Annotated in this window: 58 protein-coding genes (2 of these 58 cut by a window edge); 32 read left to right on the top strand and 26 right to left on the bottom strand. The window is 66.4% G+C overall.

Features of this window, described 5'->3' with window-relative positions:
• On the top strand, window positions 1–1,976 hold the 3' portion of the coding sequence (gene rep, locus RTW82_RS02620) for a DNA helicase Rep (protein WP_316924163.1). 37 nt of this gene lie to the left of the window's left edge; 1,976 of the gene's 2,013 nt are visible here — the last part of the coding sequence; the start codon falls outside the window, past its left edge; its stop codon occupies window positions 1,974–1,976.
• 127 nt (window positions 1,977–2,103) lie between these two features.
• Window positions 2,104–2,676, top strand: a complete 573-nt coding sequence (locus RTW82_RS02625) for a xanthine phosphoribosyltransferase (RefSeq protein ID WP_316924164.1) — start codon at window positions 2,104–2,106, stop codon at window positions 2,674–2,676.
• 86 nt (window positions 2,677–2,762) lie between these two features.
• Here RTW82_RS02625 and RTW82_RS02630 read toward each other — a convergent pair whose 3' ends face one another.
• From RTW82_RS02630 to dadA, 6 genes are all read right to left on the bottom strand, one after another.
• Window positions 2,763–3,185, bottom strand: a complete 423-nt coding sequence (locus tag RTW82_RS02630; RefSeq protein ID WP_263400337.1) for a c-type cytochrome — start codon at window positions 3,183–3,185, stop codon at window positions 2,763–2,765.
• 140 nt (window positions 3,186–3,325) lie between these two features.
• Entirely contained in the window at window positions 3,326–3,856 is a 531-nt protein-coding gene (locus tag RTW82_RS02635; protein ID WP_316924165.1) for a sterol desaturase family protein, read from the bottom strand.
• Window positions 3,857–4,027: 171 nt separating this feature from the next.
• On the bottom strand, window positions 4,028–4,576 hold the full coding sequence (locus RTW82_RS02640) for a cupin domain-containing protein (RefSeq protein ID WP_021218943.1): 549 nt from the start codon (window positions 4,574–4,576) through the stop codon (window positions 4,028–4,030).
• Between the two features lie 189 nt (window positions 4,577–4,765).
• On the bottom strand, window positions 4,766–5,833 hold the full coding sequence (gene alr, locus RTW82_RS02645) for an alanine racemase (protein WP_184488263.1): 1,068 nt from the start codon (window positions 5,831–5,833) through the stop codon (window positions 4,766–4,768).
• A 60-nt stretch (window positions 5,834–5,893) separates the two neighbouring features.
• On the bottom strand, window positions 5,894–6,247 hold the full coding sequence (locus RTW82_RS02650; protein ID WP_316924166.1) for a RidA family protein: 354 nt from the start codon (window positions 6,245–6,247) through the stop codon (window positions 5,894–5,896).
• A complete protein-coding gene (gene dadA / locus RTW82_RS02655; protein ID WP_316924167.1) occupies window positions 6,222–7,520 on the bottom strand; it encodes a D-amino acid dehydrogenase in 1,299 nt (432 codons plus the stop codon). Before dadA ends, RTW82_RS02650 begins: the two co-directional genes overlap by 26 nt.
• Window positions 7,521–7,679: 159 nt before the next feature.
• On the opposite strand from dadA, the gene RTW82_RS02660 reads away from it, so the two are divergent.
• From RTW82_RS02660 to RTW82_RS02670, 3 genes are all read left to right on the top strand, one after another.
• Entirely contained in the window at window positions 7,680–8,168 is a 489-nt protein-coding gene (locus RTW82_RS02660) for an Lrp/AsnC ligand binding domain-containing protein (protein WP_031287530.1), read from the top strand.
• A gap of 136 nt (window positions 8,169–8,304) precedes the next feature.
• Window positions 8,305–9,636 carry an NAD(P)/FAD-dependent oxidoreductase gene (locus tag RTW82_RS02665; RefSeq protein ID WP_263400332.1) on the top strand — a complete coding sequence of 444 codons (1,332 nt, stop codon included), beginning with the start codon at window positions 8,305–8,307 and terminating at the stop codon, window positions 9,634–9,636.
• Between the two features lie 86 nt (window positions 9,637–9,722).
• Entirely contained in the window at window positions 9,723–11,270 is a 1,548-nt protein-coding gene (locus tag RTW82_RS02670) for a phospholipase D family protein (protein ID WP_316924168.1), read from the top strand.
• Window position 11,271: 1 nt separating this feature from the next.
• Here RTW82_RS02670 and RTW82_RS02675 read toward each other — a convergent pair whose 3' ends face one another.
• Together RTW82_RS02675 and RTW82_RS02680 are read right to left on the bottom strand one after the other, a co-directional pair.
• A complete protein-coding gene (locus tag RTW82_RS02675; protein ID WP_316924169.1) occupies window positions 11,272–12,435 on the bottom strand; it encodes an MFS transporter in 1,164 nt (387 codons plus the stop codon).
• 165 nt (window positions 12,436–12,600) lie between these two features.
• Entirely contained in the window at window positions 12,601–14,094 is a 1,494-nt protein-coding gene (locus tag RTW82_RS02680; protein WP_316924170.1) for an aldehyde dehydrogenase, read from the bottom strand.
• A gap of 308 nt (window positions 14,095–14,402) precedes the next feature.
• Between RTW82_RS02680 and RTW82_RS02685 the strand changes: the two genes are divergently transcribed.
• The gene (locus RTW82_RS02685; RefSeq protein ID WP_021218934.1) at window positions 14,403–14,765 is read left to right on the top strand and encodes a cupin domain-containing protein; all 363 of its coding nucleotides are present in this window, start codon (window positions 14,403–14,405) and stop codon (window positions 14,763–14,765) included.
• Window positions 14,766–14,911: 146 nt separating this feature from the next.
• On the opposite strand, the gene rpmG is transcribed toward RTW82_RS02685, so the two are convergent.
• Both rpmG and rpmB read right to left on the bottom strand, forming a co-directional pair.
• Window positions 14,912–15,067, bottom strand: coding sequence for a 50S ribosomal protein L33 (gene rpmG, locus RTW82_RS02690; RefSeq protein WP_003457707.1), 156 nt, complete (start codon window positions 15,065–15,067; stop codon window positions 14,912–14,914).
• A 10-nt stretch (window positions 15,068–15,077) separates the two neighbouring features.
• Window positions 15,078–15,314, bottom strand: a complete 237-nt coding sequence (gene rpmB / locus RTW82_RS02695) for a 50S ribosomal protein L28 (protein WP_021702024.1) — start codon at window positions 15,312–15,314, stop codon at window positions 15,078–15,080.
• Window positions 15,315–15,671: 357 nt separating this feature from the next.
• On the opposite strand from rpmB, the gene RTW82_RS02700 reads away from it, so the two are divergent.
• Both RTW82_RS02700 and RTW82_RS02705 read left to right on the top strand, forming a co-directional pair.
• Window positions 15,672–17,249 (top strand): ABC transporter substrate-binding protein, encoded by a 1,578-nt coding sequence (locus RTW82_RS02700; protein ID WP_316924171.1) that lies wholly within the window; start codon window positions 15,672–15,674, stop codon window positions 17,247–17,249.
• On the top strand, window positions 17,249–17,809 hold the full coding sequence (locus RTW82_RS02705) for a hypothetical protein (RefSeq protein ID WP_316924172.1): 561 nt from the start codon (window positions 17,249–17,251) through the stop codon (window positions 17,807–17,809). The genes RTW82_RS02700 and RTW82_RS02705 overlap by 1 nt, the downstream gene beginning before the upstream one ends.
• Here the strand turns inward: RTW82_RS02705 and radC are convergent.
• Window positions 17,806–18,480, bottom strand: a complete 675-nt coding sequence (radC, locus tag RTW82_RS02710; protein ID WP_021218927.1) for a RadC family protein — start codon at window positions 18,478–18,480, stop codon at window positions 17,806–17,808. The genes RTW82_RS02705 and radC overlap by 4 nt on opposite strands.
• Window positions 18,481–18,614: 134 nt before the next feature.
• Between radC and coaBC the strand changes: the two genes are divergently transcribed.
• The 5 genes from coaBC to RTW82_RS02735 all read left to right on the top strand — a co-directional run bounded on the left by coaBC (window position 18,615) and on the right by RTW82_RS02735 (window position 24,432).
• On the top strand, window positions 18,615–19,823 hold the full coding sequence (coaBC, locus tag RTW82_RS02715) for a bifunctional phosphopantothenoylcysteine decarboxylase/phosphopantothenate--cysteine ligase CoaBC (RefSeq protein ID WP_316924173.1): 1,209 nt from the start codon (window positions 18,615–18,617) through the stop codon (window positions 19,821–19,823).
• A 6-nt stretch (window positions 19,824–19,829) separates the two neighbouring features.
• Window positions 19,830–20,285: a dUTP diphosphatase gene (gene dut / locus RTW82_RS02720; protein ID WP_236233282.1), complete on the top strand. Its 456-nt coding sequence runs from the start codon at window positions 19,830–19,832 to the stop codon at window positions 20,283–20,285.
• Window positions 20,286–20,325: 40 nt separating this feature from the next.
• Window positions 20,326–22,929 (top strand): phosphomannomutase/phosphoglucomutase, encoded by a 2,604-nt coding sequence (locus tag RTW82_RS31600; RefSeq protein ID WP_410478744.1) that lies wholly within the window; start codon window positions 20,326–20,328, stop codon window positions 22,927–22,929.
• A gap of 16 nt (window positions 22,930–22,945) precedes the next feature.
• The gene (argB, locus tag RTW82_RS02730; RefSeq protein WP_021218923.1) at window positions 22,946–23,851 is read left to right on the top strand and encodes an acetylglutamate kinase; all 906 of its coding nucleotides are present in this window, start codon (window positions 22,946–22,948) and stop codon (window positions 23,849–23,851) included.
• A 134-nt stretch (window positions 23,852–23,985) separates the two neighbouring features.
• A complete protein-coding gene (locus RTW82_RS02735) occupies window positions 23,986–24,432 on the top strand; it encodes an acyl-CoA thioesterase (RefSeq protein WP_021218922.1) in 447 nt (148 codons plus the stop codon).
• Window positions 24,433–24,435: 3 nt separating this feature from the next.
• Here RTW82_RS02735 and RTW82_RS02740 read toward each other — a convergent pair whose 3' ends face one another.
• Together RTW82_RS02740 and pyrE are read right to left on the bottom strand one after the other, a co-directional pair.
• Window positions 24,436–25,020: a hypothetical protein gene (locus tag RTW82_RS02740; RefSeq protein ID WP_043240978.1), complete on the bottom strand. Its 585-nt coding sequence runs from the start codon at window positions 25,018–25,020 to the stop codon at window positions 24,436–24,438.
• Window positions 25,021–25,046: 26 nt separating this feature from the next.
• Window positions 25,047–25,688 carry an orotate phosphoribosyltransferase gene (pyrE, locus tag RTW82_RS02745; protein WP_021218920.1) on the bottom strand — a complete coding sequence of 214 codons (642 nt, stop codon included), beginning with the start codon at window positions 25,686–25,688 and terminating at the stop codon, window positions 25,047–25,049.
• 81 nt (window positions 25,689–25,769) lie between these two features.
• Here pyrE and RTW82_RS02750 point away from each other — a divergent pair, with 81 nt between their 5' ends.
• Window positions 25,770–26,549, top strand: coding sequence for an exodeoxyribonuclease III (locus tag RTW82_RS02750; protein WP_031287526.1), 780 nt, complete (start codon window positions 25,770–25,772; stop codon window positions 26,547–26,549).
• Window positions 26,550–26,604: 55 nt separating this feature from the next.
• On the opposite strand, the gene RTW82_RS02755 is transcribed toward RTW82_RS02750, so the two are convergent.
• The gene (locus RTW82_RS02755) at window positions 26,605–26,970 is read right to left on the bottom strand and encodes a DUF4870 domain-containing protein (protein WP_031287525.1); all 366 of its coding nucleotides are present in this window, start codon (window positions 26,968–26,970) and stop codon (window positions 26,605–26,607) included.
• A 22-nt stretch (window positions 26,971–26,992) separates the two neighbouring features.
• Window positions 26,993–27,712, bottom strand: coding sequence for a ribonuclease PH (rph, locus tag RTW82_RS02760; protein ID WP_021218917.1), 720 nt, complete (start codon window positions 27,710–27,712; stop codon window positions 26,993–26,995).
• A gap of 139 nt (window positions 27,713–27,851) precedes the next feature.
• Between rph and RTW82_RS02765 the strand changes: the two genes are divergently transcribed.
• The 6 genes from RTW82_RS02765 to RTW82_RS02790 all read left to right on the top strand — a co-directional run bounded on the left by RTW82_RS02765 (window position 27,852) and on the right by RTW82_RS02790 (window position 33,107).
• Entirely contained in the window at window positions 27,852–28,715 is an 864-nt protein-coding gene (locus RTW82_RS02765; RefSeq protein ID WP_316924174.1) for a YicC/YloC family endoribonuclease, read from the top strand.
• 11 nt (window positions 28,716–28,726) lie between these two features.
• Window positions 28,727–29,347: a guanylate kinase gene (gene gmk, locus RTW82_RS02770; RefSeq protein WP_316924175.1), complete on the top strand. Its 621-nt coding sequence runs from the start codon at window positions 28,727–28,729 to the stop codon at window positions 29,345–29,347.
• A gap of 122 nt (window positions 29,348–29,469) precedes the next feature.
• The gene (rpoZ, locus tag RTW82_RS02775; RefSeq protein WP_021218914.1) at window positions 29,470–29,733 is read left to right on the top strand and encodes a DNA-directed RNA polymerase subunit omega; all 264 of its coding nucleotides are present in this window, start codon (window positions 29,470–29,472) and stop codon (window positions 29,731–29,733) included.
• 60 nt (window positions 29,734–29,793) lie between these two features.
• Window positions 29,794–31,902, top strand: coding sequence for a bifunctional GTP diphosphokinase/guanosine-3',5'-bis pyrophosphate 3'-pyrophosphohydrolase (gene spoT, locus RTW82_RS02780; RefSeq protein ID WP_316924176.1), 2,109 nt, complete (start codon window positions 29,794–29,796; stop codon window positions 31,900–31,902).
• 28 nt (window positions 31,903–31,930) lie between these two features.
• Complete coding sequence (locus RTW82_RS02785) at window positions 31,931–32,311, top strand: RidA family protein (protein ID WP_021218912.1); 381 nt, start codon at window positions 31,931–31,933, stop codon at window positions 32,309–32,311.
• Window positions 32,312–32,369: 58 nt separating this feature from the next.
• The gene (locus RTW82_RS02790; RefSeq protein WP_316924177.1) at window positions 32,370–33,107 is read left to right on the top strand and encodes a hypothetical protein; all 738 of its coding nucleotides are present in this window, start codon (window positions 32,370–32,372) and stop codon (window positions 33,105–33,107) included.
• Between the two features lie 9 nt (window positions 33,108–33,116).
• Here RTW82_RS02790 and RTW82_RS02795 read toward each other — a convergent pair whose 3' ends face one another.
• From RTW82_RS02795 to RTW82_RS02805, 3 genes are all read right to left on the bottom strand, one after another.
• A complete protein-coding gene (locus RTW82_RS02795) occupies window positions 33,117–33,737 on the bottom strand; it encodes a LysE family translocator (RefSeq protein WP_316924178.1) in 621 nt (206 codons plus the stop codon).
• Window positions 33,738–33,804: 67 nt separating this feature from the next.
• A complete protein-coding gene (locus RTW82_RS02800; RefSeq protein WP_031287550.1) occupies window positions 33,805–34,605 on the bottom strand; it encodes a helix-turn-helix transcriptional regulator in 801 nt (266 codons plus the stop codon).
• Window positions 34,606–34,607: 2 nt separating this feature from the next.
• Window positions 34,608–35,465 carry an NAD-dependent epimerase/dehydratase family protein gene (locus tag RTW82_RS02805; protein ID WP_316924179.1) on the bottom strand — a complete coding sequence of 286 codons (858 nt, stop codon included), beginning with the start codon at window positions 35,463–35,465 and terminating at the stop codon, window positions 34,608–34,610.
• A 202-nt stretch (window positions 35,466–35,667) separates the two neighbouring features.
• Here RTW82_RS02805 and exbB point away from each other — a divergent pair, with 202 nt between their 5' ends.
• The 6 genes from exbB to RTW82_RS02835 all read left to right on the top strand — a co-directional run bounded on the left by exbB (window position 35,668) and on the right by RTW82_RS02835 (window position 42,586).
• Window positions 35,668–36,822: a tonB-system energizer ExbB gene (gene exbB, locus RTW82_RS02810; protein ID WP_316924180.1), complete on the top strand. Its 1,155-nt coding sequence runs from the start codon at window positions 35,668–35,670 to the stop codon at window positions 36,820–36,822.
• A gap of 4 nt (window positions 36,823–36,826) precedes the next feature.
• On the top strand, window positions 36,827–37,249 hold the full coding sequence (exbD, locus tag RTW82_RS02815; RefSeq protein ID WP_021218906.1) for a TonB system transport protein ExbD: 423 nt from the start codon (window positions 36,827–36,829) through the stop codon (window positions 37,247–37,249).
• Window positions 37,250–37,990: an energy transducer TonB gene (locus RTW82_RS02820; RefSeq protein WP_021218905.1), complete on the top strand. Its 741-nt coding sequence runs from the start codon at window positions 37,250–37,252 to the stop codon at window positions 37,988–37,990.
• 87 nt (window positions 37,991–38,077) lie between these two features.
• Window positions 38,078–39,019 carry a hydrogen peroxide-inducible genes activator gene (locus tag RTW82_RS02825; protein ID WP_021218904.1) on the top strand — a complete coding sequence of 314 codons (942 nt, stop codon included), beginning with the start codon at window positions 38,078–38,080 and terminating at the stop codon, window positions 39,017–39,019.
• Window positions 39,016–41,091, top strand: coding sequence for an ATP-dependent DNA helicase RecG (recG, locus tag RTW82_RS02830; RefSeq protein WP_316924181.1), 2,076 nt, complete (start codon window positions 39,016–39,018; stop codon window positions 41,089–41,091). Before RTW82_RS02825 ends, recG begins: the two co-directional genes overlap by 4 nt.
• A 91-nt stretch (window positions 41,092–41,182) precedes the next feature.
• Window positions 41,183–42,586 (top strand): aminoacyl-tRNA deacylase and HDOD domain-containing protein, encoded by a 1,404-nt coding sequence (locus RTW82_RS02835; protein WP_316924182.1) that lies wholly within the window; start codon window positions 41,183–41,185, stop codon window positions 42,584–42,586.
• Between the two features lie 88 nt (window positions 42,587–42,674).
• Here the strand turns inward: RTW82_RS02835 and RTW82_RS02840 are convergent, their stop codons facing one another.
• The 6 genes from RTW82_RS02840 to RTW82_RS02865 all read right to left on the bottom strand — a co-directional run bounded on the left by RTW82_RS02840 (window position 42,675) and on the right by RTW82_RS02865 (window position 46,297).
• On the bottom strand, window positions 42,675–43,397 hold the full coding sequence (locus RTW82_RS02840) for a hypothetical protein (protein ID WP_263400312.1): 723 nt from the start codon (window positions 43,395–43,397) through the stop codon (window positions 42,675–42,677).
• 106 nt (window positions 43,398–43,503) lie between these two features.
• Entirely contained in the window at window positions 43,504–43,896 is a 393-nt protein-coding gene (locus tag RTW82_RS02845) for a hypothetical protein (RefSeq protein WP_031287521.1), read from the bottom strand.
• Between the two features lie 135 nt (window positions 43,897–44,031).
• Window positions 44,032–44,304: an HU family DNA-binding protein gene (locus tag RTW82_RS02850; protein WP_021218870.1), complete on the bottom strand. Its 273-nt coding sequence runs from the start codon at window positions 44,302–44,304 to the stop codon at window positions 44,032–44,034.
• A 188-nt stretch (window positions 44,305–44,492) separates the two neighbouring features.
• Window positions 44,493–45,641 carry an NAD(P)/FAD-dependent oxidoreductase gene (locus RTW82_RS02855; RefSeq protein WP_021218869.1) on the bottom strand — a complete coding sequence of 383 codons (1,149 nt, stop codon included), beginning with the start codon at window positions 45,639–45,641 and terminating at the stop codon, window positions 44,493–44,495.
• 71 nt (window positions 45,642–45,712) lie between these two features.
• On the bottom strand, window positions 45,713–45,880 hold the full coding sequence (locus RTW82_RS02860; RefSeq protein ID WP_043240950.1) for a rubredoxin: 168 nt from the start codon (window positions 45,878–45,880) through the stop codon (window positions 45,713–45,715).
• Window positions 45,881–46,129: 249 nt separating this feature from the next.
• Window positions 46,130–46,297: a rubredoxin gene (locus tag RTW82_RS02865; RefSeq protein WP_184488247.1), complete on the bottom strand. Its 168-nt coding sequence runs from the start codon at window positions 46,295–46,297 to the stop codon at window positions 46,130–46,132.
• Between the two features lie 168 nt (window positions 46,298–46,465).
• Here RTW82_RS02865 and RTW82_RS02870 point away from each other — a divergent pair, with 168 nt between their 5' ends.
• Together RTW82_RS02870 and ubiA are read left to right on the top strand one after the other, a co-directional pair.
• Window positions 46,466–47,020, top strand: coding sequence for a chorismate--pyruvate lyase family protein (locus RTW82_RS02870; RefSeq protein ID WP_316924183.1), 555 nt, complete (start codon window positions 46,466–46,468; stop codon window positions 47,018–47,020).
• A 27-nt stretch (window positions 47,021–47,047) separates the two neighbouring features.
• Window positions 47,048–47,938, top strand: coding sequence for a 4-hydroxybenzoate octaprenyltransferase (gene ubiA, locus RTW82_RS02875; protein ID WP_021218865.1), 891 nt, complete (start codon window positions 47,048–47,050; stop codon window positions 47,936–47,938).
• 36 nt (window positions 47,939–47,974) lie between these two features.
• Here the strand turns inward: ubiA and RTW82_RS02880 are convergent, their stop codons facing one another.
• Complete coding sequence (locus tag RTW82_RS02880) at window positions 47,975–48,346, bottom strand: hypothetical protein (protein ID WP_316924184.1); 372 nt, start codon at window positions 48,344–48,346, stop codon at window positions 47,975–47,977.
• 269 nt (window positions 48,347–48,615) lie between these two features.
• Here RTW82_RS02880 and phoB point away from each other — a divergent pair, with 269 nt between their 5' ends.
• The 4 genes from phoB (at window position 48,616) to RTW82_RS02900 (ending at window position 53,215) form a co-directional block, all read left to right on the top strand.
• A complete protein-coding gene (gene phoB / locus RTW82_RS02885) occupies window positions 48,616–49,305 on the top strand; it encodes a phosphate regulon transcriptional regulator PhoB (RefSeq protein ID WP_021218863.1) in 690 nt (229 codons plus the stop codon).
• A 21-nt stretch (window positions 49,306–49,326) separates the two neighbouring features.
• Entirely contained in the window at window positions 49,327–50,631 is a 1,305-nt protein-coding gene (gene phoR, locus RTW82_RS02890) for a phosphate regulon sensor histidine kinase PhoR (protein WP_021218862.1), read from the top strand.
• 92 nt (window positions 50,632–50,723) lie between these two features.
• Entirely contained in the window at window positions 50,724–52,064 is a 1,341-nt protein-coding gene (locus RTW82_RS02895; protein ID WP_263400306.1) for a hemolysin family protein, read from the top strand.
• A gap of 353 nt (window positions 52,065–52,417) precedes the next feature.
• Window positions 52,418–53,215 (top strand): alpha/beta hydrolase, encoded by a 798-nt coding sequence (locus RTW82_RS02900; RefSeq protein ID WP_316924185.1) that lies wholly within the window; start codon window positions 52,418–52,420, stop codon window positions 53,213–53,215.
• 9 nt (window positions 53,216–53,224) lie between these two features.
• Here RTW82_RS02900 and recD read toward each other — a convergent pair whose 3' ends face one another.
• Window positions 53,225–54,833, bottom strand: the 3' portion of a protein-coding gene (gene recD, locus RTW82_RS02905; RefSeq protein WP_316924186.1) for an exodeoxyribonuclease V subunit alpha. It continues 242 nt past the right edge of the window; 1,609 of the gene's 1,851 nt are visible here — the last part of the coding sequence; the start codon falls outside the window, past its right edge; it ends in the stop codon at window positions 53,225–53,227.

The raw sequence follows: 54,833 nt of genomic DNA on the forward strand, positions 1-54,833 counted from the left end.
ACTATGTCGGCGGCCCGCTCCTGGTGCTCGCCGGTGCCGGCTCCGGCAAGACCAGCGTGATCACCCGCAAGATCGCCTACCTCGTCCAGCAATGCGGCATCCGCGCCCAGTACATCGTCGCCGTGACCTTCACCAACAAGGCCGCCCGCGAGATGAAGGCCCGCGTCGGCACCCTGCTGCGCGGTGCCGAAGGTCGTGGGCTGACGGTATCCACCTTCCACAACCTGGGCTTGAACATCATCCGCAAGGAACACGCGCGGCTGGGCTACAAGCCGGGCTTCTCGATCTTCGACGAGACGGACATCAAGGCGCTGCTGACGGACATCATGCAGAAGGAGTACGCCGGGGACGATGGCGCCGATGAGGTGAAGAACTACATCGGCTCCTGGAAGAACGACCTGATCCTGCCCGAGGAAGCGCTGGCCAACGCGCGCAACCCCAAGGAGCAGACGGCAGCGGTGGTCTACCTGCACTACCAGCGCACCCTCAAGGCCTACAACGCGGTCGACTTCGACGACCTGATCCTGCTGCCGGTGAAGCTGTTCCAGGAAAACCCGGACATCCTCGAAAAATGGCAGCAGCGCGTGCGCTACATGCTGGTGGATGAATACCAGGACACCAACGCCAGCCAGTACCTGCTGGTGAAGATGCTGGTGCAGCACCGCGCGCAGTTCACAGTGGTGGGCGACGACGACCAGTCGATCTACGCCTGGCGGGGTGCGCGGCCGGAGAACCTGATGCAGCTGAAGGAGGACTTCCCCTCGCTGAAGGTGGTGATGCTGGAGCAGAACTACCGCTCCACCAGCCGCATCCTCAAGTGCGCCAACGTGCTGATCGCCAACAACCCCCACGTGTTCGAGAAGCAACTGTGGAGCGAGATGGGCGTCGGTGACCCGATCCGGGTGATCCGCTGCCGCAACGAGGACGCCGAGGCCGAGCGCATCGCCATGGAGATCCTCACGCTGCACCTGAAGACCGAGCGGCCCTACAGCCAGTTCGCCATCCTCTACCGCGGCAACCACCAGGCCAAGCTGATGGAGCTGAAGCTGCAGCACCACCAGGTCCCCTATCGGTTGTCGGGCGGCACCAGCTTCTTCGGCCGCCAGGAAGTGAAGGACCTGATGTCCTACTTCCGCCTGCTGGTGAACCCGGACGACGACAACGCCTTCCTCCGGGTCATCAACGTGCCGCGCCGCGAGATCGGCTCCACCACCCTGGAAAAGCTCGGCAACTACGCCACCGAGCGCAAGATTTCGATGTACGCCGCCGCCGACGAGATCGGCCTCGGCGAGCACCTGGACAGTCGCTACACCGAGCGCCTGCAGCGCTTCAAGCGCTTCATGGACAAGGTCCGCCAGGACTGCGCGCAGACCGACCCCATCGCCGCCCTGCGCAGCATGGTGATGGACATCGACTACGAGAACTGGATCCGCCAGAACGCCTCCAGCGACAAGGTCGCCGAGTTCCGCATGGGCAACGTCTGGTTCCTCATCGACGCCCTGAAGAACACCCTGGAGCGCGACGAAGAAGGCGAGATGACCATCGAGGAAGCCATCGCCAAGCTGGTGCTGCGCGACATGCTCGAGCGCCAGCAGGAAGAGGAGGAGGGCGCCGACGGCGTGCAGATGATGACCCTGCACGCATCCAAGGGCCTGGAATTCCCCTACGTGTTCATCATGGGCGTTGAGGAAGACATCCTGCCGCACCGCTCCAGCATCGAGGCCGACACCATCGAGGAGGAGCGCCGGCTGGCCTATGTCGGCATCACCCGTGCCCGGCAGAACCTGGCCATGACCTTCGCCGCCAAGCGCAAGCAGTACGGCGAGATCATCGATTGCTCGCCGAGCCGCTTCCTCGACGAACTGCCCCAGGAAGACCTGCAATGGGAAGGCATGGAAGACACCCCGGTGGAGGTCAAGGCGGTGCGCGGCAACACGGCGCTGGCGGACATCCGCGCCATGCTCAAGAAGCCCTGAGGCCGCGGGCCAACGGGCAACCGGGGGCCGTGGCGCGACCTGTCAGAAGGGCATCGCGCGATGCCCCCGCGCCGAGGTAGAATGCCGCGCTTCATCAGCGACAGCAGCTTCGCAGGAAGCCCCTCCCGTGAACATTCTCAAAGAAAAGATCCGCTCCGAAGGCATCGTGCTTTCCGACCAGGTGCTGAAGGTAGACGCCTTCCTCAACCACCAGATCGACCCGCAGCTCATGAAGCACATCGGCCATGAATTCGCCGAACGCTTCCGTGGCCAGGGCATCACCAAGATCGTCACCATCGAAGCCTCGGGCATCGCCCCGGCGGTGATGGCCGGCCTTGAGCTGGGCATCCCGGTGATCTTCGCCCGCAAGTTCCAGTCGCTGACGCTGAAGAACGACCTGCTGATCTCCAAGGTGTTCTCCTTCACCAAGCAGACCGAGAGCACCATCGCCATCTCCGCCAAGCACCTGACGGCATCCGACCACGTGCTGGTGATCGATGACTTCCTCGCCAACGGCCACGCCGCCAAGGCCCTGATCGACCTGATCGGCCAGGCAGGCGCGAGCATCGCCGGCATGGGCATCGTCATCGAGAAGTCGTTCCAGGAAGGTCGCACCCTGCTGGAAAGCGAAGGCTACCGGGTCGAGTCCCTGGCGCGGGTCCAATCCCTGGCCAACGGCACCGTGACCTTTATCGATTGAGTGCCCGGCGCTGCGACAATAAGCCGCAGCAGCCAGACACGAAAAAGCCGCCCGAGGGCGGCTTTTTCGTTGATGCCGGGTCCCTGTTACAGGCCGGACATCTTCTTGATGGTCGCTTTCAGCTCATCATCGGTGCAGTCGGCACAGGTGCCTTTCGGCGGCATTGCGTTGATACCGGTGATGGCCTTGGCCAGGATGCCGTCGAGGCCGCCCTGGTGGTCGGCACGCTCTTTCCAGGCGGCGGTGTCGCCGATCTTCGGAGCGCCGAGAACGCCGGCGGTGTGGCAGGCGCCACAGTGCTTGGCGATGATGTCGTCCGGCGTCTTGGCGCCGCCGCCTGCGGAGGCTGCTACAGCTTCCACACCCTTGCACTCCTGGCCCTGGACACAGACTTCGCCTACCGGCTTGATACGCTCGGCGATGGCGTCATCGGTCGCGGCCTGGGCGCTAACAGCCCAAAGGGCCAATACGGCAACATGCGCTGCCAGCATCTTATTTATCAGGTTCACCCTTACACCCTCATCCTGGCTAGTGACGCCCGCGGCCACGGTTTCGCGGGCGGGCGCCAGTATAACGGTTAGCCCGCCATGCTGAAACAACCCTACTTGTCGCACGACTAAAGCATGAGCGCCTTGCGACCAGAGGCTGATCAGCCCGATACCTTCGCTCTCTCCACCGCACGCACATAGGTGCCGAAGACGTGGTCCCAGAGCGGCGAGGAAACCCCGAAGTTCTTCTCCACGCCCTTCTGGTGGTGCAGGTCATGGTTGAACACCAGCCCAGGGATGAAACGGTAGAACCAATGCCCGGGGCGGTGCATCACGTAATGCAGCGAGATATAGAGAAAGTAGCCGGCAACCAGCCCGGCGAACAGCGAAGCCAGACCCAGGTAGGCACACAACGGCAGCAGCAGCGCATAGACCGCACTGGTCTTCCAGCTGGAGATGCCGATGAACGCCAGCACGTCGAGATGGTGGGTCCAGTGTTCACGGCGATACAGCGAGTGGAACAGGAAGCGATGCACCCCGTACTCGACGAGCGACCAGAGCAGCAGGCCGGCCAGCAGTTGCCAGGGCAGGATCGGGCCGACGAACAGGGCGATGAGGATGAAGAGCGGAGCGGTGAAGAAGTCCAGGTAATAGGCGAGCGAGGACATCAACCATTTGTTAGAGGCAGCCACGGAACCTTCCTTGTCATGCGCCGTTGCGCTGGGCACGGCCTTGAGTGGATGAGCACGCCGCCTTTGCGGCGACGCGTGCGCAAACCTAGCATGCCGGCGCCGGTCCGATGACCGGCTCGGGTGAAGACCGCGCAGTGGCTCACGAAGCCACGCGCCGGAGGCTGGAACGGACTAGAAGTTGGCCGGTGTGGTCGCGCTGATCAAACGGGCCGGAACATCGAAGGGATTGCTGAAACGGTGCGGCTTGCTGCTTTCGAAGTAGTAGCTGTCGCCCGGCTCGAGGATGAACAGCTCGTTACCGACGGTGAGCTCGAGACGGCCCTCCACCAACATCCCGGCCTCTTCGCCCTCATGGGCGTACATCTCGTCACCGGTGTTGGTGCCCGGCGGGTAGGTTTCGTCGAGGAAGGCGATCGCGCGGCTCGGATGGGCCTTGCCCACCAGCTTCATGGTGATCGCACCACTGCAGATATCGGTAAGTTCGGAAGCCCGGTAGACCACCTGGGTCTGGTTGTCCTGTTCCAGATCGAGGGAAAAGAATTCCACCAGCGACATGGGGATGCCCCCGAGCACCTTCTTCAGCGAACTGATGGAGGGGCTGACGCTGTTCTTTTCGATCATGGAAATCGTGCTGTTTGTTACGCCTGCACGTTTGGCGAGTTCACGCTGGGAGAGGCCTTTGAGCTTGCGGATGGATTGCAGTCGAACACCGACGTCCAATGGTGGGATCCTCCTTGGGATTCTTGTTGAGGGGGGTGGTCACGGTGGCCGTATGATGCGGCCAGCGTTCAGTATTTACAACACTTCGGCCGTAAATCCTGCGCAAACTTTCACCACCCCGGAAAAGCCCGAGGAAAATCAATTATTTGAACCATCATCAGCTGCATAGATGGCTCTTTAAGAGCCGCTTCAGCGGTAGATCAACGGCACCCGGCGCAGGTTGCAGAAGATCTGGTAGGGAATGGTGCCGGCCTGGATGGCGACATCGCTGGCCAGGACCTGGCCACCCCAGAACTCGACCCGGCTGCCGAGCCCGGCCTGGGGAAGGTCGGTGAGGTCGACGGTGAGCATGTCCATGGACACCCGGCCGATCAGCCGTGACAGCTGCCCGTCGATGGCCACCGGGGTGCCGGTGGGCGCATGGCGGGGATAGCCGTCGGCGTAACCCATGGCGACTACGCCGACGCGGGTCGGGCGCTCGGTGATGAAGCGCGCGCCGTAGCCGACCGGCTGGCCGGCGGGCAGTTCGCGCACGCTGATGACCTTGGACTCCAAGGTCATCACCGGCTTCAGGCGCGAGGCCAGCTCATGGGCCTGCTCGAAGGGCGTTGCGCCGTAGAGCATGATGCCGGGACGCACCCAGTCGCTCGGCACCTGCGGCCAGCCGAGCACGGCGGGCGAGTTGCGCAGGCTGATCTCGGCGGCGAGGCCGGCACGGGCCTGCTCGAAGACCGCCACCTGCTCGGCGGCGCTGTCGCTGTCCAGTTCGTCGGCACGGGCGAAGTGGCTCATGAGCACGATCTTGCCGACCTTGCCGCTGGCCATCAGGCGCTGGTAACCGTCGCGGTATTCCGCCGGGTGCAGGCCCACGCGGTGCATGCCCGAATCCATCTTCAGCCACACCGTCAGCGGGCGGCTAAGGCTGGCGCGCTCGATGGCCTCGAGTTGCCAGGTGGAATGCACCACGCACCAGAGGTCGTAGCGCTCGATCAGCGACAGCTCATCGGCTTCGAAGAAACCCTCCAGCAGCAGGATGGGGCCGACGATGCCGGCATCGCGCAGCTCCAGTGCTTCCTCTATGCAGGCCACGGCGAAACCGTCGGCTTCCGCCTGCAACGCCTGGGCGCAACGCACCGCGCCATGCCCGTAGGCATCCGCCTTGACCACGGCCAGTGCCTTGGCACCGGTGGTTTCGCGGGCGAGACGGTAGTTGTGGCGCAGCGCTTCGAGGTCGATCAGGGCACGGGCGGGACGCATGGCAAAGGCTTCTTCTGGTTATATGAAAAACCCGGCGCGGACGCCGGGCAGAGCAAGGGTTCAGGGCAAGGCGGCGACCACGGTCATTTCCACCAGCACCTCGGGCGAGTACATCTTCGCCTCGACGCAGGCACGGGCCGGGGCGGCGCCCTTGGCGACCCAGGCGTCCCACACGGCGTTCATGCCGGCGTAGTCCGCGTCGATGTCCTTCAGGTAGATGGTCACCGAGAGGATGCGGCTCTTGTCGGTGCCGGCTTCGGCGAGCATGCGGTCGACGGCATCCAGGGTTTCGCGGGTCTGGCGCTCGATGCCCGGGTTCAGCCCTTCATCCAGCTGGCCCGCCAGGTAGACGGTGCCGTTGTGGATGACGATCTCGCTGTAGCGGGCTTCAGTGCGCAGGCGCTGTAGTGACATGTTTCTGGCTCTCCTTGGTGTTGCCATAACGGAAGATATCCAGGCCTTCGGCGCTGATCTGCGGACGCTTGCGCGCCATCAGGTCGGCGAGCAGGCGGCCGGAACCGCAGGCCATGGTCCAGCCAAGGGTACCGTGTCCGGTATTCAGGAACAGGTTGCGGAACGGGGTCGCGCCCACGATCGGCGTGCCGTCCGGGGTCGCCGGGCGCAGACCGGTCCAGAACTCGGCGCGAGTCAGGTCGCCGCCCTGGGGGTAGAGGTCGGCGGTGATCATTTCCAGGGTTTCGCGGCGACGCGGGTTCAGCGACAGGTCGAAGCCGGCGATCTCGGCCATGCCGCCCACGCGGATGCGGTCGTCGAAGCGGGTGATGGCGACCTTGTAGGTCTCGTCGAGGATGGTCGAGGCGGGCGCCATGTCCGGGTTGGTGATGGGCACGGTCAACGAGTAACCCTTGAGCGGGTACACCGGCGCCTTGATGCCCAGCGGTTTGAGCAGCTGCGGGCTGTAGCTGCCGAGGGCCAGCACGTAGCGGTCGGCGGTCTCCAGCTTGCCGTCGATCCACACGCCGTTGATGCGATCACCGGCGAAGTCCAGGCGCTGGATGTCCTGGCCGAAGCGGAATTCCACGCCCAGGCCACGGGCCATCTCGGCGAGGCGGGTGGTGAACATCTGGCAGTCGCCGGTCTGGTCGTTGGGCAGGCGCAGAGCGCCGGCCAGCTTGTCGGTGACCTTGGCCAGGGCCGGCTCGGCGCGAGCGATGCCGGCGCGGTCGAGCACTTCATAGGGCACGCCGGAGCTTTCCAGCACGGCGATGTCCTTGGCGGCGGCGTCGAGCTGGGCCTGGGTGCGGAACAGCTGGGTGGTGCCGAGCTGGCGGCCTTCATAGGCGATGCCGGTTTCGGCACGGAGTTCGTCGAGGCAGTCGCGGCTGTACTCGGACAGGCGCACCATGCGCTCCTTGTTCACGGCATAGCGCGAAGCGGTGCAGTTGCGCAGCATCTGCGCCATCCACAGGTACTGGCCGATGTCGCCAGTGGCCTTGATGGCCAGGGGTGCGTGCTTCTGCAGCAGCCACTTGATGGCCTTCAGCGGCACGCCGGGAGCGGCCCAGGGCGAGGCATAGCCAGGGGAGACCTGGCCGGCGTTGGCGAAGGAGGTTTCCATGGCGACGGCGCTCTGCCGATCGACCACCACGACTTCGAAGCCTTCCCGGGCCAGATAGTAGGCACTCGCCGTACCGATCACACCGCTGCCCAGCACCATCACTCGCATGTCTGCCTCCAGCGCAAACGGGGGTAACCGCTGCGTTTGTTATTTTGAGCGTAGATGCCGCGCAGTATATGAAGAGCGCCCCAGTGATATTCACTATATAGCCAGCTATATTTGGCGATAATTCTTGGCCAATACGGCTTTTGCGGAGGGGCATCCACCATGCGTACCCAGCATCAATCGCGTCGTGAGTTAGACAAGATAGACCGGAATATTTTACGAATTCTCCAGGAAGACGGACGTATCTCCTTCACCGAGCTGGGCGAACGGGTCGGCCTGTCCACCACCCCTTGCACCGAACGCGTACGTCGCCTGGAGCGCGAGGGGATCATCATGGGCTACAACGCCCGGCTGAACCCGCAACACCTCAAGGCGAGCCTGCTGGTGTTCGTCGAGATCAGCCTGGACTACAAGTCCGGCGATACGTTCGAGGATTTCCGCCGCGCCGTGCTGAAGCTGCCCCATGTACTCGAATGCCACCTGGTTTCCGGCGATTTCGACTACCTGGTGAAGGCGCGGATCAACGAAATGGCCTCCTACCGCAAGCTGCTCGGCGACATCCTGTTGAAGCTGCCGCACGTGCGCGAGTCGAAGTCCTACATCGTGATGGAAGAGGTCAAGGAATCCCTCAACCTGCCCATTCCCGAGTGAACCCGGGGGCGCCGACGCCCCTGCCGATAGTTGCCTGCGAGGCACAGGGATTTTTCCTGGGCGCCCCTTGGCGGTTGGCGTGCTTCGTGCCTATCCTCCGTCAAATTTTCCAAACATAATAATCAGGATTCCGCACATGAACGCCCGCGTTCGCCATCCGGTCCACAGCGACCAGCACGCCCCCTCCTACTACGCCGCGACCGCCAACCGCCGTATCGAACATCCGCCCCTGGCGGGCGAGGAGGTGGCCGACGTCTGCGTCGTCGGTGGTGGCTTCTCCGGGCTGAACACGGCTATCGAACTGGCCAAACGCGGCTTCTCGGTGGTGCTGCTGGAAGCGCACAAGGTCGGCTGGGGCGCCAGCGGGCGCAACGGCGGCCAGCTGATCCGCGGCGTCGGCCACGATGTCGAGCACTTCGAATCGGTGGTGGGCAAGGACGGCGTCCGCGCCCTCAAGCTGATGGGCCTGGAGGCGGTGGAGCTGGTGCGCCAACGGGTGGAAGAGTTCGCCATCGACTGCGACCTGACCTGGGGCTATTGCGACCTGGCCAACACCGCCCGTGACCTTGCCGGCTTCGCCGAAGACCTGGAAGACCTGAAGAGCCTCGGCTACCGCCACGAAATGCGCCTGCTGCAACCGGGCGAGATGCGCAGCGTGGTGGGCTCCGATCGCTACGCCGGCGGCCTGATCGACATGGGTTCCGGCCACCTGCACCCGCTCAATCTGGCCCTGGGCGAAGCCGCCGCCGCCAGCTCGCTGGGCGTGCGCATCTTCGAGCACTCGGCGGTACTGCGCATCGATTACGGCCCGGAAGTGAAGGTGCACACCGCCCAGGGCCAGGTCCGCGCGAAGACCCTGGTGCTCGGCTGCAACGCCTACCTCAACGACCTCAACCCCACACTCGGCGGCAAGGTGCTGCCGGCGGGCAGCTACGTAATCGCCACCGAGCAACTGCCCGAGGCACTCACCCGGCAGCTGCTGCCGCAGAACATGGCGGTGTGCGACCAGCGCGTGGCCCTGGACTATTACCGCCTCTCCGCCGACAACCGCCTGCTGTTCGGCGGCGCCTGCCACTATTCCGGCCGTGACCCCGCAGACATCGCCGCCTATATGCGGCCGAAGATGCTGGACGTCTTCCCCCAACTAGCCGATGTGCGCATCGACTACCAGTGGGGCGGGATGATCGGTATCGGTGCCAACCGCCTGCCGCAGATCGGCCGCCTGCCGGACCAACCCAACGTCTACTTCGCCCAGGCCTACTCGGGCCACGGGGTCAACGCCACCCACCTGGCGGGCAAGCTGCTGGCCGAAGCCATCAGCGGCGAGCAGAGCAACGGTTTCGACGTGTTCGCCAAGGTGCCGCACATCACCTTCCCCGGCGGCAAACTGCTGCGCTCGCCCTTGCTGGCCCTCGGCATGCTCTGGTACCGGATCAAGGAAAGCGTCGGCAACAGCCTGGCGAAATGACCTCGGCCCGCGCCGCGCGCGGGCTGCCTGAATCTTCCGGCTGCGCTGGCGTCTGAGCTCAAGGACCCGGCGAGTCGGAGGCCGACGTGCGCATCCCCCTGCTATTCATCTGCCTGCTGGCCGCCCTCGGCGGCTGCGCCAGCCCGCCCCCGGCACCCCCGAGCCAGGCGATCGCCGCTGCCGAGTCGCCCTTCGGCCGGAGCCTGCAGGCACTGGCTGCCGCGCACCCGGGGCAATCCGGCTTCCGCCTGCTGCCCGCCAGCAACGAGGCGTACAGCGCCCGCGCCGAGCTGATCCGCTCGGCCCGCAGCAGCCTCGACCTGCAGTACTACATCGTCCATGACGGCCTCTCCACCCGCGCCCTGTTCGACGAGCTGCTACGCGCCGCCGACCGTGGCGTGCGTGTGCGCCTGCTGCTCGACGACACCAGCAGCGACGGCCGCGACGCCAGCATCGCGCTGCTGACCGCGCACCCGAACATCCAGGTGCGGCTGTTCAACCCCCTGCATCTTGGCCGCGTCACCGGCGTCACGCGGTCCCTCGGCCGGGCGCTGGACCTGGGCCAGCAGCACCGGCGCATGCACAACAAGCTATGGCTGGCCGACAACGCGGCAGCCATAGTCGGCGGGCGCAACCTGGGGGATGAATACTTCGACGCCGAGCCCAGCCTCCACTTCACCGACATCGACCTGCTGGCCATCGGCCCGGTGGCGGAGCAGCTGGGGCAGAGCTTCGACCAGTACTGGAACAGCGCGCTGAGCAAGCCCATCCAGCAGTTCCTCTGGCGCCAGCCGCAACGCCAGGAGCTGGACGAGGCGCGCCAGCGCCTGCGGGGCTACCTGGCCGAAGCGCGGGTGCAGCAGAAGACCCTGTACGACCGGCTGCACACCTACCGCGATGACCCGCGCATCGACCTCTGGCTGCGCGAACTGATCTGGGCACCGGCCAGCGCCCTGTGGGATGCGCCGAGCAAGGTGCTGGCCAGCGGCACGCCCGATCCGCACCTGCTCCTGGCCAGCCAGTTGCAACCGGTGCTGGCCGGGGTGAAGCAGGACCTGGTGCTGATCTCGGCCTACTTCGTGCCCGCCCGGGAGGGCATGGACTACCTGGTCGGCAAGGCCGACGCCGGCGTCGACATCCGCCTGCTGACCAACGCCCTGGAGGCCACCGACGTGCCCGCCGTGCATGGCGGCTACGCGCCCTATCGCCAGCGGCTGCTGGAGCATGGCGTCCGCTTGTTCGAGCTGCGTCGCCAGGCCGGAGATGGCGCCGGCAGCGGCGAATACAGCTTCAGCGGCTCCTCCAACTCCAGCCTGCACAGCAAGGCGATGATCCTCGACCAGCGCCACGCCTTCATCGGCTCCTTCAACTTCGACCCGCGCTCGGTGCTGTGGAACACCGAGGTCGGTGTGCTGATCGACAGCCCGGAACTGAGCGCACACCTGCGCCGCCTGGCCCTGGAGGGCATGAGCCCCGGGCGCAGCTACCAGGTGCGCCTGCGGCCGGATGGCGGCATGGAGTGGGTGACGGAGGAGGGCGGCCGCCAGCAGGTACTGCGGCAGGAGCCGGGCAGCCTGTGGCGGCATTTCAATGCCTGGTTCGCCGAGCGCGTGGGCCTGGAGCGGATGCTCTGAATCAGGGGTTGCCGGTCACGGCCGGCTCGCCACCCTCGTCGCCGAACAGCTCGCGGGTCCAGGCCAGCCAGACGAAGCCGGCTGCGCCGATGGCCATCATCAACGGCAGAGCATGGCCGCTGATCCACTGGCTGGCGGCGCCGGTGACCAGTGGACCGATCAGGCAGCCGATGCCCCAGAGCTGGGCGACATGGGCGTTGGCGCGGACCAGTTCATCATCCCGATAGCGCTCGCCGATAAGGATCAGCGCCAGGGTGAAGAGCCCGCCCGCGCTGGCACCGAATATCACCCAGATCGGCCAGATCAGCGGAGTGTGCAGGAACAGGGGAATACTCAGGCTGGACATCAGCAGGGCCAGCCCGCAGCCGCGGAACAGCGTACGTCGCGACATGTGGTCCGCCAGCAGGCCGATGGGCAGCTGCAAGGCGGCATCGCCGACCACCACCACGCTGGCCATCAGCAACGCCACTTCCTGGTTGAAGCCCTGGCGCAGGCCGTAGATGGGCAGCAGGGTCAGCATCATCGCCTCGAAGGCGGCGAACAGCACCACCGCCCAGGCGATGGTCGGCAACCGTGCACAGAAGGTCAGCAGGCCGCGCCCCGAGGCGCTGTGGGCGTCCACGCTGGGCGCGCCGGTGCGCCCCAGCAGCAACAGCGAGCCGCCCACCAGCAGGCCGGTACCGGTCCAGAAACCGAGGTCGTTGCCGGTACCCAGCACGCTGAGCAGCAGCGGCCCGGATAGCTGGCTCAAGGCGTAGCCGGTGCCGTACAACGCCACCAGGCGCCCGCGCCACTTTTCCACGGCCAACTGGTTGATCCAGCTCTCGCCGAGAATGAACACCACCGTCAGCGCCACACCGATGAACAGGCGCAGGGCCAGCCAGATGGGGTAGCTCTGCACCAGCGCCAGCATCGCCACCGAAACGGCACTGACCAGCAGGCACAGCTGCATCAGGGGAGTGGTGCCGAAGCGCGCGGCGAGGCGCCCGGCCAGGGAAGCGCCGAGCAGCACGCCCACCGCCGGGGTGCCGGCCATCACGCCGATGGCGAAGGCGTCATAGCCCCAGCTTTCCAGGCGCAACGAGACCAGGGGCATGGTCACGCCCAGCGCGAGCCCGATGCTGATCACCGCGCCGCAGACGGCGAAGTAGGTCCCCCAACGCATGGCGGTGTCCTCCGTTCCATGGGCCAGCATCCCGGGGGATTCTGGCAGGCAGAAAAGCAAAAGCGGCCGGGCTCCTGTGAAGGAAACCCGGCCGCAGGTGTGGCTCCAGGGGAGCCGGCCTCCCGAAGGAAGGCGGACCTTGTCAGGCGGTCATGCCGCCCTTTTTCAGAGCTTGATCCAGGTGGATTTCAGCTCGGTGTACTTGTCGAACGCGTGCAGCGACTTGTCGCGGCCGTTGCCCGACTGCTTGAAGCCGCCGAAGGGCGCGGTCATGTCGCCACCGTCGTACTGGTTGACCCAGACGCTGCCGGCGCGCAGCGCCTTGGCGGTCAGGTGGGCCTTGGACAGGTTGCTGGTCCAGACCGCAGCGGCCAGGCCGTAGACGGTGTCGTTGGCGATAGCGACGGCATCCGCCACGTCGTCGAAGGCGATGACCGAAAGCACCGGGCCGAAGATCTCTTCCTTGGCGATGCGCATGGCGTTGTCCACGCCGTCGAAGATGGTCGGCTCGACGTAGGTGCCGCCGGTCTCTTCCATCACGCGCTTGCCGCCGGCCACCAGCTTGGCGCCGTCGTCATGGCCGGCCTGGATGTAGGACAGCACGTTGTTCATCTGGGTGGTGTCGACCAGCGCACCGACGTTGGTTTCCGGGTCCAGCGGGTTGCCCGGCTTCCAGGTCTTGATCGCCGCGACCACCATGGGCACGAATTTGTCCTTGATCGAACGCTCCACCAGCAGGCGCGAGCCAGCGGTGCAGACCTCGCCCTGGTTGAAGGCGATGGCACCTGCGGCGGCCTCGGCGGCGGCCTGCAGGTCAGGCGCGTCGGCGAAGACGATGTTCGGGCTCTTGCCGCCGGCTTCCAGCCAGACGCGCTTCATGTTGGATTCGCCGGCATAGATCATCAGTTGCTTGGCGATCTTGGTGGAGCCGGTGAACACCAGGGTGTCGACGTCCATGTGCAGGGCCAGGGCCTTGCCCACGGTGTGGCCGAAACCTGGCAGCACGTTGAACACGCCGGCGGGGATGCCGGCCTCGATGGCCAGCTGGGCGATGCGGATAGCGGTCAGCGGCGACTTCTCGGACGGCTTGAGCACCACCGAGTTGCCGGTGGACAGCGCCGGGCCGAGCTTCCAGCAGGTCATCAGCAGGGGGAAGTTCCAGGGCACGATGGCGGCGACCACGCCGACCGGCTCACGGGTCACCAGGCCCAGCTCGTTGTGCGGGGTGGCCGCAACTTCGTCGTAGATCTTGTCGATGGCCTCGCCGCTCCAGCGGATGGCGCGGGAAGCGCTGGAGACATCGATGTTCAGCGAGTCGCTGATCGGCTTGCCCATGTCCAGGGTTTCCAGCAGCGCCAGCTCTTCGCCATGGGCGTCGATCAGGTCGGCGAAGCGGATCATCACTTCCTTGCGCGCGGTGGGCGCGAGGCGCGACCAGACACCGGACTCGAAGACGGCGCGGGCGTCCTTCACCGCCAGCTCGGCATCGGCCAGGTCACAGCTGGCGACCTGACCCAGCACGCGCCCATCCACCGGGCTGATGCAGTCGAAGGTCGCGCCGGAGACGGCGTGGGTGTACTCGCCATGGACGAAGGCACGGGTTTCGATCTGCAGGGACTTGGCGCGCTGTTCCCAGTCGGCACGAGTCAGGGTGGTCATGGGGCATTCCTCTTATTAGTAGAAAAGTGCCGGATCCTGGATCCGGCACTGTCAAGAATTCTGCAAGGCCAGCATGCGGCCGAACCTGATCGCAACCCTAAACCAGAGGGCCCTGGGTTTTCAATATTTTTGACAAAATTCCAGCAAACGCCCTTGTCATGTTCGTTTTATTAAACATAGACTGCGGATCGGATCGCCCTGGCGTTTTCCCTCCCTCCCACGGGCATAGGGGAAGCCGCCGATAACTGGGCAGAATAAAAAACAGGTCCGCCGGGCGCGGACCACCCGCCAGCTGCAACGGAACCGCCATGAACATCGAATCCATCGTCGACTTCGCCAACAGCCCAGCCGCCGCCGAGCGCTACCGCCCAGCCCCCGAGAAAGTCCTCAAGGGCGACCCGGAGCAGAGCGTGCGCAACCACTACGGCAGCCCCTGCGGGCAGTTCAACGTGGGCATCTGGGAAGGCGCAGTCGGCCACTGGACCGTCAGCTACACCGAACACGAATACTGCGAGATCCTCCAGGGCGTTTCCGTCCTGCGTGACGCCGACGGCAACGCCAAGACCGTCCGCGCCGGTGATCGCTTCGTCATTCCCGCCGGCTTCTCCGGCACCTGGGAAGTGCTCGAGGCCTGCCGCAAGGTCTACGTGATCTTCGAACAGAGCAAATGATCCACCGCTTCACCTCCAGAAGCTCGTAATCCCCTTGAGCCCGCGAAAGCGGGCTTTTTTATGGGCGCGGGAAAGGCCGGACGACAAATCGCGGGCATGAAAAAGCCCGCCATATAGGCGGGCTTCTTCGACAAGGGCCGGATCAATTACTTGATCTTGGCTTCCTTGTAGATCACGTGCTTACGCACGACCGGATCGAATTTCTTGATTTCGATCTTGTCGGGAGTAGTGCGCTTGTTCTTGTCGGTGGTGTAGAAGTGGCCGGTACCGGCGCTGGACACCAAACGGATCAGTTCACGCATGATTAGCTCCTTATACCTTCTCGCCGCGAGCACGCAGCTCGGACAGGACTACGTCGATACCACGCTTGTCGATGATGCGCATGCCCTTGGCGGAAACGCGCAGACGCACGAAGCGCTTCTCGGACTCGACCCAGAAGCGGTGGTGCTGCAGGTTCGGCAGGAAACGACGACGGGTTTTGTTGTTAGCGTGGGAAACGTTGTTCCCGGTAACCGGACCCTTACCGGTTACTTGACAGACTCTAGACATGCCTCAGCCCTCTAAACCTCATGCCCAACCCGGCATGGGTTGGCCGCTTGAACTCTCACTTGTGGGCGTTTTAGCGCCCGTCTCGTCAGGGTCTTACCGGCCACACACAGACTGCGAAAGACCGGGCCCCTAGAAAAGAGCGCTGCTTTATATCAGAAACCCCCTAGTGCAGCAAGGACTGCACCACTTTGCCGAAAGCGGTGCCCAACCGCGAGGCGCCTGCAACCGCAGCGACGCGGGCTGCGCAGAAAATAACCGCTCGTCGCCAGAAGCGCATTGCCCCACTCCTGGCCATGGTCTAGCGTAGGGCCTCCGCCCGCCGCCACCGGCCAGGGCCACCGCAAATGGAGCCTGCCCATGCGATTCGCCGCCCTTCCCCTGCTGCTCGCCCCGCTGTTCGCCCAGGCGGCCAGCCTGAGCGTCTGCACCGAGGCCAGCCCCGAAGGCTTCGACGTGGTGCAGTACAACTCGCTGACCACCACCAACGCATCCGCCGACGTGCTGATGAACCGCCTGGTGGAGTTCGATGCCCAGCGTGGCGAACTGGTGCCCGGGCTGGCGCAGAGCTGGGCCGTCTCCCCCGACGGCCTGGCCTACACCTTCACCCTGCGCCCCGGTGTACGCTTCCACGCCACCGAGTACTTCAAGCCCGGCCGCGAGCTGGATGCCGATGACGTGCTGTTCAGCTTCCAGCGCATGCTCGATGCGACCAACCCCTGGCACAAGGTCGCCCAGAGCGGCTTCCCCCACGCCCAGTCGATGCAGCTGCCGCAACTGATCAAGGCCATCGACAAGGTCGCGCCGCTGCAGGTGCGCTTCACCCTGAACAAGCCCGACGCCACCTTCCTCGCCACCCTGAGCATGGGTTTCGCTTCCATCTATTCGGCCGAATACGCCGACCAGCTGATGAAGGCCGGCACACCGGAGAAGCTCAACGCCCAGCCGATCGGCACCGGCCCCTTCGTCTTCAAGCGCTTCCAGAAGGACGCCGTGGTGCGCTATAGCGCCAACCCGGACTATTTCGCCGGCAAGCCGGCGGTGGACGGCCTGATCTTCGCCATCACGCCGGACGCCAATGTGCGCCTGCAGAAGCTGCGCCGCGGTGAATGCCAGATCGCCCTGTCGCCCAAGCCGCTGGATGTCCAGGCCGCCAGCAAGGACGCCGCGCTCAAGGTGGTGCAGACACCGGCCTTCATGACCGCCTTCATCGGCATCAACAGCCAGCACCCGCCACTGGACCAGGCCAAGGTGCGCCAGGCCATCAACCTGGCCTTCGACAAGCAGAGCTACCTCAAAGCCGTGTTCGAAGGCAGCGCCAGCGCCGCCAACGGCCCCTATCCGCCCAATACCTGGAGCTATGCCAAGGACCTGCCCGGCTACGCCCATGACCCGGAGAAGGCCCGCGCACTGCTGGCCGAGGCCGGCCTCAAGGATGGCTTCAAGACCACAATCTGGACCCGCCCTTCCGGCAGCCTGCTGAACCCCAACCCCAGCCTCGGCGCCCAGCTGCTGCAGGCGGACCTGGGCAAGGTGGGCATCCAGGCCGAAATCCGCGTGATCGAATGGGGCGAGCTGATCCGCCGCGCCAAGGCCGGCGAGCATGATCTGCTGTTCATGGGCTGGGCCGGCGACAACGGCGACCCGGACAACTTCCTCACCCCGCAGTTCTCCTGCGCCTCGGTGCAATCGGGGCTCAACTTCGCACGCTATTGCGACGCCGAATTGGACAAGCTAATCAGCGACGGCAAGGGCCTCGCTGAGCAGGCCGAACGCACGGCCCTCTATATAAAGGCGCAGCGCATCATCCAGGAACAGGCGCTGTGGCTACCGCTGGCCCATCCCACCGCCTTCGCCCTGACCCGCGCCGGCGTCGAGGGCTACCAGGCCAATCCCTTCGGTCGCCAGGACTTTTCCCACGTCAGCGTGAAACCCTGATGGAGCTGAGCCAGCGCTACCTGCCGCAGTTCCAGTTCGTCGAGCGGCACCAGCTGCCGCTGCGGGCAACGCCACGCCAGGCACTGGATGCGGTCGGAGAACTCGCCGTGCATGACGACCCGCTGGTACGCACCCTGCTGTATATCCGTGAAGCGCCGGCACGCCTGGCCGGCGCGCTCGGGCTTAACAACAACCTCAAAGGCCGCGCCACCTTTGGCCTGCACGAATTCACCCTGCTGGAACGAGACGCCGATCGCGCCCTGGCCTATGGGCTCATCGGGCGCTTCTGGCGCAGTGACTTCGGCCTGCAGCCGGTCAGTGACGCCAGCGCCTTCGACGCCTACGCCGAGCCCGGCGTCGCCAAGCTGGTTCTGAGCTTTCACTGCAGCCCTGGCGCGGATGGCCGTACGACCCTGCACACCGAAACCCGGGTCTATTGCCCGGACCGGCGCAGCCGCCTGCTGTTCACGCCCTACTGGCTGGCCATACGCCCGGCCAGCGGGCTGATCCGCCGGCGCCTGCTGGCCGCCATCCAGCGCCGGGTCGACGACACGCGCTAGAGCCAGCCGTACTCGGCCATCGACAGCGGCTCGCCATCCCCCACCACGAAGTGGTCGAGCACCCGCACCTCGACCAATGCCAGGGCTTCCTGCAGACGTTGGGTCAGCAGGCGGTCCGCCTGGCTGGGCTCGGCAACGCCGGAAGGGTGGTTGTGGGTGAGGATCAGCGCGGCCGCGTTGTGCGCCAGGGCCCGCTTGACCACCTGGCGCGGATAGACGCTGGCACCGTCGATGGAGCCATGGAACAGCACCTCGAAGGCCAGCACCCGGTGCTTGGAGTCGAGGAACAGGCAACCGAACAGCTCGTGGGGCTCATGGCGCAGCTGCGCCTTCAGGTAATCGCGCACCGTCTGCGGACTTTCCAACACCGAATTGCGGCGCAGCCCTTCGGCCAGGTGCCGACGCGACATCTCCAGCACGGCCTGCAACTGGGCGTATTTGGCCGGCCCGAGGCCGAGGCGGCTGCAGAAGGAATCGATGTCCGCTTCCAGCAGCAGGCGCAGGCCACCGAAGTCGTTGAGCAGATGGCGGGCGAGGTCCACCGCGCTCTGCCCGGCCACCCCGATACGCAGGAATATGGCGAGGAGTTCAGCGTCGGTGAGGGCCGCCGCGCCCTGCTCTAGAAGCTTCTCCCGCGGCCGCTCCGCCGCAGGCCAGTGACGAATGCTCATGGCATCTCCGTGGTTGAGCGCACCGCTGTTCCCATGCGGTCGCTGTGCTATCTTAATCCACCTTTTTTGCGCGGCGATTGGCCTGGGGAGGCGTCGTCGCCGCTGCGCAATCTAAACATCCATAAGGCAGGCCTATGCAGCGGCTCTATCGGAAACGCATCGTCCTGGGCGTGGGGGGCGGCATTGCCGCCTACAAGAGTGCGGAGCTGATCCGCCGCCTGCGCGACCAGGGCGCGGAAGTTCGGGTCGTGATGACCCATGGCGGGCGCGAATTCATCACCCCGCTGACCCTACAGGCCCTTTCCGGCCACCCGGTGCACCTCGACCTGCTCGACACCGCTGCCGAAGCGGCCATGGGTCATATCGAGCTGGCACGCTGGGCCGACCTGGTGCTCATCGCCCCTGCCACCGCCGACCTCATGGCCCGCCTGACCCAGGGCGTGGCCGACGACCTGATGACCACCCTGGTGCTGGCCACCGACGCACCGGTTGCCCTCGCCCCGGCGATGAACCAGGCCATGTGGCGCGACCCGGCGACCCAGGCCAACGCCGAAGCCCTCGCCAAGCGTGGCCTGCACCTGTTCGGGCCGGCATCCGGCAGCCAGGCCTGTGGCGACGTCGGCCTCGGCCGCATGCTCGAAGCCGACCAGCTCGCCCAGCTGGCCGCCGACCTGTTCCAGCACAAGGCCCTGACCGGCCGCCACGTGCTGATCACCGCCGGCCCGACCCAGGAAAACATCGACCCGGTGCGCTACATCACCAACCACAGCTCCGGGAAGATGGGCTTCGCCCTCGCCGAAGCCGCGGTGGAGGCGGGCGCCAAGGTCACCCTGATCACCGGCCCCGTGCACCTGCCGACGCCGGACCGGGTCAACCGCATCGATGTGGTCAGTGCCCGCGACATGCTCGCGGCCTGCGAAGCGGCGATGCCCTGCGACCTGCTGATCGCCGCGGCCGCCGTGGCCGACTACCGCCCGGAAGTGGTGGCGGCGCACAAAATGAAGAAGGACCCCACCAGCGGCGAAGGCCTGCTGCTGCAACTGGTGCGCAACCCGGATATCCTCGCGACCCTCGCCGGGCGCGCCGATCGCCCCTTCAGCGTCGGCTTCGCCGCCGAGACCGAGAACCTGCTCGAGTACGCCTCGCGCAAGCTCAAGGACAAGAACCTCGACCTGATCGTCGCCAACGATGTGGCCAACCCCAGCATCGGCTTCAACAGCGAGGAAAACGCGATCACCATCATCGATCGCGCGCTGCACCAGAACAGCTTCGCCCAGACCAGCAAGGGCAAGATCGCCCGCCAGCTGATCGCCTTCATCGCCGATCGCCTCAACCAGGCCTGAGACCCCATGCACTCATTGCAAGCCAAGATCCTCGACCCCCGCATCGGCCGCGACTTCCCGCTGCCCCAGTACGCCACGCCGGGCTCCGCCGGCCTCGACCTGCGCGCCATGCTCAAGGAAGACCTGACCCTGGAACCGGGCCAGACCGTGCTGATCCCCACCGGCCTGTCCATCTACATCGCCGACCCGGGCCTCGCCGCGCTGATCCTTCCGCGCTCGGGCCTGGGCCACAAGCACGGCATCGTGCTGGGCAACCTGGTCGGCCTGATCGACTCCGACTACCAGGGCGAGCTGATGGTCTCCTGCTGGAACCGTGGCCAGAGCGCCTTCACCATCGCCATCGGCGAGCGCATCGCTCAGCTAGTCTTGGTGCCAGTCGTGCAGGCGCACTTCGAGCTGGTCGAGCAGTTCGACGAGAGCCAGCGCGGCGCGGGCGGCTTCGGGCACTCCGGCAGCCACTGATCCGGAACGACTTCAGGATGATCCGCGGGGGAGACCTTCAGTGAAACTCTTCAAGCGCAGCGCCAAGGATGCCGACACCGAGATCCTGGCCAGCCCTGCCGAAAAGAACAAACCGGTCCGTGACAAGGGCCTGGGCGACCTGCTGCCCGGCGCCATCGCCGCGGCACTGGGCGTGGCCGCCGCCGGCGTGCTGCTCTGGGCCGCACTGATCAACGGCGCCCAGCAGACCCAACGCAACCAGCTCAGCCAGGCCTGGGGTGAAAGCCAGGCCAGCGCCCTGCGCCAGGCCCTGGCGCAACTGGTCGCCGACACCGCCGCCGCCGCCCGCAACCCGGCGCTGGCCGAAGCGCTCAACAGCGCCGACAGCGCCCAGGTGCAAGCGGCCGAGCGCGGCCTCGGCTACTGGAACGCCGTGGTCGACGCCCACCTCAACCTGCCCGGCCAGGCCCAGCAGAACAGCCAGCGCGCGGCACCGATGAACTTCGCTGCCCTGGACATGCTGCGCCGTGTCGAAGCCGGCCAGAAGCCCGCGCCGGAAGCCTACCGGGTCGGCCAGCGCTGGCTGGTCTACAGCGCCGCACCGCTGCGCCTGACCGACAGTTCGCCGATCCAGGGCACCCTGCTGCTAGTGGTCGACCTCGACCGCCTGCTCGGCGCCCTCGCACCGCTGCCCGACGGTGTCGGCCAGTTGCAGTTCACCCAGCAGTTCGGCAACGCCCCAGCCCAGACCCTGACCCTGCGTGGCGCCCAGGCCGAAGGCGCGCCCATCGCCCTGAACACCGGCAACCCCAACTGGAAGCTGTCGTTCACCCCCGGCCCGCAACTGAGCGATTCGGGCATGTCCCCCCTTCTGTTGGCGGTGGCCGCGCTCCTGGCCCTGGCCGGCGCCCTGATTGGCCTGTATCTGCTGCGTGGCGGCTTCAATCGCAAGCTGCATGCAGACGTCATCCAGCTCAACCAACTGGTGCAAGAACTCTCCAGCGGCAAAAGCGTCAAAGCCTTCAGTCTGCGCCTGTCGGCGCTTGACGCCCTGGCCCAGTCGCTCACCCGGCAGTCACGGCGCAAGCCGGAGCCGGCGGCGGGCAGCGCTAACGGCGATCGGCAACCCGGCCCGGCGGTTACCCCCGCCCCGGCCCAGATGATCGAGCCACCCGTGTTGGCCGATCCGCTTTTCCAAGATACCGACATCCTCGATATCGACATCCTCGACGAAGACCAGGACCTCCTGGGATTGGAGCAAGCCCCCGTCATGAGCACCCCGCAAGCCGCACCCAACCTGCCCGCCAGCATCTTCCGCGCCTACGACATCCGTGGCGTGGTCGGCGACACCCTGACCGCCGAAACCGCCTACTGGGTAGGCCGTGCCATTGGCTCCGAAAGCCTCGCCCGCGGCGAGCCCGCCGTATCGGTCGGCCGTGACGGCCGCCTGTCCGGCCCCGAACTGGTGCAGGCACTGATCCAAGGCCTGCTGGACTGCGGCTGCCAGGTCAGCGATGTCGGCATGGTGCCGACCCCGGTGCTCTACTACGCCGCCAACGTGCTGGCCGGCAAATCCGGCGTGATGCTCACCGGCAGCCACAACCCGCCGGACTACAACGGCTTCAAGATCGTCGTCGCCGGCGAGACCCTGGCCAACGAGCAGATCACCGCGCTGCACACCCGCATCAAGAACAACGACCTGGCCAGCGGCGTCGGCAGTGTCGAACAGGTCGAGATCCTCGACCGCTACTTCAAGCAGATCCGCGACGACATCGCCATGGCCAAGCCCATGAAGGTGGTGGTGGACTGCGGCAACGGCGTGGCCGGCGTCATCGCCCCGCAACTGATCGAAGCCCTGGGCTGCACCGTCATCCCGCTCTACTGCGACGTGGACGGCACCTTCCCCAACCACCACCCGGACCCGGGCAAGCCCGAGAACCTGGTCGACCTGATCGCCAAGGTGAAGGAAGAGAAAGCCGACCTGGGCCTGGCCTTCGACGGCGACGGCGACCGCGTCGGCGTGGTGACCAACCAGGGCACCATCATCTACCCCGACCGCCTGCTGATGCTCTTCGCCAAGGACGTGGTTTCGCGCAACCCGGGCGCCGACATCATCTTCGACGTCAAATGCACCCGTCGTCTGACCGCCCTGATCAGTGGCTACGGCGGCCGCCCGGTGATGTGGAAGACCGGCCATTCGCTGATCAAGAAGAAGATGAAGGAAACCGGCGCACTGCTGGCTGGCGAGATGAGCGGCCACATCTTCTTCAAGGAGCGCTGGTTCGGCTTCGACGACGGTATCTACAGTGCCGCCCGCCTGCTGGAGATCCTCAGCCAGGACAAGCGCGACGCCGAGCACGTGTTCTCCGCCTTCCCCAGCGACATCTCGACGCCGGAGATCAACATCACCGTTACCGACGAGAGCAAGTTCCGCCTGATCGAGCGCCTGCAGCGCGACGGCACCTGGGGCGACGCCAACCTCACCACCCTGGACGGCGTACGCGTCGACTATCCCAAGGGCTGGGGCCTGGTGCGCGCCTCCAACACCACGCCGGTGCTGGTACTGCGCTTCGAAGCGGACACCGAGGAGGAGCTCGAGCGCATCAAGGAAGTGTTCCGCGCCCAGCTCTACACCGTAGCCCCCGATATCAACCTGCCGTTCTGATCCACCGGAGCCCTGCATGACCCTCAGCCGTGACGCCGCATCCCAAGTCGCCCAGGTCCTGTCCGAAGCGTTGCCGTACATTCGCCGCTTCGTCGGCAAGACCCTGGTCGTGAAATACGGCGGCAACGCCATGGAAAGCGACGAGCTGAAAGCCGGCTTCGCCCGCGACATGGTCCTGATGAAGGCCGTGGGCATCAACCCGGTGGTCGTGCACGGTGGCGGGCCGCAGATCGGCGATCTGCTCAAGCGCCTGTCCATCGAGAGCCACTTCATCGACGGCATGCGCGTCACCGACGCGCAAACCATGGACGTGGTGGAAATGGTCCTCGGCGGCCAAGTGAACAAGGACATCGTCAACCTGATCAACCGCCATGGCGGCAGCGCCATCGGCCTGACCGGCAAGGACGCGGAGCTGATCCGCGCCAAGAAGCTCACCGTCAGCCGCAAGACGCCGGAGATGACCCAGCCGGAAATCATAGACATCGGCCACGTGGGCGAGGTCACCGGGGTCAATATCGAGCTGCTGAACATGCTGGTGAAGGGCAACTTCATCCCGGTCATCGCCCCCATCGGCGTTGGCCCGGAGGGCGAGTCCTACAACATCAACGCCGACCTGGTGGCCGGCAAGGTGGCGGAAGCGCTGAAAGCCGAGAAGCTGATGCTGCTGACCAACATCGCCGGTCTGATGGACAAGCAGGGCCAGGTGCTCACCGGGCTCTCCACCGAGCAGGTCAACGAGCTGATCGCCGACGGCACCATCTACGGCGGCATGCTGCCAAAGATCCGCTGCGCCCTCGAAGCGGTGCAGGGTGGCGTGACCAGCGCGCACATCATCGATGGCCGCGTGCCCAACGCGGTGCTGCTGGAGATCTTCACCGACAGCGGCGTCGGCACCCTGATCAGCAACCGCAAGCGTCACTGAGCCTTCAGCAGGCCCAGGCGGTACCCGAATAAGCCGGAGCGATCCGGCTTATTCACATCCGCGATCCAGCCATACCGCTCTTGCCGGCCCGCCTCCTTGCGCAGAAGCTGACCGCTCACTGCAAGGAGCACGAGATGGCCGCAACCCCCTCCCTGAACGACTTCACCTTCTTCATGCCGCTGCGCGTGCGCTGGGCCGAAGTGGATCCGCAAGGCATCGTCTTCAACGGCCACTACCTGACCTACGCCGACGTCGGCATCACCGAGTACTTCCGCGCCCTGGGCGTGCGCTACCCGGAGGACCTGGCGCAGGACGGTGGCGACTTCTTCGCCGTGCGCACGCTGCTGGAATACCTGGCCCCGGCGCGCTTCGACGATGAGCTTTCCATCGGCGTAAGGGTAGGGCGGCTGGGTGGCTCGAGCCTCACATTCAATATCGGCATCTGGCACGGCGAAGCGGCGCTGACGGCAGGCGAGATCGTTTACGTCCACGCGGATGGTGCGAGCCGCAGCAGCAAGCGGCTGCCGGACTGGCTGCGGGAGAAGGTCAGGGCATTCGAGCGGCACGCCGCCGAGGAATGAAGCTCAGCGCTGCAGCAGCTGGGCCAGGCGGGCGCGGTCAGCGGCGAAGCCGGCCTGGGCGTTCTTGCGATCCTGCTGGTAGCGGGCGATGTCCTGCTCCAGGCGCTGCTGCTCGGCGCGCAGGTCGCTGATCTGCGCCACCAGATGCTCGGGAACCTGGCGGCCGGCACGCTCGTTGTCGGCGGCCTGGGCCTGCAGGTTGGCCTGCTGGGTACGCAGGGACTGCTGGTTGCCACGGGCGACGCTGATCACCCCGTCGAGCTCCGCCAGCTTGCGCTGCAGGGCACGGTCGACGTCTTCGACGCTGGTGTACAGGCGCAGCAACTGGGCGTCGGAGCCGGCACGGGCCTTCTCCTCCTGCATGCGCTTGCGCTCTTCCAGGGTGGGCGCCGGCGGTACCGTCTTGGTCACCCGGCCCTGGTCGTTGAGGACTTCGTAGCCCTTGTCGATGTACTGCGAGGGCACGCCAAGGCGATCGAGCACAATCACGCCCTTGTCATTGGTGTAGCGATAGAGCTCGGCTTGCGCCAGAGCAGGCATCAGCACACCCATGAGCAAGGCAAAACGGACTGCACCCGATTTCGGCATGAAGACACCCTGTCGTTGTTGGCGAATCAGATTCCGTAGTTCGCGCGGTAGCTTTCCACTGCCGGCAGATACTTCTTCAGTTCAGCATCACCTGCGAGATATTCCAGCACCTGTTCCAGGGAAACGATGCTCACCACCGGCATGCCGAAGTCACGCTCGACTTCCTGGATCGCCGACAGCTCGCCCTTGCCGCGCTCCTGGCGGTTCAGCGCGATGAGCACGCCGGCGGCCTGGGCCTGCTGGCCCTGGATGATCTGCATGACCTCGCGGATAGCGGTACCGGCGGTGATCACGTCATCGATGATCAGCACACGGCCGGCCAGCGGCGCGCCCACCAGGGTGCCGCCCTCGCCATGGTCCTTGGCTTCCTTGCGGTTGAAGCACCAGGGGATATCGATCGCGTGATGTTCGGCCAGTGCGACGGCCGTAGCCGCAGCCAGCGGGATGCCCTTGTAGGCGGGCCCGAAAAGCACATCGAAGGGAATGCCGCTATCGACCACTGCCGCCGCATAGAAGCGGCCCAGCTGGGACAGCGCGAGCCCGCTGTTGAACAGGCCGGCATTGAAGAAATAAGGGCTGGTACGCCCGGATTTGAGAGTGAACTCACCGAAACGCAGCACACCGCGTTCGATGGCGAAGCGAATGAAATCGCGTTGATACGCCTGCATGTAAAAGCCCCGGACGGCACGGATTTAGCTAAATAGAAAGAGCTCGGGTATCATACACGCACGAGTTTTTGGGGGCCATTTATGCGGATCATCAGTGTGAACGTGAATGGTATTCATGCCGCAGCCGAACGAGGACTCCTCAGTTGGTTGCAAGCACAGAATGCCGACGTGATCTGCCTGCAAGACACCCGTGCCTCTGCCTTTGATCTGGACGACCCAGCCTTCCAACTGGACGGCTATTTCCTCTATGCCAGCGATGCTGAAGTGCCAAGCCAAGGCGGCGTGGCGCTTTATTCGCGTTTGCAACCCAAGGCAGTGATCTGGGGTCTCGGTTTCGAGACCTGTGATCGTTATGGGCGCTACCTGCAGGCGGATTTCGACAAAGTGAGTATCGCTACCCTGCTGCTGCCTTCGGGCCAGGGCGGCGATGAGAACCTGAACCACAAGTTCAAGTTCATGGACGACTTCACCCACTATCTGAACAAGCAGCGCCGCAAGCGCCGCGAGTACATCTATTGTGGTTCGCTTTACCTCGCCCATCAGAAGCTGGACGTGAAGAACTGGCGCGACTGCCAGCAGCTGCCCGGCTTCCTCGCGCCCGAGCGCGCCTGGATGGACGAAGTGTTCGGCACCATGGGTTACGTGGACGCGCTGCGCGAAGTCAGCCGCGAAGGCGACCAGTACAGCTGGTGGCCCGACAGTGAACAGGCCGACATGCTCAACCTCGGCTGGCGTTTCGACTACCACATCCTCACGCCGGGCATGCGTCGCTCCGTGCGCAGCGCTCGCCTGCCGCGCCAGCCGCGCTTCTCCCAGCACGCGCCGCTGATCGTCGACTACGACTGGCTGCTGAGCATCTGAGAAGTCGCACCCGTAAAAAAGCCGGCTGATGCCGGCTTTTTCGTTTCTCGCGTTCCTACTTCACCGGGCGCCAGGTGAAGGGATAGCGATAGGCCTGGCCTTCGTTGGCCTTGATGCCGCCGATGATGGTCAGCACCAGCGCAACCAGACCCACCAGGGGCAGCAGCACGAAACCGATCAGCACCAGCATCAGCAGCATGCACACCAGGCCGGCGAGGGTGACGGTGATCTGGAAGTTCAGCGCTTCCTTGCCCTGCTGGTCGATGAAGGGATCGACGTCCTTCTTCACCTGCCAGAGGATCAGCGGGCCCAGCAGGTTGCCGAAGGGCAGCACCACACCGAGGAAAGCGGCGAAATGGCAGAACATCGCCCATTGCCTAACTTCCTGGTTGGGCTGTGGAACTTGGGTTGGCTCATTCATGCGGGTTTCCTCGGGTGGGTGATCAGTCGACCAGCGCGGCGCGCTGCAACTCGAACAGCTCGGTGACGCCTTTCTTGGCCAGGGCCAGCATGGCGTTCAGCTCTTCCGGCTGGAAGGGCGCGCCTTCGGCGGTGCCCTGTACCTCGATGAAACCGCCGGCGTCGGTCATGACCACGTTCAGGTCGGTCTCGGCCGCGGAGTCTTCCAGGTAGTCGAGGTCCAGGACCGGCTCGCCCTGGTAGATGCCAACGGACACGGCGGCAACCATCTGCTTCAGCGGCTCGCCCTTCAGCGCGCCACGCTTCTTCAGGACCTTCAGCGCATCCATCAGGGCCACCATGGCACCCGTGATGGAAGCAGTGCGGGTGCCACCGTCGGCCTGGATCACATCGCAATCCAGGTAGATGGTGTTCTCGCCCAGCTTGCTCATGTCCAGCGCAGCGCGCAGCGAACGGCCGATCAGGCGCTGGATCTCCAGAGTGCGACCACCCTGCTTGCCACGGCTGGCCTCGCGCTGGTTACGCTCGCCGGTGGCGCGCGGCAGCATGCCATACTCGGCGGTCAACCAACCCTGGCCCTGGCCCTTGAGGAAACGCGGGACACCGGATTCGACGCTGGCGGTGCAGATCACCTTGGTATCCCCGAATTCGACCAGCACCGAGCCTTCTGCATGCTTGGTGTAGTTGCGGGTGATGCGGATCGAACGCAGCTGGTCAGCCACTCGGCCACTGGGACGTTTCATCTGGGTATACCTGTCAGGGGGGAAAACTGCCGGGCATTATAGAGGGCTGCCGGCCACTGGGACATCGCCGCGTTGGGAGGGCCGCCGCTCTGGGCTACAATCGCCCTCTTCGAACCTGCCATCACCGAGAGGAAACCCCATGGTGCACAGCATGACCGCCTTTGCCCGCGTAGAGCAGGCCGGCACCCACGGCACCCTGAGCTGGGAACTGCGCTCGGTCAACCACCGCTACCTCGAGCCCCACCTGCGCCTGCCCGAATCCTTCCGCGACCTCGAAGGCGCGGTGCGCGAAGCCCTGCGCCAGGGCCTCTCCCGCGGCAAGGTGGAGTGCACCCTGCGCTTCGCCGAAGAGAACGCCGGCAAATCCCTGCAGGTCGATCGCGAACGCGCCGCCCAGCTGGTCGAAGCCGCCGAAGCCGTCGCCGCACTGGTCAAGCAGCCGGCACCGCTCAACCCCCTGGAAATCCTCGCCTGGCCCGGCGTGCTGGTGGCCGATGCGGCCGACCCGCAAGCACTGAATGCCGCCGCCCTGGAGGTCTTCGCCAAGGCCCTCGACGAACTGCGCAACGGCCGCGCCCGTGAAGGTGCCGACCTGGCTCGCCTGCTCAATGAGCGGCTCGACGGCATCCTCGAAGAGGTCGAAGCCCTGCGCAAGCTGGTGCCGCAGATGATCACCACCCAGCGCCAGAAGATCCTCGACCGCTTCGGCGAGATGAAGGCCGAGCTGGACCCGCAACGCCTGGAGCAGGAACTGGTGCTGCTGGCACAGAAAAGCGACGTCGCCGAGGAGCTGGATCGCCTCAGCACCCACGTCAGCGAAGTCCGTCGCGTACTAAAGGCCGGCGGTGCGGCGGGCCGTCGCCTGGACTTCCTGATGCAGGAACTCAATCGTGAAGCCAACACCCTGGGCTCCAAGGCCTTCGACTCGCGCTCCACCCAAGCAGCGGTCAACCTCAAGGTGTTGATCGAGCAGATGCGCGAACAAGTGCAGAACATCGAGTAAGAGACAGACAAATGAGCGTCACTCCCGGCACCCTCTACATCGTTTCCGCGCCCTCCGGCGCCGGCAAGACCAGCCTGGTCAAGGCCCTGATCGACGCTGAGCCGCAGATCCGCGTCTCGGTCTCCCACACCACCCGCGACATGCGCCCGGGCGAGGTGGACAGCGTCAACTACCACTTCGTCAGCCGCGAACAGTTCGTGCAGATGCTCGAGCACGGTGACTTCCTCGAGCACGCCGAGGTCTTCGGCAACCTCTACGGCACCTCCCAGCGCTGGCTGCAGAGGACCCTCGCCGAAGGTTTCGACCTGATCCTCGAGATCGACTGGCAGGGTGCCCAGCAGGTGCGCCACCTGATGCCCCAGGCCAAGTCCGTGTTCATCCTCCCGCCGAGCCAGGAAGCCTTGCGCCAGCGCCTGGACAACCGTGGCCAGGACAGCGCCGAGATCATCGACCGGCGCATGCGCGAGGCCGTCAGCGAGATGAGCCACTACGTCGAGTACGACTACCTGGTGATCAACGACGACTTCACCGTGGCCCTGGAAGACCTCAAGGCGATCTTCCGCGCCAACCGCCTGCAGCAGCCGCAGCAACAGCTGGCCCACGGCACGCTGCTGGCGCAGTTGCTGGACTGACCGCCTGGAAGCGCTGTTAAATCAGCGCTTCCATAAATGCTGGTGATTTTTTAGACTATCCAGTCCGCTCGCCCACTCGGGCAAAAGCTTCCGCATCCCAATCTAGTGCTACGAGGAACACCATGGCCCGCGTTACCGTTGAAGACTGCCTGGACAACGTCGATAACCGCTTCGAGCTGGTCATGCTCGCGACCAAGCGTTCCCGTCAGCTCGCTACCGGCGGCAAAGAGCCCCGCGTAGCCTGGGAAAACGACAAGCCCACCGTTGTGGCCCTGCGTGAAATCGCTGCCGGCCTGGTGGACTATGACGTGATCGCCCAGGACGACATCGTCGAAGACGAGCCGCTGTTCGCTGCATTCGATGACGAGGCCAACGAGGCCCTCTAAGTCCATGCCGGGTCGACGTCGTACGGCGCAGGGCCGCAGCAGCCGGGAAGGAGTAACGCCTTGCCGAGCATAGAGGCCTTCGCCGAACGCCTTTCGACCTACCTCGGCAACGACCAGGTCAACCTGGTCCGCCGAGCGTATTTCTACGCCGAGCAAGCCCATGACGGGCAGCGCCGCCGCAGCGGCGAGGCCTACGTCACCCACCCGCTCGCCGTCGCCAACATCCTCGCCGACATGCACATGGACCATCAGAGCCTGATGGCCGCGATGCTGCATGACGTGATCGAGGACACCGGCATCGCCAAGGAAGCGCTCACCGCGCAATTCGGCGACACAGTCGCGGAGCTGGTGGACGGGGTCAGCAAGCTGACCCAGATGAACTTCGAGACCAAGGCCGAGGCCCAGGCCGAGAACTTCCAGAAGATGGCCATGGCCATGGCGCGCGACATCCGCGTGATCCTGGTCAAGCTGGCCGACCGCCTGCACAACATGCGCACCCTGGAAGTGCTGTCCGGCGAGAAACGCCGGCGCATCGCCAAGGAAACCCTCGAGATCTACGCCCCCATCGCCAACCGCCTGGGCATGCACAGCATGCGCATCGAGTTCGAGGACCTGGGCTTCAAGGCGATGCACCCGATGCGCTCCGAGCGCATCCGCGCTGCGGTCCGCCGCGCCCGTGGCAACCGCAAGGAAATCGTCAACAAGATCGAGGAGTCGCTGACCCACTGCCTGGCCCGCGAAGGCATGGAAGGCGAGGTCATCGGCCGCGAGAAGCACCTCTACAGCATCTACAAGAAGATGCGCGGCAAGCGCCGGGCCTTCAACGAGATCATGGACGTCTACGCGTTCCGCATCATCGTCGACAAGGTCGATACCTGCTACCGCGTGCTCGGCGCCGTGCACAACCTGTACAAGCCGCTGCCCGGCCGCTTCAAGGACTACATCGCGATCCCCAAGGCCAACGGCTACCAGTCGTTGCACACCACGCTGTTCGGCATGCACGGCGTGCCCATCGAGATCCAGATCCGCACCCGCGAGATGGAAGAGATGGCCAACAACGGCATCGCCGCCCACTGGCTGTACAAGTCCGCCGAGGACGACCAGCCCAAGGGCACCCACGCCCGCGCCCGCCAGTGGGTGAAAGGCGTGCTGGAGCTGCAGCAACGCGCCGGCAACTCCCTGGAATTCATCGAGAGCGTGAAGATCGACCTGTTCCCGGACGAGGTCTACATCTTCACCCCCAAGGGCCGCATCATGGAGCTGCCCAAGGGCTCCACGGCCGTCGACTTCGCCTACGCGGTGCACACCGACGTCGGCAACACCTGCATCGCCTGCCGCATCAACCGCCGCCTGGCGCCGCTGTCCGAACCGCTGCAGAGCGGCGAGACGGTAGAGATCGTCACCGCCCCCGGCGCGCGCCCGAACCCGGCCTGGCTCAACTTCGTGGTCACCGGCAAGGCCCGCACCCACATCCGCCATGCCCTCAAGCTGCAGCGCCGCTCCGAATCCATCAGCCTCGGCGAACGCCTGCTGAACAAGGTGCTGGCCGGCTTCGAGAGCGGCCTCGACCGCATCGCCCCGGAACGGGTGCAGGCAGTGCTGGCCGAATACCGCCTCGACGTGATCGAGGACCTGCTGGAAGACATCGGCCTGGGCAACCGCATGGCCTATGTGGTCGCCCGGCGCATGCTGGCCAGCGAAGGCGAGCAACTGCCCAGCCCCGAAGGCCCGCTGGCCATCCGCGGCACCGAGGGCCTGGTGCTCAGCTACGCCAAGTGCTGCACGCCGATCCCCGGCGACCCCATCGTCGGCCACCTGTCCGCCGGCAAGGGCATGGTCGTGCACCTGGAAAGCTGCAAGAACATCGGCGACATCCGCCATAACCCGGAGAAGTGCATCCAGCTCTCCTGGGCCAAGGATGTCGCGGGCGAATTCAACGTCGAACTGCGCGTCGAGCTGGAACACCAGCGCGGCCTGATCGCCCTGCTGGCCAGCAGCGTCAACGCCGCCGACGGCAACATCGAGAAGATCAGCATGGACGAGCGCGACGGCCGCATCAGCGTCGTCCAGCTTGTAGTCAGCGTGCACGACCGCGTGCACCTGGCCCGCGTGATCAAGAAGCTGCGTGCGCTGAAGGGGGTGATCCGCATCACCCGGGTGCGCGCGTAGCAGAACCCTCAGGACCAAGGAGTTCCGCATGAGCAAGACCGTGATCAACAGCGACAAGGCCCCTGCCGCCATCGGCACCTACTCCCAGGCGATCAAGGCCGGCAACACCGTCTACATGTCCGGGCAGATCCCCCTCGACCCCAAGACCATGGAACTGGTGGAAGGCTTCGAAGCCCAGACCGTTCAGGTCTTCGAGAACCTGAAGGCCGTGGCCGAAGCCGCAGGCGGCTCCTTCAAGGACATCGTCAAGCTCAACATCTTCCTCACTGACCTGTCGCACTTCGCCAAGGTCAACGAAGTGATGGGCCGCTACTTCGAACAGCCCTATCCCGCCCGTGCCGCCATCGGCGTCGCCGCCCTGCCGCGCGGCTCGCAGGTGGAAATGGACGCCATCCTGGTGATCGAATAACGATCACCCGTGCGGGGCTCCGGCCCCGCCGCTCCACCGTTTCATGAAGGAACCCGTTATGCGCTCGACCCTCGCCCTGCTGATCGCCGCAGCCGTACTCGCCGGCTGCTCCAGCGCCCCCACCGATCCCAGCGGCATCTGGATCAACCAGGCCGCCATCGATGAAGCGGCGAAGGAAGGCAAGCTGCGCGAATCCCTTCTCGCCTACGGCCCCAACCTGGAATGGCAGATCGACGCCAAGGCCGGCACCGCCAACTACAGCAACGGTTTCGAGCTGGGCGAAGGCCGCCTGGTCAGCCAGGGCAAGGCGAACTGGCGCGTCGACTTCTATGGCGATGAATTCCACGAACAACTCGGCCTCGACGGCAAGGAGCTGGTGCAGAAATCCAGCGAGAACCTGCCCGAGCAGCGCTTCGTCCACCCGGCCAAGCCCGCCGCAGCCGATGCCCCCGAAGGCAGCAGCTTCGAGTACGCCCTCTACGAGGCCTACCTCGGTGGAATCTGGAAGATTCTCGAAGGCATGGGCCAGGGTGGCCTGGTGCTGTTCCACCCCGACGGCAGCCTCGAAGGCCTGCCCGGCGCCGACCGCTTCGCCCTGTGCCTGGCCGGTGATTGTGCGGCCATGAGTGGCGAAAACGACAGCATCTGGCTGCAACTGGGCACCCAGGGCAGCCCGTGGATCCTCGTCCACGACGGCAATCGCCTGGAGATCCTCGAAGCCGGCAACCGCGCGCAGATCGACGAGATGCCCGAGTACGCCCCCGGAAAGCGCGCCTGGTTGCTGGAACGCCAGTAACCAGCCGACTCAGAAGGCGCTGGCCACCAGCCAGGCGCCCAGCGCCGCCAACAAGGCCCCGCAGACCCTGTCCAGCAGCGCCACCCGGCGTTGCAGCCACAGCCGCCAGCGCGAGTGCCCCAGCAGGCGCACCAACCCCATGTCCCAGCCCAGCACCACCAGGGTCATCCACAACATGGACAGCCCCAGCCCCCACGTGGGCATGGCCGAGTTGCGCAACACGCCGAACAGCCCCGCATAGAAGATCGGCAGCTTGGGATTCAGGCTGCTCGCCGCCAGCCCCTCCAGCAGCCCCTGCCGCCAGGAGCCCTCGTGCCCCGCCTCGCCGCCTTCCGGCAATTGCAGGCGTCGGTGCGCCATCAGGGCCTGCCCGCCGAGCCAGAGGAAATAGGCGCCGCCCAGCACCTGCAGGGCTCGCCACAGCCAGCTGCCATCGGCCGGTAGAAAGCTCAACGCCAGCAGCACCAGCAACATGCTCGCCAGATTGGCCAGGGCGATCCCCGCCGCGCAGCCATCGGCATGGCGGCGGCCACGGGTCAGCGCCGCACGCAGCAGCAGGAAGAAATCCGGGCCCGGGGAAAGCAACGCGGCGAAATGGGTGCCGGCAACCAGCAGGAGCAGGGCGAACATCGACGGGGCCTCCAGGGAACGAGGCGCCAGTGTCGTGGCCCGGTGGCGGCATGGTCTTGGAGAAAACTCAGGTGCGCGCGGCGCGACGGAACTGCCCCGGCGTCACGCCGGTAAAACGCTTGAAGGTGCCGGAGAAATGCGCCTGGTCGTAAAAACCGAGGCCGAGCGCCACCTCCAGCGGTGACTGGTCACCCAGCAGCAGGCGCTTGGCTTCGCGCACCCGGCGTTGCAGCAGGTAGGTATGGGGCGGCACGCCATAGGCGCGGCGGAAGGCCTCGATCAGGTGGCGCGGGTGGCGCTGCACCAGGGCCGCCAGCTGCTCCAGGCTCACCGCCTCGGCATGGTGGGCCTCCAGATAGTCCCGCAGGAAGGCGGTCATGCCGCCATCCCGGCTCGCCGGCGCTGCCGCACGCAGCCCGCCATGGCGCACGAAGACCCGCTCCAGCAGCGCCAGCAGCTCGCTCTCCAGGGCCAGCGGGTCATTACGCCCGAACTCCTCGGCCAGGCGCGCCAACCCTGCTGCCACGGCACCATCGTCCCCTGGATTGAGCGTGGTGAAACCGGTAGGCAGGCGCTTGCGCCCCAGCAACGCCGGCAACCGGGACTCTTCGATGTAGAGCATGCGGTAGACCAGGCGCTCGCTGATGGCGTGCCCGGTATGGGGCTCCTCGGGGTTCATCAGCGACAGCGTGCCGGCGGCCAGCGCATGGCGGGCACCCCGGCACTGATAGCCACCCACGCCCTCGAGAATGGCGCCGATGGCGAAGGCATCATGGCTGTGGCGGCCGAAGGGCTGCCCGGAAAAATCCGCATGGAACAGCTCCACCCCTGGCAGCCAAGGGCGGGCAAGCATGCGGTTGGCGTCCAGCCTCAGGCGCCTTTCAGCACGGCGGCATAGCCTTCGCGGTAGCTGGGGTAGAGCGGCTCCCAGCCGAGGGCGCGGGCGCGGGCATTGCTGCAACGCTTGCTGCCGGAGCGGCGCACGGTGGATTCCTCCGCCCACTCGGTGACGCCCAGGGTCTCGCGCAGCCAGCCCACCACTTCGTGCAGCGGTGCCGGTGCGTCGTCGACGCCCAGGTAGTCCTCGGCCAGTTCGACGCCACGGGCATCGGCCTGGAGCAGGAAGGCCAGCAGGCCGGCGGCGTCCTCGGCATGAATGCGGTTGGCGAACAGCGGTGGCTCGCTGACCACGCGGTAGCCCATGCGCACCTGCTTCAGCAGCCACTCGCGGCCGGGGCCGTAGATGCCGGTCAAGCGCACCACCGTCGCCGGAATGCCGCTCTCGCGGGCCAGGCGCTCGGCATCCAGCATGATGCGCCCGGAATAGCCCTCGGCCTCGGCCGGCGAGGTCTCGTCGACCCACTCGCCATCCTTCTGCGCGTACACGCCGCTGCTGGAAACGAAGAACAGGCGGCGCGGGCGCTGGCCGGACTGCTCCAGCCAGGCCAGCACATGGCGCAGGCCCTCGACGTAGGCGGAGCGGTAGCCGGCCTCATCGTGCTGGGTGGCGGCAGCGCAGTACACCAGGTAATCCAGCTGGCCCTCGGGCCAGGCGGCCGGGCACTCGGGTGCCTCCAGGTCACCGGCCACCGGCAGCACGCCAGCGGGCAGTGCCGAGGCATTTCGTCGCAGCCCATGGACCGGCCAACCAGCCTCGAGCATCCGCAGGGCGAGACGGCTGCCAACATCGCCGCAACCGGCGATCAGCAAGGAGGGAGAAGCGGACATAGGGGGCGTACTCCAGGGAAAAGTGCAGAGCATAGGGGCCGGCGGACCAATCGCCAAACCCCTGCCGCCCGGCCGAACAAAGGTAATAAAGTTACATTGTCACTTTTATAAACAAGAATTACTTGCAATAATGTTCGCCCTTTTGTCCGTGACCTCTCCATCGAATACGGACGAAACCGCAATTTTCTCGTCAGGTCCGGCCATGAAACCTATTGCATCCCTCGCCCAGCCCACCATCGTCTCCCGCTTTTCCCGCCCCGTTGCGGCACTGATGATCAGCCTGATGCTGCTCCCGGCTGGCGCGGCGTTCGCAGAGGAGCCAACCACCCCGGCACCGGCCGCTGCCGAAGCCCAGGCCCCCGCTGCAACACCCGTCGCCGCGCCGGTGGCTGGCGAACCGGTTGCCGCCCCCGAGTCCGTCGGCCTGACCGCCCTGCGTGAGTCGATCGAAACCCTCGGCCCGCAGGCCACCCCGGAGCAGATCCGCGAAGCGACCCGCCAGAAGATGCAGGAACGTGGCGCCTCCCCCGAGGAAATCACCACCACCATGGACCGCCTCACCGAAGGCGAGAAGCTCGGCCAGGACCTGGCCGCCGCGCTGAGCGGTGGTGCCCTGGACGGCGCGCTGGCCGGCGAGGAAGCCGACAACGGCCTGGGCCACGACCTGTCGCCCTGGGGCATGTACCAGAACGCCGACATGGTGGTTAAGGGCGTGATGATCGGCCTGGCACTGGCCTCGATCCTCACCTGGACCGTCTGGGTCGCCAAGGGCATCGAACTGCTGGGCGCCAAGCGTCGCCTGCGCCAGGAGCTGGCCAACCTGAAGGCCGCCCGCAACCTGCCGGAAGCCGCCGAAAGCGCCAGCCGCGAAGGCAGCCTGTCGCGCGTCCTGGTGCACGACGCCTTGGAAGAAATGAAGCTTTCGGCCAATACCCGCGAGAAGGAAGGCATCAAGGAACGCGTCAGCTTCCGCCTGGAGCGCCTGGTCGCCGCCAGCGGCCGTCAGATGAGCCAAGGCACCGGCGTACTCGCCACCATCGGTTCCACCGCGCCCTTCGTCGGCCTGTTCGGCACCGTGTGGGGCATCATGAACAGCTTCATCGGCATCGCCAAATCCCAGACCACCAACCTCGCCGTGGTCGCCCCCGGTATCGCCGAGGCCCTTCTGGCCACTGCCATGGGCCTGGTCGCGGCCATCCCCGCGGTCGTCATCTACAACGTCTTCGCCCGCTCCATCGCCGGCTACAAGGCCCAGGTGGCCGACGCGTCCGCCCAGGTCCTGCTGCTGGTCAGCCGCGACCTCGACCACCTGCCTGCCGATCGCAGCCAGGCCCCGCACATGGTCAAGGTGAGCTGATCCAATGGGCCTGCATCTGAACGAAGGCGGTGACGATCTCCAGGAAACCCACGAGATCAACGTCACCCCATTCATCGACGTCATGCTGGTGCTGCTGATCATCTTCATGGTCGCAGCGCCCCTGGCCACCGTCGACATCAAGGTCGACCTGCCGGCCTCCACCGCCAAGCCCGCGCCCCGTCCGGACAAGCCGATCTACCTGAGCATCAAGGAAGACCAGAGCCTGTACCTGGACAACATCCAGGTCCCACAGGAAAGACTGGGCGCCGAACTCGACAAGCTGACCAACGCCGACAAGGACAAGACCATCTTCGTCCGCGGCGACAAGTCGGTCGATTACGGCAAGCTGATGGAAGTGATGGACGCCATGCGTGGCGCCGGTTACCTGAAAATCGGCCTGGTGGGACTCGAGACGGTCGGGAAGTAAATGAGCGAGGTCAAACGCACCCTCTCGTGGTCCACCAGCTTCCTCGTGATACTGGGCATCCATGCCCTGGTGTTCTGGTGGGCGCTGTTCTGGCATGCCACAGTCGAACCCATCGAACTGCCGCCGGCGGCCATGATGATCGAGCTGGAGCCACTGCCCGCACCGGCCCCGATGCCCACTCCGCCGCCGCCCCCGCGCGTCGAGCCGGAGCCGGACCCGCTGCCCAAGCTGGCCGAGGCGCCCAAGCCGACCATCGCCATCGCCCCCAAGCCGAAGCCCAAGCCGAAGCCGCCGAAACCCAAGCCCCCGGAGCCCAAGCCCGAGCAGAAGCCCCAGGAGCAGGAGTCGGTCAAGGAAACGGTCTCCGCGCCGACCACCGCCGCCCCCAGTGACGACAAGCCGGCCGCACCGCAGCAGAGCATGGCCAGCGCGCCCTCCCAGGCCAAGGAAACCTGGCAGAGCAAGCTGATGGCTCACCTGGCCCGCTTCAAGAAGTACCCGGAAGACGCCCGTCGCCGGAACTTCGAAGGCGTCAACCGCCTGCGCTTCACCGTGGATGGCGAAGGCAAGGTCACGGCCTACAGCATCACCGGCAAGTCGGGCAGCGCCTCCCTGGATCGCGCCACCCTGGAAATGATCCGCCGCGCCCAGCCGTTGCCGCCGCCACCGCCGGAACTGCTGACCAACGGCGTGCTGGAAGTGACGGCACCCTTCGTCTACTCGCTGGACCGTCGCCGCTGAGTGAATCCGCCCCCGCAAAGGGGGCGGCTGCTGTTGGTTCCATTGAGAGCAGCCGCTATGCTTGGGCCACTCCAATGGAATAAGACTATGACCCTCACCGAACTGCGCTACATCGTCACCCTCGCCCAGGAACAGCACTTCGGCCGTGCAGCGGAACGCTGCCACGTCAGCCAGCCGACCCTGTCGGTGGGTGTGAAGAAGCTCGAGGACGAGCTGGGCGTGCTGATCTTCGAGCGCAGCAAGAGCGCCGTGCGCCTGACCCCGGTCGGCGAGGGCATCGTCACCCAGGCGCAGAAGGTCCTCGAACAGGCCCAGGGCATCCGCGAACTGGCCCAGGCCGGCAAGAACCAGCTCACCGCACCGCTCAAGGTCGGCGCCATCTACACCGTCGGCCCCTACCTGTTCCCGCACCTGATTCCCCAGCTGCATCGCGTCGCACCACAGATGCCGCTGTACATCGAAGAAAACTTCACCCACGTGCTGCGCGACAAGCTGCGCACCGGCGAGCTGGATGCCATCATCATCGCGCTGCCTTTCGCCGAAGCCGATGTACTGACCAAACCGCTCTACGACGAACCCTTCTACGTGCTGCTGCCGGCTAACCACCCCTGGACGGCGAAGAAGACCATCGACAGCGAGCTGCTCAACGACAAGAGCCTGCTGCTGCTCGGCGAAGGCCACTGCTTCCGCGACCAGGTGCTGGAAGCCTGTCCCACCCTGCGCAAGGGCGGCGAGGACAGCGCCAAGCACACGACGGTCGAATCCAGCTCCCTGGAAACCATCCGCCACATGGTCGCCTCCGGCCTCGGCGTATCGATCCTGCCGTTCTCCGCCGTCGACAGCCACCACTACGCCCCCGGCGTGATCGAGATCCGCCCGCTGACGCCGCCGGTGCCGTTCCGCACCGTCGCCATCGCCTGGCGCGCCAGCTTCCCGCGCCCGCGCGCCATCGAAGTACTGGCCGACTCCATCCGCCTTTGCTCGGTCGCACGTCCGGAGCAGGCACAGGCCGAACCGCAACCGGCATGACCGAGCTCGCGCAAGTCCCCGTCACCGTGCTCAAGGGCGTCGGTGACGCCCTGGCGGAAAAGCTCGCCAAGGTCGGCCTGGAAAACCTTCAGGACATCCTCTTCCACCTCCCGCTGCGCTACCAGGACCGCACCCGCGTGGTGCCCATCGGCGCCCTGCGCCCGGGCCAGGACGCGGTGGTCGAAGGCACCGTCACCGGCGCCGACGTGGTCATGGGCAAGCGCCGCAGCCTGCTGGTACGCCTGCACGACGGCACCGGCGCGCTCAGCCTGCGCTTCTACCACTTCAGCAATGCGCAGAAGGAAGGCCTCAAGCGCGGCACCCAGCTGCGCTGCTACGGCGAAGCCCGCCCCGGCGCCTCGGGCCTGGAGATCTACCACCCCGAGTACCGCGCGCTGAATGGCGAGGAACCGGCCCCGGTGGAGCAGACCCTGACGCCCATCTACCCAACCACCGAAGGCCTGACCCAGCAGCGCCTGCGCCAGCTCAGCCAGCTGGCCCTGGCGCGCCTGGGGCCAGAGAGCCTACCGGACTGGCTGCCGGAGGAGCTGGCCCGCGACTACCGCCTGGGCCCGCTGGACGAAGCCATCCGCTACCTGCACCGGCCGCCGCCGGACGCCGACCTCGACGAACTCGCCGAAGGCCAGCACTGGGCCCAGCACCGCCTCGCCTTCGAAGAGCTGCTCACCCACCAGCTCTCCCTGCAGCGCCTGCGGGAAACCCAGCGCGCCCAGCAGGCACCACAACTGCCGCCTGCGAAGAAGCTGCCGCAGCGCTACCTGGCGAATCTCGGCTTCACGCCCACCGGCGCCCAGCAACGGGTCGGCGCCGAAATCGCCTACGACCTCGCCCAGCCCGAGCCCATGCTGCGCCTGGTGCAGGGCGACGTCGGCGCCGGCAAGACGGTGGTCGCGGCCCTGGCCGCCCTGCAGGCCCTGGAGGCCGGCTACCAGGTCGCCCTGATGGCGCCCACCGAGATCCTCGCCGAGCAGCACTTCCTCAACTTCAGCAAGTGGCTGCAGCCGCTGGGCATCGAGGTCGCCTGGCTCGCCGGCAAGCTCAAGGGCAAGGCCCGGGCCGCCGCGCTGGAGCAGATCGCCGCCGGCACCCCCATGGTGGTCGGCACCCATGCGCTGTTCCAGGACGAGGTGCAGTTCAAGCGCCTGGCCCTGGTGATCATCGACGAACAGCACCGCTTCGGCGTGCAGCAGCGCCTGGCCCTGCGCAAGAAGGGCATCGACGGCCGCCTCAGCCCGCACCAGCTGATCATGACCGCCACGCCCATCCCGCGAACGCTGGCCATGAGCGCCTACGCCGACCTCGACACCTCGATCCTCGACGAGCTGCCCCCCGGGCGTACGCCGGTGAACACCGTGCTGGTGGCCGACAACCGTCGCATCGAAGTGATCGAACGCGTTCGCGCCGCCTGCCAGGAAGGCCGCCAGGCCTATTGGGTCTGCACCCTGATCGAAGAATCCGAAGAGCTCACCTGCCAGGCGGCGGAAACCACCTTCGAAGAGCTGTCTTCCGCCCTCGGCGAGCTGCGCGTGGGGCTGATCCACGGCCGCATGAAAGCACCGGAAAAAGCGGCGGTGATGAACGAGTTCAAGGAAGGCAAGCTGCAACTGCTGGTCGCCACCACCGTCATCGAGGTGGGCGTCGACGTGCCCAACTCCAGCCTGATGATCATCGAGAACCCCGAACGCCTCGGCCTCGCCCAGCTGCACCAGCTGCGCGGGCGTGTCGGGCGGGGCAGCGCCGCCAGCCACTGCGTGCTGCTCTATCACCCGCCGCTGTCACAGCTCGGACGCGAGCGCCTGGGCATCATGCGTGAAACCAGCGATGGCTTCGTCATCGCCGAGAAGGACCTGGAACTGCGCGGCCCCGGCGAAATGCTCGGCATCCGGCAGACCGGGCTGCTGCAGTTCAAGGTTGCCGACCTGATGCGCGACGCCGACCTGCTGCCGGCGGTGCGCGACGCCGCGCAAGCCTTGATGGAACGCTGGCCGCAGCATGTGAGTCCGTTATTGGAGCGCTGGTTGCGACACGGCCAGCAATACGGTCAAGTGTGACGCAGCGCACACTGCGCTGGTCGCCTGACCCATCAGTCACCCAGGCCGCTCGTTATACTCCGGGCAGTCGTTTTTTCGCTGGATGCTACCCATGACCGAAGTCGCTCTCGCTCCAGATACAGAACCCCAAGCCCCGTCGGTGATCCTGCAATTGCTGGACAAGCTGGGCCTGCCCTACCAGATACGCCTCGAAGAGCCCTCCCTGGAGCCGGCCCGCCGCGTACAGGCAGTTCTGCTGGAAGACGCCGTCGGCACCCTGCTGGTGTTCTACCCGCGCAACCAGTTGCTGGACCTCAACCGCCTCGCCGAACTGACCGGGCGCAAGCTGGTGGCCGTGAAGCCGGAGCGCTTCGACCGCATGCTCGGCAAGCACGACCTCAACACCCTGCCGGCCCTGCCGCCGCTGACCAGCTCGCCCTGCCTGTACGACGAGCGCCTGCTGCAGGAGCCGCTGCTGCTGATCGAGTCCGGGCACGCCGGCGTGTTGCTGGAACTGGCCGCCGAAGACTTCCGCCAGCTGCTCAGCAAGGCCAGCGCTGCCCGTTTCGGCGTGCCGCTGAGCAGCATCCGCCTCAACCTCGATCGCCCTGACGACGACCGCGCCGAAATCACCCAGGCGGTCCAGGCCTTCACCGCCCGCCGCATCCAGCAGCGCCTCGAGGAAACCATCGAGATTCCGCCGCTGCCGGAAACCGCGCAAAAGATCATCAAGCTGCGGGTCGATCCCAACGCCACCGTCGACGACATCACCGGCGTGGTCGAAACCGACCCGGCCCTGGCCGCCCAGGTGGTGAGCTGGGCCGCGTCGCCCTACTACGCGGCCCCCGGCAAGATCCGCTCGGTGGAAGACGCCATCGTCCGCGTGCTGGGCTTCGACCTGGTGATCAACCTGGCCCTCGGCCTGGCCCTGGGCAAGACCCTCAGCCTACCGCGCGAACAGCCGCAGCACGCCACGCCCTACTGGCACCAGGCGATCTACACCGCTGCAGTGATCGAAGGCCTGACCCGCGCCATTCCCCGCGCCCAGCGTCCCGAAGCCGGCCTGACCTACCTCGGCGGCCTGCTGCACAACTTCGGCTACCTGGTGCTGGCCCATGTCTTCCCGCCGCACTTCTCGCTGATCTGCCGCCACCTGGAGGTCAACCCGCACCTGGCCCACGGCTATGTCGAGCAGCACCTGCTGGGCATCACCCGCGAGCAGATCGGCAGCTGGCTGATGCGCTTCTGGGACATGCCCGAAGAACTGGCCACCAGCCTGCGCTTCCAGCACGACCCGCACTACGACGGCGACCATGCCGCCTACCCGAACCTGGTGTGCCTGGCGGTCAGCCTGCTGCGCTCCCGTGGCATCGGTACCGGCCCGGTGGAGGAAATCCCTGACGAGCTGTTCGAGCGCCTGGGCCTCTCCCGCGACAAGGCCGAGGAATCGGTGAGCAAGGTGCTGGAAGCCGAAGCCGCACTGCGCGAACTGGCTTCCCAGTTCACGCCCCACTGAGTGGCGTGAAGCGGTTGTAGAAAAGGGGCCTCGCGGCCCCTTTTTCATGGGTTCAGTTCCATGGCTGCACCCCGCAGCCCGTCCCGCACTACTTCAACAACGCCCGGCGCTTGGCGAAGACACCGGGGAAGGCCTCCAGGCTCAATGCCAGCAGCTGCTTGACCGCCGGGCGCTCGTAGAGCTCCGCGTAAGCCTGTACCTGGTCGCTGGGCATCTGCCGGTAGGCATAGAGCATGAAGGACTCCACCGCCTGCTCGCTGCTGGCGCGGATGCCTTCGGCCTGCTTGGCGGTCTGCTCGGCCAGGGCCTTCTCGCTGATCTTCTCGCCGCGCTGGCGCAGGGTCAGCATGGCCAGGGTCTTGCCCACCTCATAGCGCAGCAAGGACGCCAGGTCGGTGGTCCGTGCGGCCTTGTCGAGCCGGCGCACCAGCCCCAGCCGATCGGCCCGGGGCGGCTTGTCGGCCAGTTGGGTGCGGTAGGCGGCCAGGCCTTCACCCACATCGCGCTCGGCGGCGGTGAAGCGCTGCGCCAGGGGGCTGTCGAGGGCCGCCTCCACCTGGGCGAGCTGCTCGGCACTCACTTTCGGCGCAATGGCGCTGGCGAGGTCACGGCACATGGCATCGGCTTCGAAGGCCTTGTTCAGCTGCTTCAGGTAACGCTCCGGCGCGCTGCGCTGCAACAGCGGCCCGCTCTGCTCGCAGAGCAGGCGCACACCGGCCAGTTCGAAGGCCTTGGTCAGATCATCGGGTTTCGGGGCCGCAAAGGCGGCGAGGCTGCCAAGCAGCAGCGGAAGAGCGAGAAGGGCGCGCATGGACTGGATTCCGTCAGGACGAGCGCCCTCGACAGAGAAGGGCACACACGGATCAGCCTAGCGAAAGGGCCGCGCGCCGACCAGCAGCGCAGCGACCGAATGCGGATCAGGCAGCCTTTTTGGCGGCGGCTTTCTTCTTCGGCACCAGGTACTTGGTCAGGCCCTGGAACCAGATCACCAGCGCCGGGTTGCCCTGGATCTGGATGTCCTTGTTCTGGATGCCCTGCATGAAGGCCAGCTGCTTGTTCTTGGCGTTCATGGTGGCGAAACCGTAGGCACCATCCTTGAAGCCGATGGCGAAGGCCGGAGCCTCGGCGGTGCCGCGCTTGCTGGTCACACGCTGGTCCTTGACGATGAAATGCCGCGCGACCTTGCCGTCCAGGGTATGCAACTGAAACACCAGGTCCTTGCCGGCGAGCTGCTCCTGAAAAGCGGCGTTGTCACGGCTGGCCTTGGCCATCAGGCGGCCCAGCATCCAGAGTAGAAGACGGAATTTCATGCGCACGAGCCTCGGCTGAAAATGGAACGGCGGCGCATTGTAGCGGTTTGCGAGCGGGACTACAGCCAGACTTGGGATGGGTGAAAGGGCTGTCAGATCACGCCCGGAGCCTGGCGGCCCCGGGCGTCCATGGCCTTAGTTGACCGCGTCCTTCAGGGACTTGCCCGGCTTGAAGGCAACGGTGTTGCTGGCCTTGATCTTGACCGGTTGACCGGTCTGGGGGTTCTTGCCAGTGCGAGCACCGCGATGGCGCTGCAGGAAGGTGCCGAAACCGACCAGGGTCACACTGTCCTTGCGGTTCAGCGCGCTGGTGATTTCTTCGAGAACGGCGTTGAGTACACGATTGGCCTGATCCTTGGTGAGATCGGCCTTTTCGGCGATGGCGGCGGCGAGTTCCGGTTTACGCATAGATGCCTCTTTGACGGTTTGTTGTTTTTGTGTCCGTGCTGTTCATCCAGAACAGCGCCCAAGGCGCCGCAACAGCTCTGCGCTGCGGCAGACCAGAGGGAGGATGGCATGCTGCAAAGGGCCGCGCCAGTGTTGTCCGACAGTTTTGGACGCGAACCCGAGGACTATTCCGACAGAAGGCCGGCGATTCACGCCAGCAGGGGAGGCAGTTCACGGTTCAGGGCCAGCTTCTCCTGCACCGCCGCGCCGGTCAGGGCGTAGCCCAGCAGGCGGCCGCCGGCATCGCGGCACAGCGCCTTGATGTCGGCGCCAGAGCCCTCCACGCTCCAGGCCCCCTCCGTGCCACGGGGCGGCGGCGATACCACCAAGGGGCAGGCCGGGGTCTTCACCGTCACCGGCATCGGCCCGTAGCTCACCGCCGTGGCATTGCCCGCCAGGGTCTGCGCCAGGGCACGGGCACAGGCCATCAGCGGCATCACATAAAGCAGGTTGATGCCATCCACTTCGGCGCAATCGCCCAGGGCGTAGACGTTGGCGTGGGAGGTCTTCAGGTGGCGGTCCACCATCACCCCGCGATTCACATCCAGCCCGGCCGCGGCGGCCAGGGCGATGCGCGGGCGCAGGCCGACCGCCGAGATCACCAGATCACAGGCGATGCGGGTGCCATCGGACAGGTGCGCGTCCAGGCCGTCACCAGCGTGGTTGAGGCTGGCCAGCACCGGGCCCAGGTGGAAGCGCGTGCCCAGGCCTTCGAGGCCGGCCTGTACCGCCGCTGCGGCCGCCGGGTGCAGCAGGCCGGGCATGACCTGCTCGCAGGGGGCCACGAGCTCCACTTCGAAGCCACCCAGGGTCAGGTCGTTGGCGAACTCGCAACCGATCAGGCCGGCACCGAGGATCAGCACGCGCTTCTTGCCCGCCGCCGCCACGCGGAAGCGGGCGTAGTCTTCGAGGTCGTTGATCGGGAACACCGCGTCTTCGGCGTCGCCTTCCACCGGCACGCGGATCACCTCGGCGCCCCAGGCCAGCACCAGGTCGCGGTACTCCACCGCCTCCTCGCCTATCCACAGACGACGGTGGCCCGCGTCGATGCCGGTGATGCGGGTATGGGTGCGGATCTCGGCCTTCAGCTGGTCGGCCATGGCACCGGCTTCGGCCATGGCCAGGCCGTCGGCGTCCTTGTTCTTGCCGAAGCCGGTGGACAGCATCGGCTTGGAGTAGGAGCGGCCGTCGTCGGCGCTGATCAGCAACAGCGGGGTTTCGCCATCCAGCTTGCGGAATTCCTTGGCCAGGTTGTAGCCGGCCAGGCCGGTCCCGACTATCACCACGGGTGCACTCATTACTCACTCCTCAGCTGCAAAACGACGCGACGGCCCACGGGCCGTCGCTGAATATCGGGGGTTGTCGCGGATCAGGCGATCTCGATCATCTCGAAGTCGACCTTGCCCACGCCGCAATCGGGGCAGACCCAGTCCGGGGGGATGTCTTCCCAGCGCGTGCCCGGGGCGATGCCCTCTTCCGGCAGGCCCTGGGCCTCGTCGTAGATGAAGCCGCAAACCACGCATTGCCACTTGCGCATAAGCACCTCCGCCCGGCGGAAAAACCGTTGAGACCCTACTCCAATTGCGAACCCCTCGCCAAGGCTTGGCGCGGCCCGCCCGACGGAGGTTGGGCTCGGGTGGCGGTAAGAAAGGAGACACCATGGGCGTCGATGAACCCGAGGCTTCGCGGTGGGCAAGCAGGGCGAGGGCCTGGAGCGCTTCTTCAGCCACGCGGGCCGGAAGCAGGGGATACGGGCCCGCCACAGAACGTGGGGGCCCGGGAGGGATCAGCCGATTTCGATCATCTCGAAGTCCAGCTTGCCGACGCCGCAGTCGGGGCACAGCCAGTCGGCCGGCACGTCTTCCCAGCGGGTACCCGCGGCGATGCCGTCATCCGGCCAGCCCTGGGATTCGTCATAGATCAGACCACAGACCACGCATTGCCACTTTTTCATTATCGTCCTCGGCGGAACTCACGGTTTGGCGCGCAACCTATACCAAACGCGGCACAGCGCCAAGACGCCGGGCGACGGGATGAAGCCCGCCTGCGGCAACCCGCCGCCCCACGAAACGCCCCTGGCGCCGTGTTAGACTCCCGCGCCGCCCAAACCGCCAGGACCATCGTGCCAGACGCCGCCCTCGCCCATCCGCCCCGCTGGCTCAGCGCCACGCAACTGCATCCCGCGCCCGCCGCCGGCCTGCGTGACTGGCTGTTCGACCAGGGCTCGCTGACCCGCCGCCTCACCGCCCTCTCGGCCGACGCCTTCAGCGTCACCCCGCTGGTGGAAGGCTGGCAGGTGCTGCGCAATGACGAATGCATCGCCCTCGGCGTGCCCGACGGCAGCCAGGGCTGGGTCCGCGAGGTCTACCTGCGCGGGCACGGCGAAGCCTGGGTATTCGCCCGCAGCGTGGCGGCCCGCAGCGCCCTGGAAGGCTCCGGCCTGGCCCTGGGCGAGCTGGGCAGCCGCTCCCTCGGCGAGCTGCTGTTCAGTGACCGCGCCTTCGCCCGCGGCACCATCGAAGTCACCCGCTATCCCGCTGCCTGGTTGCCCGCCGAGGTGCGCGCCGAACGCCTATGGGGGCGTCGCTCCTGCTTCCGCCGTGGCGAGCTGGCGGTGCTGGTGGCCGAGATATTCCTGCCAACCCTGTGGCAGCACGCCGGCATCGAAACCCTATAATCCGCCCACGCCCAGCGGAGACCGCCGATGTACCTCAAGCTCCTGCAATCGCTCAACCGCCTGCACCCCCGCGCCTGGGACTTCATCCAGCTGACGCGCATGGACAAGCCCATCGGCATCTACCTGCTGCTCTGGCCCACCCTCTGGGCGCTGTGGGTCGCCGGTGAGGGCCGCCCGAGCCTGAAGAACGTGCTGGTGTTCGTCGTCGGCGTGGTGCTGATGCGCGCCGCCGGCTGCGTGATCAACGACTACGCCGACCGCAACTTCGACGGCCACGTCAACCGCACCAAGGCCCGGCCCCTGGCCAGCGGCGCGATCAAGCCGCGCGAGGCGCTGGTGTTCTTCGCCGTGCTGGTGGCCCTCAGTTTCGGCCTGGTGCTGCTGACCAACGCCACCACCATCTGGCTGTCCTTCGGCGGCCTGGCCCTGGCCGCCTGCTACCCCTTCATGAAGCGCTACACCTTCTACCCCCAGGTGGTGCTCGGCGCGGCCTTCTCCTGGGGCATGCCCATGGCCTTCACCGCCGAGACCGGCGAGCTGCCGGCAGCGGCCTGGCTGCTGTACATCGCCAACCTGCTGTGGACCGTGGCCTACGACACCTACTACGCGATGACCGACCGCGAGGACGACCTGAAGATCGGAGTGAAATCCACCGCCATCCTCTTCGGCGACGCCGACCGCATCATCATCGCCACCCTCCAGGGCCTGGCGCTGCTGTGCCTGCTCCTGGCCGGCAGCCGCTTCGAGCTGGGCCTGTGGTTCCACCTCGGCCTGCTCGGCGCCGCCGCCTGCTTCGCCTGGGAATCCTGGAGCACGCGCACGCGGGACCCGCAGGCCTGCTTCAAGGCCTTCCTGCACAACCACTGGGCGGGGATGGCGATCTTCATCGGCCTGGTGGCCGACTACGCGCTGCGCTGAGCCAGCGCAACGCGGGTCGCGGGTGCAGGGGCAGGCTCAGGGCTTGGCCAGGTGCCAGACCTGCATCTTGCCGTCGCCGGTCTTGTCGCCGGCCTTCTTGTCCATGATGAAGGTGTAGAGCGGTTTGCCGTCGTAGGCCCACTGGCTGGTGCCGTCATCGCGCTTGACCAGGCTCCACTTACCCTCGGCCTTGGCGCCGGCCTCGGCCATCAGCGGCGGCCAGTTCTTCGCGCATTCGCCGCTGCAGTGGGACATGCCCATGGCGTCCTTGTCGAAGGTGTACAGCGTCATGCCCTGGTGATCCACCAGCATGCCGTCCTTCTCCATCGCCGGTTCTGCCGCCAGCAACGGCCAGGACAGCAACGCGCCAGCCAGCATGGCCAGCGCCTGTGGATAAGTTCTGCTCATCGCATTTCTCCTCGCAAGGGTCCGCTTCGGCCCGGCAACCACCGACCCGGGACGGGGTGCGGCGGGCAGGCAGCCGGTGCCCTGGCAGGGCATCGCGTCAGGCCGGCTCCGGCTGTGCGCCGGTGGCCCGTTGAGCATAGTCGAGGCCGGCGCGCCGCCCGTCGCTGCCCGGGCGAGGCCATCCCGCTACATGCCGGTGTCATATAGCTGCAATAATTCCGTTATCTAATGCGCGCAAACCAGCTGAACAAGCGACCCGAGGCGGATACATGGTTGGCAAGAACATCCTGATAGTCGACGACGAAGCGCCCATCCGCGAAATGATCGCGGTAGCCCTGGAAATGGCCGGCTACGAGTGCCTGGAAGCGGAGAACACCCAGCAGGCGCACGCCATCATCGTCGACCGCAAACCCGACCTGATCCTCCTCGACTGGATGCTTCCCGGCACCTCCGGCATCGAGCTGGCCCGGCGCCTGAAGCGAGATGAGCTGACCGGCGACATCCCGATCATCATGCTCACCGCCAAGGGCGAAGAGGACAACAAGATCCAGGGCCTGGAAGTCGGCGCCGACGACTACATCACCAAGCCCTTCTCGCCCCGCGAGCTGGTGGCCCGCCTCAAGGCCGTGCTGCGTCGCGCCGGCCCCACCGACAGCGAAGCGCCGATCGAAATCCGCGGCCTGCTGCTGGACCCCATCAGCCACCGCGTGACCATCGACGGCAAGCCCGCCGAGATGGGCCCCACCGAGTACCGCCTGCTGCAGTTCTTCATGACCCACCAGGAGCGCGCCTACACCCGTGGCCAGCTGCTGGACCAGGTCTGGGGCGGCAACGTCTATGTCGAGGAGCGCACCGTCGACGTACACATCCGCCGCCTGCGCAAGGCGCTGGGCGACGCCTACGAAAACCTGGTGCAGACGGTACGCGGCACCGGCTATCGTTTCTCCACCAAAGGCTGACCCCGCACAAGGACGCACCCGTTGAACCAGGACTGGCGTCGCGCCGTAATCCGCCGTTTGCTCCTCCTGCTAGCCGTCTGCCTGATCGCCGGAGCCCTCTCCGGCGAATACGGCTGGGCCCTGGCCGTCGGCCTCGGTGGCTACCTCGGCTGGACCCTCAGCCAGCTCCTGCGCCTGCACAAGTGGCTCAAGGAACACAAACCCGACGAGCCGCCGCCGGATGGCTACGGCCTCTGGGGCGAAGTGTTCGACAGCATCTATCACCTGCAACGCCGTGATCAGCGCGTGCGCGGCCGCCTGCAAGCGGTGATCGACCGCGTGCAGGAATCCACCGCCGCCCTCAAGGACGCCGTGGTCATGCTCGACAGCGAGGGCAACCTCGACTGGTGGAACCGCGCCGCGGAAAACCTGCTGGGCCTGAAGACGCCCCAGGACAGCGGCCAGCCGGTGACCAACCTGATCCGCCACCCGCGCTTCAAGGAATACTTCGAGCAGGAAAACTACCGCGAGTCCCTCGACCTGCCGTCACCGGTCAACGACCGCCTGCGCCTGCAGTTCCACATCACCCAGTACGGCAACCGCGAGCACCTGATGCTGGTGCGCGACGTCACCCGCATCCACCAGCTGGAACAGATGCGCAAGGACTTCGTCGCCAACGTCTCCCACGAGCTGCGCACCCCGCTGACGGTGATCGCCGGCTACCTGGAAACCCTGCTGGACAACGTCGAGGACGTGAACCCCCGCTGGACCCGCGCCCTGCAGCAGATGAATTCCCAGGCCGGGCGCATGCAGAACCTGCTCAACGACCTGCTGCTGCTGGCCAAGCTGGAAGCCACCGACTACCCCTCGGACAACCAGCCCATCGCCGTCGACACCCTGCTGCAGAGCATCCGCAACGATGCCGTCGCCCTGTCCGGCAGCCGCCAGCACAGGATCACCCTCGAAGCCGACGCCAGCTACCAGCTGCGCGGCAGCGAGGCCGAGTTGCGCAGCGCCTTCTCCAACCTGGTGTTCAACGCCGTCAAGTACACCCCCGATGGCGGCGACGTGCGCATCCGCTGGTGGGGCGACGAACTGGGCGCGCACCTGGCGGTGCAGGACTCCGGCATCGGCATCGAGAGCAAGCACCTGCCGCGCCTCACCGAGCGCTTCTACCGGGTCGACTCCAGCCGCGCCAGCAACACCGGCGGCACCGGCCTGGGCCTGGCCATCGTCAAGCACGTGCTGATCCGCCACCGCGGCCGCCTCGACATCAGCTCGGTGCTCAACCACGGCAGCACCTTCACCTGCCATTTCCCGCCCAGCCAGGTCGCGCCGCGCGCTTGAACGCGGCACCGGGCCCGGACAGGGCCCGGCGTCTTGCAAACTGCGGTCCCAGCCCTCACCCTTAGCCGATCATTCGCTGACCAAAGCCCCCAATGGACCCGTCCCCCGCTAGTTCACTGTCTTCCTATTTCGCCGACTTCGGCCTCGTTCTGTTCGCCCTGTTCCTCGTCGTGCTCAACGGTTTCTTCGTGGCCGCCGAGTTCGCCATGGTCAAGCTGCGCGCCACCCGCGTCGAAGCCATCGCCGACAAGCACGGCTGGCGGGGCAGCATCCTGCGCACCGTGCACAACCAGCTGGACGCCTACCTCTCGGCCTGCCAGCTGGGCATCACCCTCGCGTCCCTCGGCCTCGGCTGGGTCGGCGAACCGGCCTTCGCCCACCTGCTCGGCCCGCTGCTCAGCGCCTTCGGCATCGAGTCGGAGAAGCTGGCCCACGGCATCTCCTTCTTCACCGCCTTCTTCATCATTTCCTACCTGCACATCGTGGTCGGCGAGCTGGCGCCCAAATCCTGGGCCATCCGCAAACCCGAGTTGCTGTCGCTGTGGACGGCGGTGCCGCTGTACCTCTTCTACTGGCTGATGTACCCGGCCATCTGGCTGCTCAACGCCAGCGCCAACGCCATCCTGCGCATCGCCGGCCAGGGCGAGCCCGGCCCGCACCACGAGCACCACTACAGCCGCGACGAGCTCAAGCTGATCCTCCACTCCAGCCGCGCCCGCGACCCCAGCGACCAGGACATGCGCGTACTCGCCTCCGCCGTGGAGATGGGCGAACTGGAAGTGGTCGACTGGGCCAACTCCCGCGAAGACCTGATCTACCTGGAGCACGACGCGCCGCTGGCCGACATCCTCAGCGTGATCCGTCGCCACAAGTACAGCCGCTACCCGGTGCACAACGCCCAGACCGGCGAGTTCATCGGCGTGCTGCACATCAAGGACCTGCTCCTGGCCCTCTCCGCCCTGGACAGCCTCCCCGAATCCTTCGACCTCGGAGAGCTGACCCGCCCGGTGGAGCGCGTCACCAAGCACATGCCGCTGTCGCGCCTGCTGGAGCAGTTCCGCCAGGGTGGCGCGCACTTCGCCCTGGTCGAGGAGGCCGACGGCAAGGTGGTCGGCTTCCTGACCATGGAAGACGTGCTCGAAGTGCTGGTCGGCGATATCCAGGACGAACACCGCAAGACCGAACGCGGCATCCTCGCCTACCAGCCCGGCAAGCTGCTGGTGCGTGGCGACACCCCGCTGTTCAAGATGGAGCGCCTGCTGGGCATCGACCTCGACCACGTCGAGGCGGACACCCTCGCCGGCCTGATCTACGAAACCCTCAACCGCGTCCCCGAGGAAGAGGAAGTGCTGGAGACCGAAGGGCTGCGCATCATCGTCAAGAAGATGAAGGGCCCGAAGATCGTCCTCGCCAAGGTGGTCAGCATCGACTGATCCACCACTCGCTACGAAAAACGGGGCCCACGGGCCCCGTTCTCGTTCCCGCCTGGGCACAGGATGGGCGTAGGTGCGGCGTAGGGTGGGCCGGGCGGCGCTCCGCTTCAGCCCACCGCTCCATCGATCCCCCACCTCAACCTCCCCCTGACCGCCCTTCCCTGATCTAGAGTTCACCTGCACCCGCCGTTTCGCTTGCGCCTGGTCCCTGAACCCCGGCGCTGGCGTGCGATGCCGTCGGCCTCCCGTGCTGAACCCCCTCATCAACGCTGCGGTGTCTCACGGGTTCCGGTCACGGCCGCACATCGCCGGGCCGTGGCCGGCCCCTCGCCGCAAGGAACGCGGAGTCGCTCATGATCATCATCAGTTCACGCAAGGACTTCTCCAACCCGGACCAACTCTCCGAGACCGGCCACCTGATACGCGAGGTGGACCTGGCCAACGACACGGTCACGGCGGTGCTGGACTTCAAGGACCTGCTGCACCTGGTAAAGGGCAAGCGCCTGCTCCTGCTGGTGCACGGCTACAACAACGAGCAGTTCGAGGTGTTCGACTCCTACCAGGTGATCGAGCAACAGGCCATGGTCCACCTCGCCGACGCCTACGACATGGTGCTCGGCTACTCCTGGCCCGGCGGCGACCAGAAGCTCGACTGGTGGCAGGCGAAGAAACGCGCCAATGCCGTGGCGCGGATGTTCCGCTTCCTGCTGGACAACCTCTACGGGGATGCCGCCGCCGTGGACGTGATGTCCCACAGCCTCGGCGCGCGGGTCACCCTCAAGGCCCTCAAGGGCTCACCCGGGCGCATCGTGCGCAACTACTTCTGCACGGCGCCGGCTGTGGATAACGAATGCTTCGAAAGCGACGAGGAGTTCGCCGACGCCATCCCCTCCTGCGAGCGGGTGTACATCTTCCACTCCTCGCGGGACGAGGTGCTGCGCTTCGCCTACGCCTCCTCCGAGCATGACCTGGCCCTGGGCCTCTACGGCCCCGAAGACAAGACCTACATCGAAGTGGCCACCCGCACGGTGTTCGTCGCCAACTGCAAGAAGGTGGTCTCCAACCATGGCGGCTACAAGCGCGCGGGGGCGGTGTACAGCTACATCCAGGCCAGCTTCGCCGGTGGCCTGCAGCGCTTCGTCACCCTGTGAGGGAGGCCGTTAGAACAGGTCCAGCTGCCCACCCGCCGGAGGCGCGGGCGGTGCGGCGGGTGGCGGCGCCATGACGGGTGCCGGCTCCGCGCTGGCCAGGCGCGCGGCCAACCCGGCCGCCCGCTCGGCGCGGGTATTCACCGCCTCGCCCAGGCGCTGCGGCAGGCCCCAGATCTCCACCCGCTGCTTGGCGCGGGTGATGCCGGTGTAGAACAGCGAGCGGCTGAGCAGCGGGCTCGGCTGCTCCGGCAGCGCCAGCAGCACCTCGCGGAACTCCGAGCCCTGGCTCTTGTGCACCGTCATGGCGAAGGCGCTGTCGTGGCTGGGCAGGCGCGCCGGGGCGAAGGGCCGGTGGCCGCCTTCGCCTTCGAAGAACACCCGCAGGCCGTTGGGCGTAGGCAGGCAGATGCCGATGTCGCCGTTGAACAGGCCCAGGGCGTAGTCGTTCTGCCGCACCATCACCGCGCGGCCCGGGTACCAGCGCTCGCGGCTGGCGATGCCCAGGCGGCGCTTGATGCGCGCCTCCAGCGCCTCGTTGATGCCGTTCACCCCCCAGGGCCCCTCGCGCTGGGCGGTGAGGGCGCGGAAGTCGGCGAAGGCGGCGAAAGCGGCCTCGGCATCACCGGTACGCGCGGCGACGATGAAGGGCGCGTAGCCGGCGTCCAGGCGCTCCAGCAGCGGGCCTTGCAACGGGCCGGGGTTCCAGCCGAGATCGGGCCGTGCCTCGCGCAGCAACTCCAGGGTGCCGCGCGCGTCGCCCGCATTGATGCGCCGCGCCAGCTCGCCGATGCCGCTGTCGCCGGCGAAGCGGTGGCTGTGGGTCAGCAGCACCACGGCATCGCCGAGGTGCGAGCGCGGCTGCTCCACCGGCACGCGCTGGCCGGTGATGCGCTCCAGGTCGGCACTGGCAGTGGCGTCCAGGCCACGGCCCTCGCAGAGCTCGGCGAACACCGCGCCGGCCTCCACCGCCGAGAGCTGGTCCTTGTCGCCCAGCAGCACCAGGCGCGCGCCGGGGGGCAGGGCGTCGAGCAGCTTGGCCATCAACGCCAGGTCCACCATCGAGGCTTCGTCCACCACCAGCACGTCCAGCGGCAGCGGGTTGTCGGCGTGGTGGCGCACCTGCGGGCTGTCGCCGCGGCTGCCCAGCAGGCGGTGCAGGGTACGCGCCTCCTCGGGCAGCAGGGCCTTGATGGCATCGTCCACCGGCAGCTCGGCCTTGGCATTGCGGATGGCCTCGGCCATGCGCGCGGCGGCCTTGCCGGTGGGCGCGGCGAGGCCGATGGCCAGGCGCTCGCCGCCAGGTTGTTCCAGCAGCGCGGCGAGCAGGCGTACCACGGTGGTGGTCTTGCCGGTACCGGGGCCGCCGGAGATCACCGCCAGGTTACGGCGCACCGCCTGGGCGGCGGCCAGGCGCTGCCAGTCCGGCTGCTGGGTGTTGCGGGCGAACAGCCGCGCCAGGGATTCCGCCAGGCGCGCCTCGTCCACCGGCGGGCGGGCACCGGCCATGGCCAGCAGGCTCGCCGCCAGGCGCGTCTCGTAGGCGTGGTAGCGGCTGAGGTAGAGACGTTCGCCATCCAGGGTCAGCGGCGCATAACCGCCGGGCTCCGCCACCAGGGGG

Source organism: Pseudomonas sp. zfem005, from assembly GCF_032621735.1.
In the GTDB taxonomy this organism is placed as follows: Bacteria; Pseudomonadota; Gammaproteobacteria; order Pseudomonadales; family Pseudomonadaceae; genus Metapseudomonas; species Metapseudomonas solani.

Excerpts from the sequence above, each read along its gene's own strand:
- alr (WP_184488263.1), bottom strand. The coding sequence starts at position 5,833 with ATGCGTCCCGCCCGTGCCCTGATCGACCTCGAAGCGCTGCGCCACAAC.
- RTW82_RS02650 (WP_316924166.1), bottom strand. The coding sequence starts at position 6,247 with ATGTCACTACAGCGCCTGCGCACTGAAGCCCGCTACAGCGAGATCGTC.
- dadA (WP_316924167.1), bottom strand. The coding sequence starts at position 7,520 with ATGCGAGTGATGGTGCTGGGCAGCGGTGTGATCGGTACGGCGAGTGCC.
- RTW82_RS02660 (WP_031287530.1), top strand. The coding sequence starts at position 7,680 with ATGCGTACCCAGCATCAATCGCGTCGTGAGTTAGACAAGATAGACCGG.
- RTW82_RS02665 (WP_263400332.1), top strand. The coding sequence starts at position 8,305 with ATGAACGCCCGCGTTCGCCATCCGGTCCACAGCGACCAGCACGCCCCC.
- RTW82_RS02675 (WP_316924169.1), bottom strand. The coding sequence starts at position 12,435 with ATGCGTTGGGGGACCTACTTCGCCGTCTGCGGCGCGGTGATCAGCATC.
- RTW82_RS02680 (WP_316924170.1), bottom strand. The coding sequence starts at position 14,094 with ATGACCACCCTGACTCGTGCCGACTGGGAACAGCGCGCCAAGTCCCTG.
- RTW82_RS02685 (WP_021218934.1), top strand. The coding sequence starts at position 14,403 with ATGAACATCGAATCCATCGTCGACTTCGCCAACAGCCCAGCCGCCGCC.
- rpmG (WP_003457707.1), bottom strand. The coding sequence starts at position 15,067 with ATGCGTGAACTGATCCGTTTGGTGTCCAGCGCCGGTACCGGCCACTTC.
- rpmB (WP_021702024.1), bottom strand. The coding sequence starts at position 15,314 with ATGTCTAGAGTCTGTCAAGTAACCGGTAAGGGTCCGGTTACCGGGAAC.
- RTW82_RS02700 (WP_316924171.1), top strand. The coding sequence starts at position 15,672 with ATGCGATTCGCCGCCCTTCCCCTGCTGCTCGCCCCGCTGTTCGCCCAG.
- RTW82_RS02705 (WP_316924172.1), top strand. The coding sequence starts at position 17,249 with ATGGAGCTGAGCCAGCGCTACCTGCCGCAGTTCCAGTTCGTCGAGCGG.
- radC (WP_021218927.1), bottom strand. The coding sequence starts at position 18,480 with ATGAGCATTCGTCACTGGCCTGCGGCGGAGCGGCCGCGGGAGAAGCTT.
- coaBC (WP_316924173.1), top strand. The coding sequence starts at position 18,615 with ATGCAGCGGCTCTATCGGAAACGCATCGTCCTGGGCGTGGGGGGCGGC.
- dut (WP_236233282.1), top strand. The coding sequence starts at position 19,830 with ATGCACTCATTGCAAGCCAAGATCCTCGACCCCCGCATCGGCCGCGAC.
- argB (WP_021218923.1), top strand. The coding sequence starts at position 22,946 with ATGACCCTCAGCCGTGACGCCGCATCCCAAGTCGCCCAGGTCCTGTCC.
- RTW82_RS02735 (WP_021218922.1), top strand. The coding sequence starts at position 23,986 with ATGGCCGCAACCCCCTCCCTGAACGACTTCACCTTCTTCATGCCGCTG.
- RTW82_RS02740 (WP_043240978.1), bottom strand. The coding sequence starts at position 25,020 with ATGCCGAAATCGGGTGCAGTCCGTTTTGCCTTGCTCATGGGTGTGCTG.
- pyrE (WP_021218920.1), bottom strand. The coding sequence starts at position 25,688 with ATGCAGGCGTATCAACGCGATTTCATTCGCTTCGCCATCGAACGCGGT.
- RTW82_RS02750 (WP_031287526.1), top strand. The coding sequence starts at position 25,770 with ATGCGGATCATCAGTGTGAACGTGAATGGTATTCATGCCGCAGCCGAA.
- RTW82_RS02755 (WP_031287525.1), bottom strand. The coding sequence starts at position 26,970 with ATGAATGAGCCAACCCAAGTTCCACAGCCCAACCAGGAAGTTAGGCAA.
- rph (WP_021218917.1), bottom strand. The coding sequence starts at position 27,712 with ATGAAACGTCCCAGTGGCCGAGTGGCTGACCAGCTGCGTTCGATCCGC.
- RTW82_RS02765 (WP_316924174.1), top strand. The coding sequence starts at position 27,852 with ATGGTGCACAGCATGACCGCCTTTGCCCGCGTAGAGCAGGCCGGCACC.
- gmk (WP_316924175.1), top strand. The coding sequence starts at position 28,727 with ATGAGCGTCACTCCCGGCACCCTCTACATCGTTTCCGCGCCCTCCGGC.
- rpoZ (WP_021218914.1), top strand. The coding sequence starts at position 29,470 with ATGGCCCGCGTTACCGTTGAAGACTGCCTGGACAACGTCGATAACCGC.
- RTW82_RS02785 (WP_021218912.1), top strand. The coding sequence starts at position 31,931 with ATGAGCAAGACCGTGATCAACAGCGACAAGGCCCCTGCCGCCATCGGC.
- RTW82_RS02790 (WP_316924177.1), top strand. The coding sequence starts at position 32,370 with ATGCGCTCGACCCTCGCCCTGCTGATCGCCGCAGCCGTACTCGCCGGC.
- RTW82_RS02795 (WP_316924178.1), bottom strand. The coding sequence starts at position 33,737 with ATGTTCGCCCTGCTCCTGCTGGTTGCCGGCACCCATTTCGCCGCGTTG.
- RTW82_RS02805 (WP_316924179.1), bottom strand. The coding sequence starts at position 35,465 with ATGTCCGCTTCTCCCTCCTTGCTGATCGCCGGTTGCGGCGATGTTGGC.
- exbB (WP_316924180.1), top strand. The coding sequence starts at position 35,668 with ATGAAACCTATTGCATCCCTCGCCCAGCCCACCATCGTCTCCCGCTTT.
- exbD (WP_021218906.1), top strand. The coding sequence starts at position 36,827 with ATGGGCCTGCATCTGAACGAAGGCGGTGACGATCTCCAGGAAACCCAC.
- RTW82_RS02820 (WP_021218905.1), top strand. The coding sequence starts at position 37,250 with ATGAGCGAGGTCAAACGCACCCTCTCGTGGTCCACCAGCTTCCTCGTG.
- RTW82_RS02825 (WP_021218904.1), top strand. The coding sequence starts at position 38,078 with ATGACCCTCACCGAACTGCGCTACATCGTCACCCTCGCCCAGGAACAG.
- recG (WP_316924181.1), top strand. The coding sequence starts at position 39,016 with ATGACCGAGCTCGCGCAAGTCCCCGTCACCGTGCTCAAGGGCGTCGGT.
- RTW82_RS02835 (WP_316924182.1), top strand. The coding sequence starts at position 41,183 with ATGACCGAAGTCGCTCTCGCTCCAGATACAGAACCCCAAGCCCCGTCG.
- RTW82_RS02840 (WP_263400312.1), bottom strand. The coding sequence starts at position 43,397 with ATGCGCGCCCTTCTCGCTCTTCCGCTGCTGCTTGGCAGCCTCGCCGCC.
- RTW82_RS02845 (WP_031287521.1), bottom strand. The coding sequence starts at position 43,896 with ATGAAATTCCGTCTTCTACTCTGGATGCTGGGCCGCCTGATGGCCAAG.
- RTW82_RS02850 (WP_021218870.1), bottom strand. The coding sequence starts at position 44,304 with ATGCGTAAACCGGAACTCGCCGCCGCCATCGCCGAAAAGGCCGATCTC.
- RTW82_RS02855 (WP_021218869.1), bottom strand. The coding sequence starts at position 45,641 with ATGAGTGCACCCGTGGTGATAGTCGGGACCGGCCTGGCCGGCTACAAC.
- RTW82_RS02860 (WP_043240950.1), bottom strand. The coding sequence starts at position 45,880 with ATGCGCAAGTGGCAATGCGTGGTTTGCGGCTTCATCTACGACGAGGCC.
- RTW82_RS02865 (WP_184488247.1), bottom strand. The coding sequence starts at position 46,297 with ATGAAAAAGTGGCAATGCGTGGTCTGTGGTCTGATCTATGACGAATCC.
- ubiA (WP_021218865.1), top strand. The coding sequence starts at position 47,048 with ATGTACCTCAAGCTCCTGCAATCGCTCAACCGCCTGCACCCCCGCGCC.
- RTW82_RS02880 (WP_316924184.1), bottom strand. The coding sequence starts at position 48,346 with ATGAGCAGAACTTATCCACAGGCGCTGGCCATGCTGGCTGGCGCGTTG.
- phoB (WP_021218863.1), top strand. The coding sequence starts at position 48,616 with ATGGTTGGCAAGAACATCCTGATAGTCGACGACGAAGCGCCCATCCGC.
- RTW82_RS02895 (WP_263400306.1), top strand. The coding sequence starts at position 50,724 with ATGGACCCGTCCCCCGCTAGTTCACTGTCTTCCTATTTCGCCGACTTC.
- RTW82_RS02900 (WP_316924185.1), top strand. The coding sequence starts at position 52,418 with ATGATCATCATCAGTTCACGCAAGGACTTCTCCAACCCGGACCAACTC.